This is a genomic window from Vibrio sp. MMH1-50 (genome assembly GCF_022347645.1).
Taxonomy (GTDB): Bacteria; Pseudomonadota; Gammaproteobacteria; order Enterobacterales; family Vibrionaceae; genus Vibrio; species Vibrio harveyi.
The window spans coordinates 173,014-230,684 of sequence record NZ_JAKRGG010000003.1; the positions used below are offsets into that span (position 1 = coordinate 173,014).

Annotated in this window: 42 protein-coding genes (2 of these 42 only partly in view); 24 read left to right on the plus strand and 18 right to left on the minus strand. The window is 45.4% G+C overall.

Features of this window, described 5'->3' with window-relative positions; genetic code table 11:
- Positions 1-16, plus strand: partial view of a peptidoglycan DD-metalloendopeptidase family protein gene (locus MHO32_RS04130; protein ID WP_005449171.1) — the end only. It extends 1,274 nt beyond the left edge of the window; 16 of the gene's 1,290 nt are visible here — the last part of the coding sequence; the start codon falls outside the window, past its left edge; its stop codon occupies positions 14-16.
- A 36-nt stretch (positions 17-52) separates the two neighbouring features.
- On the opposite strand, the gene MHO32_RS04135 is transcribed toward MHO32_RS04130, so the two are convergent.
- From MHO32_RS04135 to erpA, 3 genes are all read right to left on the minus strand, one after another.
- Positions 53-3,181 (minus strand): efflux RND transporter permease subunit, encoded by a 3,129-nt coding sequence (locus tag MHO32_RS04135; protein ID WP_239210710.1) that lies wholly within the window; start codon positions 3,179-3,181, stop codon positions 53-55.
- Between the two features lie 9 nt (positions 3,182-3,190).
- The gene (locus MHO32_RS04140; RefSeq protein WP_005449173.1) at positions 3,191-4,306 is read right to left on the minus strand and encodes an efflux RND transporter periplasmic adaptor subunit; all 1,116 of its coding nucleotides are present in this window, start codon (positions 4,304-4,306) and stop codon (positions 3,191-3,193) included.
- Positions 4,307-4,419: 113 nt separating this feature from the next.
- Positions 4,420-4,761, minus strand: a complete 342-nt coding sequence (gene erpA / locus MHO32_RS04145; RefSeq protein ID WP_005449174.1) for an iron-sulfur cluster insertion protein ErpA — start codon at positions 4,759-4,761, stop codon at positions 4,420-4,422.
- 246 nt (positions 4,762-5,007) lie between these two features.
- Between erpA and hemL the strand changes: the two genes are divergently transcribed.
- From hemL to MHO32_RS04215, 14 genes are all read left to right on the plus strand, one after another.
- Positions 5,008-6,303, plus strand: a complete 1,296-nt coding sequence (gene hemL / locus MHO32_RS04150; RefSeq protein WP_005449175.1) for a glutamate-1-semialdehyde 2,1-aminomutase — start codon at positions 5,008-5,010, stop codon at positions 6,301-6,303.
- Between the two features lie 359 nt (positions 6,304-6,662).
- The gene (locus tag MHO32_RS04155) at positions 6,663-7,748 is read left to right on the plus strand and encodes an AI-2E family transporter (protein WP_005449176.1); all 1,086 of its coding nucleotides are present in this window, start codon (positions 6,663-6,665) and stop codon (positions 7,746-7,748) included.
- A gap of 76 nt (positions 7,749-7,824) precedes the next feature.
- Positions 7,825-8,850 (plus strand): 16S rRNA (guanine(1207)-N(2))-methyltransferase RsmC, encoded by a 1,026-nt coding sequence (rsmC, locus tag MHO32_RS04160; protein WP_172580193.1) that lies wholly within the window; start codon positions 7,825-7,827, stop codon positions 8,848-8,850.
- A 227-nt stretch (positions 8,851-9,077) separates the two neighbouring features.
- Positions 9,078-12,464, plus strand: coding sequence for a response regulator (locus MHO32_RS04165; protein ID WP_009698734.1), 3,387 nt, complete (start codon positions 9,078-9,080; stop codon positions 12,462-12,464).
- Between the two features lie 820 nt (positions 12,465-13,284).
- Positions 13,285-14,967 carry an ABC transporter substrate-binding protein gene (locus MHO32_RS04170; RefSeq protein ID WP_005446317.1) on the plus strand — a complete coding sequence of 561 codons (1,683 nt, stop codon included), beginning with the start codon at positions 13,285-13,287 and terminating at the stop codon, positions 14,965-14,967.
- A 170-nt stretch (positions 14,968-15,137) separates the two neighbouring features.
- Positions 15,138-16,124 carry an ABC transporter permease gene (locus MHO32_RS04175; protein WP_005446316.1) on the plus strand — a complete coding sequence of 329 codons (987 nt, stop codon included), beginning with the start codon at positions 15,138-15,140 and terminating at the stop codon, positions 16,122-16,124.
- Between the two features lie 2 nt (positions 16,125-16,126).
- Positions 16,127-17,152: an ABC transporter permease gene (locus MHO32_RS04180; RefSeq protein ID WP_009698735.1), complete on the plus strand. Its 1,026-nt coding sequence runs from the start codon at positions 16,127-16,129 to the stop codon at positions 17,150-17,152.
- Positions 17,153-17,154: 2 nt separating this feature from the next.
- The gene (locus MHO32_RS04185) at positions 17,155-18,138 is read left to right on the plus strand and encodes an ABC transporter ATP-binding protein (RefSeq protein ID WP_005446313.1); all 984 of its coding nucleotides are present in this window, start codon (positions 17,155-17,157) and stop codon (positions 18,136-18,138) included.
- A gap of 48 nt (positions 18,139-18,186) precedes the next feature.
- The gene (locus MHO32_RS04190; protein WP_005446311.1) at positions 18,187-19,182 is read left to right on the plus strand and encodes an ABC transporter ATP-binding protein; all 996 of its coding nucleotides are present in this window, start codon (positions 18,187-18,189) and stop codon (positions 19,180-19,182) included.
- 71 nt (positions 19,183-19,253) lie between these two features.
- Positions 19,254-20,993, plus strand: coding sequence for a glycoside hydrolase family 9 protein (locus MHO32_RS04195; protein WP_061065371.1), 1,740 nt, complete (start codon positions 19,254-19,256; stop codon positions 20,991-20,993).
- 2 nt (positions 20,994-20,995) lie between these two features.
- A complete protein-coding gene (locus tag MHO32_RS04200; protein ID WP_009698737.1) occupies positions 20,996-21,886 on the plus strand; it encodes an N-acetylglucosamine kinase in 891 nt (296 codons plus the stop codon).
- A gap of 8 nt (positions 21,887-21,894) precedes the next feature.
- The gene (locus MHO32_RS04205) at positions 21,895-23,814 is read left to right on the plus strand and encodes a beta-N-acetylhexosaminidase (RefSeq protein WP_239210711.1); all 1,920 of its coding nucleotides are present in this window, start codon (positions 21,895-21,897) and stop codon (positions 23,812-23,814) included.
- Positions 23,815-23,900: 86 nt separating this feature from the next.
- The gene (locus tag MHO32_RS04210; RefSeq protein WP_009703764.1) at positions 23,901-26,309 is read left to right on the plus strand and encodes a GH36-type glycosyl hydrolase domain-containing protein; all 2,409 of its coding nucleotides are present in this window, start codon (positions 23,901-23,903) and stop codon (positions 26,307-26,309) included.
- A gap of 125 nt (positions 26,310-26,434) precedes the next feature.
- Positions 26,435-27,847, plus strand: a complete 1,413-nt coding sequence (locus MHO32_RS04215; RefSeq protein WP_009698740.1) for a phosphoglucomutase/phosphomannomutase family protein — start codon at positions 26,435-26,437, stop codon at positions 27,845-27,847.
- Positions 27,848-27,950: 103 nt separating this feature from the next.
- On the opposite strand, the gene MHO32_RS04220 is transcribed toward MHO32_RS04215, so the two are convergent.
- The 10 genes from MHO32_RS04220 to hrpB form a co-directional block, all read right to left on the minus strand.
- Positions 27,951-28,982 (minus strand): ABC transporter ATP-binding protein, encoded by a 1,032-nt coding sequence (locus MHO32_RS04220; protein WP_101904500.1) that lies wholly within the window; start codon positions 28,980-28,982, stop codon positions 27,951-27,953.
- Positions 28,982-30,607 (minus strand): ABC transporter permease, encoded by a 1,626-nt coding sequence (locus tag MHO32_RS04225; protein ID WP_017189149.1) that lies wholly within the window; start codon positions 30,605-30,607, stop codon positions 28,982-28,984. The genes MHO32_RS04220 and MHO32_RS04225 overlap by 1 nt, the downstream gene beginning before the upstream one ends.
- 99 nt (positions 30,608-30,706) lie before the next feature.
- Positions 30,707-31,720, minus strand: a complete 1,014-nt coding sequence (locus MHO32_RS04230; protein ID WP_005446300.1) for a Fe(3+) ABC transporter substrate-binding protein — start codon at positions 31,718-31,720, stop codon at positions 30,707-30,709.
- Positions 31,721-31,872: 152 nt separating this feature from the next.
- Complete coding sequence (locus tag MHO32_RS04235) at positions 31,873-33,102, minus strand: ammonium transporter (protein ID WP_005446299.1); 1,230 nt, start codon at positions 33,100-33,102, stop codon at positions 31,873-31,875.
- Positions 33,103-33,127: 25 nt separating this feature from the next.
- On the minus strand, positions 33,128-33,466 hold the full coding sequence (locus tag MHO32_RS04240) for a P-II family nitrogen regulator (protein WP_005439398.1): 339 nt from the start codon (positions 33,464-33,466) through the stop codon (positions 33,128-33,130).
- Positions 33,467-33,654: 188 nt separating this feature from the next.
- Positions 33,655-34,023: a YacL family protein gene (locus MHO32_RS04245; protein WP_009698742.1), complete on the minus strand. Its 369-nt coding sequence runs from the start codon at positions 34,021-34,023 to the stop codon at positions 33,655-33,657.
- 281 nt (positions 34,024-34,304) lie between these two features.
- Positions 34,305-36,893, minus strand: a complete 2,589-nt coding sequence (gene acnB, locus MHO32_RS04250) for a bifunctional aconitate hydratase 2/2-methylisocitrate dehydratase (protein ID WP_009698743.1) — start codon at positions 36,891-36,893, stop codon at positions 34,305-34,307.
- A gap of 270 nt (positions 36,894-37,163) precedes the next feature.
- The gene (locus MHO32_RS04255; protein WP_038897991.1) at positions 37,164-39,482 is read right to left on the minus strand and encodes a patatin-like phospholipase family protein; all 2,319 of its coding nucleotides are present in this window, start codon (positions 39,480-39,482) and stop codon (positions 37,164-37,166) included.
- A gap of 87 nt (positions 39,483-39,569) precedes the next feature.
- On the minus strand, positions 39,570-41,957 hold the full coding sequence (gene mrcB, locus MHO32_RS04260; RefSeq protein WP_239210712.1) for a penicillin-binding protein 1B: 2,388 nt from the start codon (positions 41,955-41,957) through the stop codon (positions 39,570-39,572).
- Complete coding sequence (hrpB, locus tag MHO32_RS04265) at positions 41,950-44,418, minus strand: ATP-dependent helicase HrpB (RefSeq protein WP_239210713.1); 2,469 nt, start codon at positions 44,416-44,418, stop codon at positions 41,950-41,952. The genes mrcB and hrpB overlap by 8 nt, the downstream gene beginning before the upstream one ends.
- A gap of 66 nt (positions 44,419-44,484) precedes the next feature.
- On the opposite strand from hrpB, the gene sfsA reads away from it, so the two are divergent.
- From sfsA to panC, 7 genes are all read left to right on the plus strand, one after another.
- Positions 44,485-45,201, plus strand: coding sequence for a DNA/RNA nuclease SfsA (gene sfsA / locus MHO32_RS04270; protein ID WP_005446293.1), 717 nt, complete (start codon positions 44,485-44,487; stop codon positions 45,199-45,201).
- Positions 45,202-45,337: 136 nt separating this feature from the next.
- The gene (dksA, locus tag MHO32_RS04275; protein ID WP_005439389.1) at positions 45,338-45,784 is read left to right on the plus strand and encodes an RNA polymerase-binding protein DksA; all 447 of its coding nucleotides are present in this window, start codon (positions 45,338-45,340) and stop codon (positions 45,782-45,784) included.
- A gap of 113 nt (positions 45,785-45,897) precedes the next feature.
- A complete protein-coding gene (gluQRS, locus tag MHO32_RS04280; RefSeq protein WP_239210714.1) occupies positions 45,898-46,782 on the plus strand; it encodes a tRNA glutamyl-Q(34) synthetase GluQRS in 885 nt (294 codons plus the stop codon).
- An 81-nt stretch (positions 46,783-46,863) separates the two neighbouring features.
- Entirely contained in the window at positions 46,864-48,231 is a 1,368-nt protein-coding gene (gene pcnB / locus MHO32_RS04285) for a polynucleotide adenylyltransferase PcnB (protein ID WP_005446289.1), read from the plus strand.
- Complete coding sequence (gene folK, locus MHO32_RS04290; RefSeq protein ID WP_029790349.1) at positions 48,228-48,713, plus strand: 2-amino-4-hydroxy-6-hydroxymethyldihydropteridine diphosphokinase; 486 nt, start codon at positions 48,228-48,230, stop codon at positions 48,711-48,713. The genes pcnB and folK overlap by 4 nt, the downstream gene beginning before the upstream one ends.
- Positions 48,714-48,737: 24 nt before the next feature.
- Positions 48,738-49,532 (plus strand): 3-methyl-2-oxobutanoate hydroxymethyltransferase, encoded by a 795-nt coding sequence (gene panB / locus MHO32_RS04295; protein WP_017189142.1) that lies wholly within the window; start codon positions 48,738-48,740, stop codon positions 49,530-49,532.
- An 11-nt stretch (positions 49,533-49,543) separates the two neighbouring features.
- Positions 49,544-50,446, plus strand: a complete 903-nt coding sequence (gene panC / locus MHO32_RS04300) for a pantoate--beta-alanine ligase (RefSeq protein WP_009698749.1) — start codon at positions 49,544-49,546, stop codon at positions 50,444-50,446.
- 62 nt (positions 50,447-50,508) lie between these two features.
- Here the strand turns inward: panC and MHO32_RS04305 are convergent, their stop codons facing one another.
- From MHO32_RS04305 to MHO32_RS04320, 4 genes are all read right to left on the minus strand, one after another.
- On the minus strand, positions 50,509-51,438 hold the full coding sequence (locus MHO32_RS04305) for a Kdo(2)-lipid IV(A) acyltransferase (protein WP_005446281.1): 930 nt from the start codon (positions 51,436-51,438) through the stop codon (positions 50,509-50,511).
- A 141-nt stretch (positions 51,439-51,579) separates the two neighbouring features.
- Positions 51,580-52,350 (minus strand): ABC transporter permease, encoded by a 771-nt coding sequence (locus MHO32_RS04310; RefSeq protein WP_005446280.1) that lies wholly within the window; start codon positions 52,348-52,350, stop codon positions 51,580-51,582.
- Entirely contained in the window at positions 52,350-53,267 is a 918-nt protein-coding gene (locus tag MHO32_RS04315) for an ABC transporter ATP-binding protein (protein ID WP_005446278.1), read from the minus strand. The genes MHO32_RS04310 and MHO32_RS04315 overlap by 1 nt, the downstream gene beginning before the upstream one ends.
- Positions 53,268-53,500: 233 nt before the next feature.
- Positions 53,501-55,171 (minus strand): SulP family inorganic anion transporter, encoded by a 1,671-nt coding sequence (locus tag MHO32_RS04320; RefSeq protein WP_005446275.1) that lies wholly within the window; start codon positions 55,169-55,171, stop codon positions 53,501-53,503.
- Positions 55,172-55,454: 283 nt separating this feature from the next.
- Here MHO32_RS04320 and can point away from each other — a divergent pair, with 283 nt between their 5' ends.
- On the plus strand, positions 55,455-56,123 hold the full coding sequence (gene can / locus MHO32_RS04325; protein ID WP_005446273.1) for a carbonate dehydratase: 669 nt from the start codon (positions 55,455-55,457) through the stop codon (positions 56,121-56,123).
- An 88-nt stretch (positions 56,124-56,211) separates the two neighbouring features.
- Here the strand turns inward: can and hpt are convergent, their stop codons facing one another.
- The gene (gene hpt, locus MHO32_RS04330) at positions 56,212-56,742 is read right to left on the minus strand and encodes a hypoxanthine phosphoribosyltransferase (RefSeq protein ID WP_005446271.1); all 531 of its coding nucleotides are present in this window, start codon (positions 56,740-56,742) and stop codon (positions 56,212-56,214) included.
- A 321-nt stretch (positions 56,743-57,063) separates the two neighbouring features.
- Between hpt and opaR the strand changes: the two genes are divergently transcribed.
- Positions 57,064-57,671, plus strand: partial view of a transcriptional regulator OpaR gene (opaR, locus tag MHO32_RS04335; protein ID WP_005446268.1) — the 5' portion only. The gene runs 7 nt beyond the window's last position; only the first 608 of its 615 coding nucleotides appear in the window; its start codon is at positions 57,064-57,066; its stop codon lies off the right edge, out of view.

Here is a 57,671-nt window from a genome sequence, read left to right on the forward strand (position 1 = left end):
GCTCGCAATGAAATAAATAAGTCGTGATTCACGACAATACCTAAGAGGCAGCTTACGCTGCCTCTTTTGTTTCAGGTTCGTCAATATTGTGCTCTCTACCTAGCATCAATAAACATGGAGTAAGCACTAGAGTTAACACGGTTGCAAATGCGAGCCCACCTGCAACTGCAGTTGCTAATTGAGACCACCACTGCGTACTCGGTGCACCAAATTCAATCTTCTGGTTAACTAAGTCGATGTTCATCTCTAGCACCATTGGCAGCAAGCCAAGTATCGTCGTTACTGTGGTCAACAATACAGGTCGCAGACGCTGTACTCCGGTACGCAAAATTGCCTCTGACTTTTCTAGCCCTCGTTTACGCATCTGATTGTAAGTATCTATCAATACAATATTGTTGTTCACAACAATCCCGGCCAGTGCGATCACCCCAATGCCCGACATAATAATGCCGAATGGCTTTTGGAAAATCAGCAATCCAGCAAACACACCGACCGTAGAGAAAAGCACTGCACTTAGGATCAAAAAGGCTTGATAGAAGCTATTAAACTGAGTAATCAAAATGAGCGCCATCACACCAAGAGCAACCATAAAAGCATTTTGCAAGAAAGCGGAAGAGTTCTCTTGCTCTTCGTTTTGCCCACGAATTTTAAACTCAATCCCAGCAGGTAAACCCAATTGCGCCACTTCCGCCGTTATCTTTGGTAGCTCCAGTGCGAGGTTATACCCCTCAACCATATCCGCTTTGATATTTACCACTCGGCGCCCATCAACTCGGCGAATCGTATCCTGCTTATGATCCGGTTTAATTTGAGCAAAGTTAGTAATCGGTACTAAGCCCGCAGCCGTTTTCACTCTTAGCTGATCAAAACGCCCAATATCACGCTTATCTTGCGGATAACGTACTAAGATATCGACTTCTTCATCGGCATCATCCGGAAGATAATCACCAATCTTCAAACCGTTGGTAACAAACTGAACGGTGTTTCCAACCAACGTTGCATCGGCCGCAAAGCGAGAAGCATCGTCTCTGCGGATATCAATCTGCCAATCAATTCCTTCTTTATTCGTTGTATCACTTAAGTTAGTTAACGCAGGGTTACGATCAGCCCAGTAACGAACCATTTTGGCGGCACTGTCCAATTGATCGATACTTGAGTTTTGCGCCGACATTTCAATCACGAGATCATGCTCAACTGGTGGTCCTGCATCGGGGAATTTGTATTCCAACTCAACACCGGAGAATTGATTGGTGGTTTGCTTAAGTTCCTCAATAATATCTTTGACTTTACGGCGATATTGCCAATCCACCGGCGTGATCTGAATTTGACCAATCTCATCACCATCATTTGAATCGGAACCAGTACGTGTGTAGACGCTTTCAAACTCATCATGCCCTAGCATTACTTTCTCAATTTCTTTCATTACGATGTCTTTCTCATTGATCGACAAATCACCATAAGAACGAACTTTGACCGTAAAGAAGGCGGGATCCACTTCAGGAAAGAACTCCGCACCTAAGCCGGCTTTGTTGTAAGTAAAGCCAACACCACCCGCGAGCAAAATTGCGCTGAGTAACACTTTCAATGGATGTCGGATCGCGATATACAGGGTTTGGTAATAAAGCTTGGTAATGCCTGTCGCTTTATCAAATTCACCATTATGCAGGTCAACCATCTCTTGCTGACGCTGTGCATCGACGACTTGAGGCTTACCAATGATTCCACCAATCACAGGGACGAAAAGTAATGCCATCATTAGCGAAGCACTGAGGGTTGCAATGAGAGTTAATGGTAAGTATTTCATGAACTCACCAGTAATATCCGGCCAAAATAGCAGTGGTGCAAACGCTGCCAAAGTGGTTGCTGTAGAAGCAGTAATCGGCCATGCCATACGTTTTGCTGCATCCCTATATGCTTCTTTACGTGGTGTGCCCTCTTGCATCCGCCTATCAGCAAATTCCGTAACAACAATGGCACCATCGACTAACATGCCTACAGCCATAATCAGTGCGAATAGCACCACGATGTTGACGGTCAAACCAAAAACCGACAACACCAATAAGCCAGTTAAGAAAGAGCCCGGAATAGAAATACCAACTAACAGTGCCGTTCGAACACCCAGAATGGCAATGATGACAATAACGACCAGAATAATTGCAGACAGAATGTTGTTTTGCAGATCGCTAAGCATCAGCTTAACGTCATCAGACTGATCCCAAGTGTATTTAACTTGCAGGTTATTCGGCCAACCAGTCTGCTTTTGCGCTTCAATCAGAACTTGTTTAACGAGCTCAACCGTTTCTATGATGTTTTCACCGGCACGCTTTTTCACATTGAGCACCACCGCTGGTTCACCATCTAGCCGAGCAAAACTTTCAGGGTCACGGAAGGCTCGGCGCACTGTCGCGACATCACCAAAAGTGATCACCTCTTTGCCATTTACCTTGATCGGCAGCTCTAATACATCTTTTAACGAATCGAATACGGAAGGGACTTTAACCGAGAAGCGACCATAACCAGTATCGACAAAGCCAGCAGCAACCACTCGGTTGTTTAAAGCAATCAAATTGTAGATATCGGCTTGATCCAAACCGTAACTTTCCATCAATAACGGATCGACCACGATCTCAACGATATCTTCGCGATCCCCCGCAATATCGACTTCCAATACCTGACGATAGCTTTCCAACGTATCACGTAAAGCTCGTGCGATTTGTACTGTTGTACGCTCAGGGACTGTGCCATACAGAACCAGAGTGAGGACAGGCTCTTCAGATGCGAATGTTACTTCGTTAACTGTTGGCTCATCACTGTCTTCAGGCAATTTAGGTTTAGCAAGATCCACCGCATCACGAACATCAGCCATAGCTTCAGCTAAGTCAACGCCGACACTGAACTCTAGAGTAACCGACGCATGTCCCTCTGAAGCAATCGCGGTCATCTCCTTAACGCCTTCTATTGAACGAAGCTCTTGCTCTATCGGACGAACCAATAAGCGCTCCGCATCGGTCGGGGAAATACCTTGGTGACTAACCGAAACATAGATAATAGGGATGGTAATGTCGGGGCTCGATTCTTTCGGAATCGTAATGTAGGTGATCACTCCGGCAATCAAAATCATCACCAACAATGTAAGCATGGTACGTGCACGCGATAACGCAGCATCAATCAAAGCAAACATATTGCCTCCTTATTGCTGGTTCGCAGCTTCAATGGCATCGTCGACTTTTGTCGCCATCACTAAATCGCCATCACGTGCAAAGCCTTGTCCAAGCACAATGATGTCAACTTGGTCTCCTAAGCCGGATAACCAGACACCGTCTTTCTCAGCTTTGACCAGTTGGATAGGCACAAAGTGAACATGCTGATCACGAAGCGTTTTGATACCAAGATTGCCTTCTTCATCTAACGCCAACATGGCTGCGGTTACTTTCACTGCCAGAACTTCACTTAGCGACAGTACCACTTCAGCACTGACACCCGCAGGCATTGCACTCTCTCGATTATCAATCTCGATTTCTATAGGGAATGTGTTGGTCGAAGTTGAAGATACGCGCCCAATATAACGAATGGTGCCTTGATGATGGATGTTATCAATGGTTCTAACATCGGCTTGCTGACCTTGTTTTAAATACTGAATATGACGTTCACTCACATCCGCTTCAATGACTAACTTCTCTAAGTCAATTACAGTGGCTATTGGGTCGCCGACGCCAACGAAATCTCCCACTTCAACGAATCGATGGTCCAGAATGCCGTCAAAAGGGGCTCTTACTTTGGTATTTTTAAGTGCAGTTTCAACATTACTTAAGTTTGCTCGGGCATCGACAAGTGCCGCTTGAGCAGTGGCAAAAGCAACTTCACCTTGCAACCCTCTATTCTTCAAAGATTCTGCGGCTTTAAATTCTTTTTCTTTTACACGCAGCATTGCTTTGGCGCGTTTAAGTTGAATATCTAGATCGCGCTCATCAATGTTGGCAATCACCTGCCCTTGTTTAACACTTTGTCCTTTTTGCACGTTCAAGCTCACAATCTTACCTGCGACTTCTGCCCCTAAACGAGCTTGCCGATTCGGCGCAGTTCGACCGTAAAGTTCAATCGTTTTACTGGTTGGTTGTGCTTCAAAAGAGTTGAACATCACCTTTGCGACAGGCGTATCATCTGATTGAGAGGATGGAGAAGAGACCGATTCGTCTTGTGCATTGAGTTGACCCATTGCGAGCCAAGCAGCCAAAGCGATAACAAGCGTTAGAGAGACTAGCCATGGACGTTCGACAAAACGACGTCCGAAAGAAGTTCCAGACATATAAAGTCCTTTTTATTTTTACCCCCACTTCATCATGAAAGCGAGGGGGCGTTTACGTGACTTCCTGCTACGTAAAACTCAGGCAGCCGATTGGCTGCCTGTTGTCGTATTAATTACACACTGAATGATGCACCACAACCACAGGTTGTCGTCGCATTTGGGTTATTAACGAAGAAGCGAGCTCCTTCTAAACCTTCTGTGTAATCAACCACGCCACCGATTAAGTATTGCAGGCTCATTGGGTCTACAACCAGTGTTACGCCACTGTTTTCGATCGTAGTATCACCTTCATTTACGCTCTCATCAAATGTGAAGCCATATTGGAAACCGCTACAGCCGCCGCCAGTAATGTATACGCGTAACTTCAGTGCTGGGTTTTCTTCTTCCGCAATCAGCGCTTTAACGCGTGATGCTGCTGCATCAGAAAAAGACAATGGTACGTTTACTTCGCTCACGAAGACCTCTCTCACTCGTGTAATGCGTCAAGCCTGTAGCGAGACGTCAAATTTGTGCTAATTAGAGCGATTATCCAATACCTGACCAACTCGTTCAAGTATTCACCGACGATTCTTTAGATCAGATGCTGATATGTAAGATTACACCGCCAGACAACACATAAATTACCCAAAACGTTTCTAACTTGAGATTAGCTAGGTACAATGCGCTCCACTTGGTCCGAGCAATCAAAAGAGGATAACCCCATGACCAAATCATCAGAGCTATATCAAAAGGCTCAGCAAACCATTCCTGGCGGTGTGAACTCACCAGTTCGTGCATTCAACGGCGTTGGCGGTTCTCCGCTATTTATCGAACGAGCAGACGGTGCCCTGATTTTTGATGCCGATGGTAAAGCGTACATTGATTACGTTGGCTCTTGGGGTCCTATGATTCTAGGTCACAACCACGCAGTTATCCGTGAAGCAGTTATCGATGCTGCACAACGCGGCCTAAGTTTCGGTGCGCCAACTGAAATGGAAATTGCCATGGCCGAGCTTGTATCTGAGCTAGTGCCATCTATGGAACAAATCCGCATGGTAAGTTCTGGTACGGAAGCAACAATGAGTGCTATCCGTCTTGCTCGTGGCTTTACTGGTCGTGACAAGATCATGAAGTTCGAGGGCTGTTACCATGGTCATGCAGACAGCTTGCTAGTAAAAGCAGGTTCAGGTGCACTAACTCTAGGTCAACCAAGTTCTCCTGGCGTTCCTGCCGATTTTGCAAAGCACACACTAACGGCAACATTCAACGACTTAGATTCAGTACGTGAACTATTCGCCGCAAACAAAGGCGAAATCGCATGTATCATCGTTGAGCCAGTAGCGGGCAACATGAACTGTATCCCTCCAGTAGAAGGCTTCCACGAAGGTCTACGCGAAATCTGTGACCAAGAAGGTGCTCTACTGATTTTTGATGAAGTAATGACAGGCTTCCGTGTAGCTCTAGGTGGCGCGCAAGCACACTACAACATCAAACCAGATCTAACGACACTAGGTAAAGTGATCGGTGGCGGTATGCCAGTGGGTGCTTTTGGTGGTCGTAAAGAAGTCATGCAATATGTTGCGCCAACAGGTCCTGTATACCAAGCGGGCACACTTTCCGGTAACCCAGTAGCAATGGCGGCAGGCTTTGCATGTTTGAACCTGCTAAAAGAAGAAGGTAACGAGAAACGTCTTGCTGCAAAAACCAAACAACTTGCTGAAGGCTTCAAAGCTCTTGCTGAAAAACACGGCATCCCAATGGTAGTAAACCAAGTGGGTGGCATGTTTGGTTTCTTCTTCACTGACCAAGAAACCGTAACGTGCTACGAAGACGTGACTAAGTGCGATGTCGAGCGCTTTAAGCGTTTCTTCCACCTAATGCTAAAACACGGTGTATACCTTGCACCATCAGCATTCGAAGCAAGCTTTACTTCTCTTGCTCACGGTTCAAAAGAAATCGACGCAACACTAGAAGCTGCGGATCGTTGTTTCGCAATTCTGGCAGAAGAATCAAAATAAGCGTTCCTTCCCAGAACATAAATTCCCAAAAAAGGACCTTCGAGGTCCTTTTTTATTATTTGAATTATGCTTGCCAATTAAAGATGACTAAGATGGCAAGAATCCCAAGAACAATCCCAAACCAAGGAATGCGTCTGGTCTTCTTTTCGCTCTGGCATTTCTTATCGCTGTTACAACAACCCATTTTTCCATCTCTTGATTGATAACCACCTGATTTGTGGTCATTATAACAAGGTCAACTGCACCTTCCCAATTCAGCTATGTCATAAGCTTGAAAGAATCGTCGGTGCAAAGTAATAAAGATTTTGCGCTGTGGTATAAGGCGTAAACGTAAATATTCCGTAATTTGGATTAATCACATGCCGAATAATGTAAAAATCACGTCGAGTCATCGAGTGCTAGTTGTTGCGCTGCTCGCCGCTGCTTTTGCCTGCTATTTGTTGGTCGAACCTTACATCAACTCGATCGTCATGGCGTTTATCATTTCACTGCTCATGTTCCCAATACATGAATGGTTTGAACGAAAACTACCTAATCACAAAAACTTGGTCTCACTGCTCTCTTGTGTGGTTTTAACCTTTATTATCGTGATTCCATTACTATTTGTTTTTGCCGCTATCGTGCAGCAAGGTTCGGTATTTTCGCAAAATACCTACAAGTGGGTAACCAATGGTGGCATCCAAGATATTTTCCAACATCCTTGGGTAGTCAAAGGTTTAGCGTTGGTTAATGAGTACTTACCTTTCGACAAAATCGAACCACAAGCCATCGCAGAAAAGATCGGGCAATTCGCAACATCATTTGGTTCAAACCTTGTAGCTATAAGCGCAAAAATCCTAGGTGATGCAACGAATTTCCTAATGGATTTCTTCCTAATGTTGTTCGTTTTGTTCTTCCTGTTACGTGACCACGACAAGATCATTTCAGCAATGCGTCATATTCTGCCCCTCTCACGCAGCCAAGAAGACAAAATTCTGACCGAGATTGAACAAGTCTCAAAATCCGCTGTAATGGGGTCATTCTTAACCGCGATTGCTCAAGGCTTTGCTGGTGGTATCGGTATGTGGCTTGCAGGCTTCCCTGGTTTATTCTGGGGAACCATGATGGGCTTTGCATCATTTATCCCTGTAGTTGGCACGGCACTAATTTGGATTCCAGCCGCAGCTTATTTGTTCTTAACCGGTGACACCACTTGGGCAATCTTCTTGACGGTATGGAGTGTCGTGGTAGTCGGGTCTATCGACAACCTATTACGCCCTCTGCTAATGCAAGGCAGCGCGGGTATGAACACGCTAATGATATTTTTCTCTCTATTGGGTGGTTTGCATCTATTTGGTTTGATCGGTCTTATCTACGGTCCACTGATTTTTGCCGTCACCATGGTGTTGTTTAACATCTACGAAGAAGAGTTTAAGGATTTCCTCAACCAACAAGACAACAGTTAGTCGCTGCTTAATCACTTCAAGCTTGGGGCAGATTGTGCGAAAATCTGCCCCTAATTATTTCTGATGAACCAAATTTATGTCTGCTTATATTGCTCCTAGCCAAATAGCTCAGCGCCAACTTGAGTACTTTAACGGAAAACACGTTTTAGTCGCTGGTGAAGTTGAAGATCTATTTCCTCTCGAGTTAGTGGCTCATTGTGAGTCAGTGGAGGTTTTTACTTCTAACTACAGCTACTACCGTCAAATTCGCACATCGAACAAGGTGAAGAGCCACTTTGGCTCAGAGTTTGATATTGAGACACAAGCAGACATGGTGCTTCTGTACTGGCCAAAAGCTAAATCTGAGGCAGAATACTTGCTGGCAATGTTGATGGCGAAACTTGGCATCAATACAGAAATCGTCGTCGTTGGTGAGAACCGTTCAGGAATCAAGAGCATTGAGAAAATGTTCAAAGAGTACGGTCCAGTGAACAAGTACGACTCAGCTCGCCGTTGCTCATTCTATTGGGGTACTTGCCTTAACCAGCCAAAGCCTTTCAATCAAGCAGATTGGTTTAAATCCTACACCGTCACTTTGGGTGAGCAATCACTTACGGTTAAGAGCCTTCCTGGTGTATTTAGCCATGGTGAGTTTGATTTAGGCAGTCGATTACTGCTTGAGACTTTACCTAAACTATCTGGCAAGGTGCTCGATTTTGGCTGTGGTGCAGGAGTGCTGGGTGCATTCATGGCAAAAGCCAACCCAGATATCGCGATTGAGATGTGTGATATTAACGCTTATGCCATCACATCAAGCCAAGCAACATTAGAAGCGAATGGCATAACTGGACGTGTGTTTGCTTCAGACATCTATTCCAATACGGCAAAAGATTATCGCTTTATCGTCAGTAATCCGCCGTTTCACAGTGGTCTAGATACAAACTACAACGCTGCGGAAACACTCTTGGGTCAAGCACCACAATACATGACTAAACAGGGTGAAATGGTGATTGTGGCAAACAGCTTCTTAAAATACCCACCAATTATTGAGCAAGCATTCAATAATTGCGAGACGCTAAATAAGACCAATAAATTCTCGATATACTACGCGAAAAAATCCTAATCTCTCTTTGCGCAGGTGAAATCCTGCGCAAACCTTTGCCAAAATTCATTCAACTCAACGAAAAACTGCGTCTCTCCCCACGCTTTCCAATCAACTTTCTTGTCAAAGAAAAAAAACTCGTTAATTTTGTTAATTCTATCGAATTTAACTTCTTGTCCGTTTTTAACGAGAACCTTGGCAAGCCCAGTAAATTGGTCGCTGCCCTTTTATGAGTTGTAATCTTATCCATGTTTAAATTCTACAAAAAGCAGAAATTTAAGCGCCTGCAAAGCACGCTAATGACCGCGTTTTTGGTTCTTAGTATCACGCCACTGACGATAACTGCGATTTTCTTCCTGCAATCACACAGTAAAGATCTTCAAGAACAAAGCACATCGCACCTTCTTTCAGTTCGTGATACCAAACAACAACAAATCATCGACTACTTTGCAGCTCAAGAGACTGAAGTCATGGGCTTCGTACGCTCCGAACTTGCTTACGCCAGCGGCGGACGATTCTACGGTTTGGTCAATGCGTTTAGTCGCTTGGGTCACGATATTGATGAAGCCAGAGAAAACGCACAGCAGCGCTATATCAAAGGCAGTGGCGATCAAATCAAAACCTCGATTTTACCGGAATCATCTAACTACGTTGGCAGCGAACGTTACCGCCTATTGCACAAACGTTACCACTGGGCATACCTAGAGCTGTTAAAGCGATCTGATTTTAATGACATTTTATTGGTTGATATCGATGGTAATGTCACTTACTCAATCAATAAAGACGACAACTATGGCACTAACCTACTGACAGGACGCTACAAAGATACGGCGCTAGGGCGCACCTTTAAACGTTTGTCTGAAGATGTGAGTGCACGTCGTAAGGTTAATGAAGATTACACGCCAGTTGTCGTGTCTGACTTTGATATCGAAAACGGTAAACAAGTCGCTTGGCTCGGCGCACCGATTGTCCAACAAGGCTACCTGCACAGCTATGCGATGTTCCGCTTACCAAACAACGGCATTACTAAGCTTATTGCTGAAATCAACCGCGATTCCTCGATTGAAACCTTACTAGTGGGCAGCGATCATAAACCTCGAACCATTAACACCAAACAGGAAGAAATCCAAAACAGCTTAGAGATTGTCGATAAAGCACTCGCAGGCGACACAGAAGTAGGTACTTACAGCAACCGCTTGGGTGAAGAGATGATTGCGGCATTTGCGCCAATTGAAACTCGCGGTCTAACTTGGGCGATTGTCGTACAACTTCCAGAAAAAGAAGCCTTTGCTCGAGTCCACCAGCTCGAGAAGCTGTTTGTTATTGCGATGCTGATTGCGATCATCTTGGTTGTGATCGCCTCACACTACTTATCTAATTTCATCACCTCCCCGCTTCTTAAGCTGACTTGGGCAGCAGAGAAAGTATCTGCTGGTGATCTGGACGAAACGACCTTTAATACAGAGCGTAAAGATGAAATCGGTCGACTCGCGATCAGCTTTGAGCGCATGCAACGCTCAATTCGAGAAAAGATCCAAACCATTAAGCAGCAAAATGAAGAGCTAGAAAGCAACATCAAATTGATCCAAAAGCAAAACGAAGAATTGCAGTTGGCAGATAAGCTGAAAGATGAGTTCCTAGCGACAACCTCTCACGAGTTACGTACACCATTACACGGTATGGTCGGCATTGCAGAGACTTTAGTATCTGGTGCTAATGGTGCAATTCCTGCGAGTCAAAAATACCAATTGGATATCATCATCAAAAGTGGTCAACGTTTGGCAAATCTTGTTGACGATTTATTGGATTACCACAAGATGCGCTATGGCAGCATGGATATCCAAAAATCGGCAGTGAGCCTAGCAAGTGCGACTCGCTTGGTGCTTGAGCTTTCAAGTCATCTACTAGGTAACAAGACGATTCGTATCATTAACCAGGTCCCTGCCGATCTAAAAGCGGTGTCTGCCGATCCACAACGCTTGGAACAAGTACTGTACAACCTAATTGGTAATGCAATTAAATATACTTCTGAAGGTAAGATCGTAATTTCTGCCACCGTCGTGGACGATCAAGTCCGCGTACAAGTGGTTGATACTGGCCAGGGTATCCCGGCTGAACATCTTGAGCATATCTTTGAACCTTTAATTCAAGCCGGCCAAGACGCTAGTCGCTACCGTCAAGGCGCTGGTTTGGGTTTATCAATCAGCCGTCAACTTATCGAATTGATGGGTGGATCGTTATATGTAAGTAGTCAACCAATGGTCGGCACTACATTTAGCTTTACTCTGCCACTTGCTAATGAAGAAGAGATTCAAGCAACACAGAGCCTTGCGGCGCGTGGACACTTCCAAATTCCAGAAGCGAACTTTGAAAACAACGACGACTTATCATTACCAGAGAACCCTGATGGTCCGCTGTTGTATGTTGCTGATGACGAACCGGTTAACTTACGCGTTCTCGAAAGCTTCCTAAGGCTTGAAGGCTACCGCGTACGCACTATTTCTGATGGTCCTGAAACACTTGCTTTAATCGAGCAAGAAAAACCAGAGTTGCTTCTACTCGATATCATGATGCCAGGCATGAGCGGCTACCAAGTATGTAGTGAGCTTAGAGAGACCTATGATCACGCAGAGCTTCCAATCATTATGTTGACGGCATTAAGTCAGACAGAAGATCGAGTAAGAGGCTTCGAAGCTGGTGCGAATGACTACTTAACCAAGCCATTCAATAAGCAGGAACTCGCCGCACGTATTCAAGCGCACTTAACCGCAAGTAAAGCAGAAATGCGCCACATCGAGAACAAGTTACTGGAATCGGAGCTGCGCCAGCGTGCTGAAGTAGAAGCTAGCTTGCTTGAGACTCAAGGTCGATTATTAGAACAACTAGAATCAGCACCTGAAGCCATTATTTGCCTTCGCGAGGATCAACGTATTCGCTTTGCGAACGAAGCGGCATGTAAGCTATTTAAACGCAGCTTAGAGCAGTTAAAACGCTCTTCGGCAGATGAACTTATTGCACCTAAATTCCTGACAGTTAAACAACCACATTACTGTGGCAAGATTGATATTTACATCGAAGATATTCGTCAAAACATTGAAGCAGACATTCTCAAATTACCTGAAGGCTCTGGTCTAGATGTTATGTACATCTTTAACGTAGGCGGTGGTGCAAACGCAGCTCGTATCCATAATCTAGAAACCGCGGTTGAAGTTCTATCAAGTTATGCGTTTGATGGTGATAAAGACCAATTGCAGAAGCTGAAAGAACTTGGCGGTGAGTTTACTCGCCTTGCAGATAAAGCATTGGGGAACAAGAAAGATAAACAAGAGCTGATGCGCGAAGTGTTGGTCGATACGATGACTCATGCATTGGAATACTGGGAATCAGTGACTGGAGAAACTAAGTTTGCTTTTGCGGAGCAAAGTGGTTTATGGCGTGTCTACCTCGACCGCAGTACGTTGCAAACTCGGACACTCGATAAATACATGCGCATTGAGACATTACCAAAAACACCGCGCTGGAGAACGGTTCTAAGCTCAATCGAGTTCATTCTTGAGCACTGTAAAGAACAAAGCCCTGAACGAGCTTACATTGAAGCGCAACGCGATAAAATGCAAAGGCTCCTTACAAGTTAATACCAAACAGCAAATACTAGCCCCGCCACTTAGGCGGGGCTTTTTTATCCCTGCCATTATCCATTGCGCAGTAATGCTTCTCCATACTCACCGTAAGAAGCAAGCAATGGAGCTTACAGAGCAGCGATGGGACTGAGCAATTAACGTATAAGAAGCTGGAAGCAAGCTATCAAAACCAAAAGCAACGGCATTTGTAGAAACAATTCAAGTCGTGTTATTCCTTGCTCATTCCTTACCGTAAATTTTCTTAAAAAGTACCTTTAAAACACTTCCTTTCCTGAATAAAAAAAGCATAATCAGCAGCCCATTTTTGCTGTTAAAACGCACTTATTTTTCCTCAACAAGGGAAAATTGAGCAACATTTGATACAGATTGCGAAGTCAATCACAACAGAACGGCAGATTAAATTTCACCTAGTTAATTAACAAAAATTTCAGGTGTGAGCCAGATCCCCAATGCAATACAACCACAGAAAAGCCTCTACATGACTACATAATTAAGTAAGTGAACACTAACACACAATATTAAAGCGGATATAAACTGCGACGCATATCAACGTTTATTTTTTAGCCTTGGGTGACTTAAAAATGAGCAAAATGACGTTTATGACGGAGTTGGTATGGTTTTTAACGTTTTTAACGGGAATCGAGTTTGATTATTTTGTGGATAAGGTGTTTTCTTACTCCTGCCTAAGGCCTACAGGCCACTCTTAGAGCGACGCAAATTACAGTGAAGCGAAGAGGTGGGCCTTGGAGAGTGTTTATCAATTGATGACATTCAATTCCATTAGTGAAATGAAAGCAAATAGTAAGGAACAGCTATGCTTGCCAATATTAAAAAAACAGCACTAGCAACAGCAATTATTGCAACGGCTACTACAGGTTTCGCATCAGTAGCTACAGCCGCTGAGCGCAGTGAACTGACTATCCACCCTAAAGAGTTTACAACTTTTGTTCGTAACTTTAACCCTTTCTTGGGTGCAACAAACCTGCACACAACTACTGACTTTATCTACGAGCCACTAGTTGTTTTCAACGAAATGCACGGCAACACGCCAGTATTCCGTCTAGCAGAAAACTTCCAAATGTCTGACGACCTAATGAGCGTAACTTTCGACATTCGTAAAGGCGTGAAATGGTCTGACGGTCAAGCGTTTACCGCTGATGACGTTGTTTACTCTTTCAACCTAGTAAAAGAGAAGCCAGAACTAGACCAATCTGGTATCAACTCTTGGGTTACTGGCGTAGAGAAAGTTAACGATTACAAAGTTAAGTTCCGTCTAAGCGAAGCAAACTCAAACGTTCCTTACGAAATTGCTAAAGTACCAGTCGTACCTAAGCACGTATGGAGCAAAGTAAAAGATCCTTCAACGTTCACGAACGAGAACCCAGTAGGTACTGGTCCGTTTACAGAGATCGACACTTTCACTCCGCAACTATACATCCAGTGTGAAAACCCGAACTACTGGGATGCAGCTAACCTAGACGTTGACTGTTTGCGTGTTCCTCAAATCGCGAACAACGACCAGTTCCTAGGTAAGATTGTTAACGGCGAAATGGACTGGACTTCTTCATTCGTTCCAGACATCGACCGCACTTACGCAGCAGCAAGCCCTAAACACCACTACTGGTACCCGCCAGCAGGTACTCAAGCGTTCGTAGTTAACTTCAAGAACCCAGATGCAGCGAAGCACGAAGCACTAACTAACGTTGACTTCCGTCGCGCATTCTCTATGGCTCTTGATCGTCAAACTATCATTGATATCGCATTCTACGGCGGCGGTACAGTGAACGACTTCGCATCTGGTCTTGGCTACGCATTCGAAGCTTGGTCTGACGAGAAGACTCACGACAAGTACAAAGGTTACAACTCGTACAACGCTGAAGGTGCTAAGAAGCTTCTAGCGAAAGCTGGCTTTAAAGATGTAAACAAAGACGGTTTCGTTGACACGCCATCTGGTAAGTCTTTCGAGCTACTGATCCAATCTCCAAACGGTTGGACTGACTTCAACAACACTGTACAGCTTGCTGTTGAGCAACTTGCAGAAGTAGGCATCAAAGCACGTGCTCGTACGCCAGACTTCTCTGTGTACAACCAAGCAATGCTTGAAGGTACTTACGACGTTGCGTACACCAACTACTTCCACGGTGCAGACCCATATACTTACTGGAACAGTGCTTACAACTCAGCACTACAATCTGGTGACGGTATGCCTCGCTTCGCGATGCACTTCTACAAGAACGACAAGCTAGATGGTCTTCTAAACAGCTTCTACAAGACAGCTGACAAGCAAGAGCAGCTAGAAATCGCTCACGGTATTCAGCAAATCATCGCTCAAGACCAAGTTACTATCCCTGTGATGTCTGGTGCTTACATGTACCAATACAACACAACTCGCTTCACTGGTTGGTGGAACGAAGAAAATCCTAAGGGCCGTCCAAACATTTGGGCTGGTATCCCAGAGCGTCTACTTCACGTACTGGACCTAAAACCAGTTAAATAAGTAGAAGTTCATTTCTAGCGGCACACATCCCGTGTGCCGCCTATAAAAATCCCCTTGTGACCAAACCAACATATGGCGCTCGTCGTCAGGGGATTTTTCGCTCTAAATTTCGCTAGGAGCGACCTGAAACCAGAAACAGGGAAAAAATCTGGGTGAGTAAGGTGTGAGTTATGGGTTATTTTTTAAGACGTTTGTCGTTCTATCTTGTCGCGCTCTTGGTTGCAGCGACGTTAAACTTCATTATTCCGCGAGCAATGCCTGGTGACCCAGTTACCATGATGTTTGCTAACGCATCAGTACAGGTAACGCCAGAGCGAATCGCAGCAATGAAAGAGCTGCTAGGTTTCGTAGATGGTCCAATTTACATTCAGTACCTGTCATACATCAAAAACATTCTAAGCTGGGAGCTAGGTACTTCTATCCAGTTCTACCCGCTTTCAGTTAACTCTCTACTAGGTGGTGCATTCGGTTGGTCATTGTTCCTAGCAGGTACTGCAGTAGTGCTATCGTTCTCGATTGCTTCTGTACTAGGTATCTTCGCAGCTTGGAAACGTGGTAGCCGATACGACGCATTCGTAACACCGGGCACACTTATTGTTCAGGCGATTCCACAAATGGTAATCGCGATGCTAGCACTGTTCATCTTTGCCATCGGTCTTAAGTGGTTCCCATCAGGCTATGCATACACCCCGGGTACTGTGCCAGATTGGACAAGCTGGGAGTTCCTAAAAGACGTTGGTTACCACGCTATTCTTCCATTGTTCTGTGCGACGATTGTTCAGATCGGTGGCTTCCTAGTAAACATGCGTAACAACATGATCAACCTTCTTGCTGAAGACTACATCACGATGGCAAAAGGTAAGGGTCTGAGTGAAAACCGTGTGGTATTCAACTACGCAGCTCGTAACGCACTACTACCAAGTGTAACCGCACTTTCAATGTCTCTAGGTATGGCAATCGGTGGTCAGCTAATCATCGAAATGATCTTCAACTACCCAGGTCTAGGTACGGTTCTTCTTAACGCAATTCACGCACGTGACTACCAAGTACTTCAAGGTCAGCTAATCATCATGACGATGTTCATGCTTTGCTTCAACCTAATGGCTGACATGCTGTACATGATTCTAGACCCTCGCCTACGTAAGGGAGGCAAATAATCATGAAAGAACTATTTAAACTGATTTTAGGTAACACGTTCGCACGTGTTGGTTTGGCAATTATCTCGGTATTCATCTTTGTAGCAGTAGCTGCACCTTTGATTACTCAACATGCGCCAGATAAGCGCACTGGTAACCCACATGAATACCCTGGTTTTGTTGTAAAACAAGCACAAAATAACCCTGATGGCTGGGTTGCAAAAAACCTAGCAGATGATCGTCGCACGCTGCTGATGTCGAAAAAAGCAGACCACGTTCTAGGTACATCTCGTATGGGGCGTGATATCTGGTCTCAAGTTGCTTACGGCGCTCGAGTATCGCTGGGTGTTGGTTTCGGCGCGGGTATTATCGTGTGTTTCTTAGCAACAGTTATTGGTATCTCAGCGGGTTACTTTGGCGGTCGTGTCGATGACGTATTGAGTGCTGCAATGAACATTATGCTGGTAATTCCACAATTACCATTGCTCTTTGTACTCGCAGCCTTCATCGGAGAGGCTGGACCGCTCACCATTGCATTGATTATCGCCGGTACCTCCTGGGCTTGGGGTGCACGTGTTGTGCGAGCTCAAACCATGGCACTACGCGAGAAAGAATTCGTTAAAGCAGCAGAGGTTCTTGGTGAATCATCCATTCGCATCATCTTCGTTGAGATTTTGCCAAACCTTATCCCAATCGTAGGCGCAAGCTTCATCGGTTCGGTAATGCTAGCAATCAACACAGAAGCCGTCATCTCGTTCCTAGGTCTAGGCGATGCCAATACCATCAGTTGGGGCATCATGCTGTACAACGTACAAACTTCATCAGCAATGCTTATCGGAGCATGGTGGGAAGTGCTAGCTCCTTGTATTGCACTGACTCTATTGGTTACTGGTCTTGCTCTACTGAACTTTGCAGTAGATGAAATTGCTAACCCACAACTTCGTTCTCACAAAGGCATGAAGCGCTGGAAGAAAATGGCAGCACAAGACAAGAAAGAGCGTGAGCCAGAATTGGCACCACAAAATGCACTATGGAGCGGAGATAAATAATCATGACTGCACCACTAATTTCTATCCGTAACCTATGCGTAGACTACATTACAGACGCGGGCGATGTCCGCGCATGTAACAACGTTAGCTTCGACATTGCACCAGGCGAAGTATTCGGTCTGGCTGGTGAATCTGGCTGTGGTAAATCCACTGTTGCTTTCTCGCTAATGCGCCTTCATAAGCCGCCAGCGTTTATCACAGGTGGTGAGGTTATTTTCAATGGTGAAGATATCCTCAAATACAGCGATGAACGCATGCAAGCGTTCCGCTGGAGCGAAATGTCGATGGTATTCCAAAGTGCGATGAACGCTTTGAACCCAGTACTAACGATGGAAGAGCAGTTCTGTGACGTCATTATGCGCCACACCAACATGACTCGCGCTCAAGCAAAAGTACGTGCAGAAGGTCTATTGGAAATCGTTGATATCCACCCTAGCCGACTAAGCGATTACCCACACCAATTCTCTGGTGGTATGCGTCAGCGTCTGGTTATCGCTATCGCTTTGGCTCTGAATCCAAAAATGATCATCATGGATGAACCAACAACAGCGCTAGACGTTGTGGTTCAACGCGAAATCCTGCAAAAGATTTACGCACTTAAAGAAGAATTTGGCTTCTCGATTCTGTTCATCACCCATGACTTGTCATTGATGGTCGAGTTCTCTGACCGCATCGGCATCATGTACTCGGGCGAGTTGATTGAAGTCGCGCCTTCTAAGCAAATTTTGGAAAGTCCTTACCACCCTTACACCAAAGGTTTGGGTAGCTCTTTCCCTCCACTAACTGGTCCTAAGACCAAATTAACTGGTATTCCGGGCAACCCTCTGAACTTATTAGAAGTTCCACAAGGCTGCCGTTTCCAAGCTCGCTGTGACCGCGTCCATGAAGCTTGTACAAGAGTACCAACTCAGCTACGTCAAATAGAACCTGGTCGTCTCTCAAACTGCCACTTGTACGGCGACACCATTGCTCAAGCTAAGGTTTAACAACAAAAAATAACGCTAGCTAAGAAGAAAATTACACTGGAGAGAATTATGAGCAAACAATTCGGCGAACTGCTGATTGAAGGTAAAAATGTCGTTAAAGACTTCCCTTTAAACAGTAACTCAATCAAACAATCTAAGATGCGTGCAATCAACGACGTATCTTTCAAAATGTACAAAAGCCGCGGTTTGTCAGTAGTAGGTGAATCTGGTTCAGGTAAATCTACTACCGCAAAAATGATTGCGAAAATGTATGCACCAACGGATGGCATCATCGAATACAAAGGGCGTGACATCCAAGACATCACCTCTCGACACGATTTGATGACCTACCGTGAAGGCGTACAAATGGTATGGCAAGACCCGTTTGGCTCGCTAAACCCAACACACAACATCTTCCACCATATTGCTCGCCCACTGCTGATCCACAAAAAGATCGCTCCGGGCAACAAGAAAGAGTTGGAAGAGCGCGTGTATGATTTGTTGGAACAAGTTGGTCTGATTCCACCAAAAGAGACGGCACAAAAGTTCCCGCACCAGCTTTCTGGTGGTCAGCGTCAACGCGTGAACTTGGCTCGCAACATTGCGGTTGGTGCAGAAGTGGTATTGGCTGACGAACCAACATCAATGCTTGATGTATCGATCCGTGCTGGTGTTCTCAACCTAATGGAAGAAATGAAGTTTGAGAAGCAAATGTCTCTGCTTTATATCACTCACGATATCGCGACAGCACGTTACATTGCTGAAGATCTTGCAGTTATGTACGTGGGTCACATGGTTGAATGGGGAGACACTGAAGAAATCATCCACGATCCGCAACACCCATACACACAACTACTGGTTTCAGCGGTACCCGATCCATCGAAGTCAATTCACGAGAAGTTGAAAGGTAACAAAGGTGAAATCCCACTGTGGACACCAGAATCAGTCGGTTGCCCATTTGCAGGACGCTGCGTTCATGCCACAGAAAAATGTCGTGAGCGACTGCCAGGTGTGACTCAATTGTCCGATAACCATTTTGTTCGTTGTTACTTATTCGAAGATTAATCATAACGAGGGTCAGGTATCAATCTGACCCCTTTTTCCCTTTGTATTTTATTGTTTCCCGGAGAAATTGAATGCTGCTACTGACTAACCATATTGGTTACGAGCGTCTGGGTCCTAAGAAAGCGATCATCCAGACGAGTCAACCACGTCTGTCTTCTTATACTGCTTTATTGGTTTGTGCCGACAGCCACCAAACTGTTGCGACACTGACAGTAGAAAAGCAAGGCAAAGTGGCAAATTGGCATCAAGGTCATTTTTACCTTGTCGACTTTTCTTCATTTAACACTCCCGGTAACTACTACCTTCGCTTCGATCATTTGCGCTCATCTCACTTTGAGATTGGAGAGCATGTTCTTCTAGATCGTACGCTGTCTGATGTGATCCATTATTTTAAATCTCAACGCTGCGGCGGCATTTTCGATCAACAAGATCGCCAAGCACCGCTACTTAACTCTAGCGAAACCGCAGATGTTCACGGCGGTTGGTATGACGCATCAGGCGACGTCAGTAAATATCTAAGCCATTTGTCATACGCAAACTACCTAAATCCACAACAGACACCGATGGTAGTTTGGAACATGTTGAAAGGATTATCTCTGCTCGAAGGTAACGACAAACTGGCTAAGTTCACGGCCACTCGTCTTGTTGAAGAAGCGTTATTTGGCACAGACTTCCTTGTTCGTATGCAAAATGAAAAAGGCTTCTTCTACATGACCGTGTTCGACAAGTGGAGTAAAGATACAGCGCAACGCGAGATTTGCGCGTACGAAACTCAACTTGGTCATAAGTTCGATGACTATCAAGCAGGCTATCGACAAGGTGCAGGCATCAGCATTGCAGCATTAGCTTCAGCAGCACGCCTAGATGTTCATGGCGAATTCGACCAACAAAAATACCGTAATGCGGCAGAAAACGGTTACTGGCACCTAAAAGAACACAACACCCAATACTTGAACGATGGTGAAGAGAACATCATCGATGAATACTGTGCGCTTCTTGCAGCTGTAGAGCTATTTAAGACCACCAAAGAGATACGCTACCTAGAAGAAAGCCGCGTATGGGCAAAACGTCTTTCAACTCGCCAAACAAGTGATGAGAACATTCAACACTTTTGGAGTGCTAATCAAGATGGCAGTCGACCTTACTTCCATGCAGCAGAAGCAGGACTTCCTGTGATCGCACTATGTGAATACTTAACCATCGAAGACGACTCTGAGCGCGCATCGGTAGCAAAGCAAATCATCACTCAAGCGTGTGAATTTGAAGTCTCTATCACCAACAAAGTGAAGAACCCATTTGGTTATCCACGCCAATACGTAAAAGGCGTAGATGAAGCGAAACGGGATGCGTTCTTTGTCGCACACAACAACGAATCAGGTTACTGGTGGCAAGGTGAGAATGCTCGCCTAGGTTCACTGGCAACCATGGCTTATGGGGCACTCCCTTTCATTGAGTCAAAAGCGCTAAAACAGCAGCTTTCTAAACTCGCACAAGATTCTATTAACTGGATTGTGGGGCTGAACCCATACGACATGTGTATGTTGGATGGTCATGGTCGTAACAATCCGGACTATCTTCCTCAATACGGTTTCTTCAATGCAAAAGGTGGCGTGTGTAATGGCATTACCGGCGGTTTCGAAGATGAGGAAGGCATTGCATTTAATCCACCAGCGCAGAAAGACGACATGCTTCAGAACTGGCGCTGGGGTGAACAATGGATCCCACATGGTGCTTGGTTCCTACTCGCGGTGATGAGTCAGGCTCAGCACATCTCGACTTTAGCCAACTCTCAAGCCTTCAAGGAGCAATAAACATGGGGATGTATTTTGTAGGTATTGATGGAGGCGGCACGTCATGCCGCGCTCGAATCAAAGATGCACAAGGCAACTTCATTGGTGAAGCCAAAAGCGGCAGTGCAAACATCATGCTGGGCGCAGACATCGCGATGGCGTCGATTCTTGAATCTATTGCTTCAGCGGCAGCACAAGGCGGGCTAACTCAACAAGATTTCGCTTCTATGCACGTAGGTCTGGCTCTAGCAGGTGCGGAACATAAAACCTCTTGGCAAGCATTCATGGCTTTGGAACACCCATTTGCCAGTATGACACTCAATACCGATGCTTACGGAGCATGTATTGGTGCGCATAACGGTGAAGATGGCGCAATCATGATCGCAGGAACAGGTTCATGCGGCATTTTCCTCAAAGGTCTCGAGCAACATGTCGTTGGCGGTCGTGAGTTCCCAATCTCCGACCAAGGTGGCGGCGCAGTCATGGGGTTGCGTCTGATCCAACAAGTCTTGCTGGCAGAAGACGGCATTCGCGAAAAAACACCTCTAGCAGCACACGTAATGGCACATTTTGAAAATGATATCGACAACGTAGTGGCATGGTCTAAGCAGGCTCTACCTCGCGATTACGGTCAATTCTCTCCAGCAATTTTCCAACATGCTGAACAAGGTGATGCACTGGCGATTGAAATGCTAAAGCAAACCGCAGCCGATATAGAAATGTTCTTAGTCGCGCTGAATAAGCGTGGGGCTACTCGTATCTGCCTAATGGGCAGTATCGCAGAGCGAATCCTGAACTGGTTATCTCCACCAGTTCAACAGTGGGTGGTTGAACCTCAGTTTGATGCGATTGAAGGAGCCATTATGTTTGCTGGTAAGCCAGAACATAACCTTTACTCGGTGAGTGTTGAGTAGGAGTGAACATGGAATATCGTGTTGATTTAGTGGTCCTTTCTGAACAAAAACAAAACTGTCGCTTTGGACTCACCTTTCATAATTTGAGCGACCAAGACCTAAACAGCTGGGGCTTAACTTTTGCTTTCGATCGTTACATTCTTCCAGATAGCGTTTCAAATGGTCAACTTACTCAGATTGGTAGTTTTTGCACACTCAAACCAGAAGGTATAGTGCTGGCTGCCAACCACCACTATTACTGTGAATTCAGCATTGGCTCTAACCCATTCCGTTATTATTCGGATGGCTTTAATGAAGCGATGATCGACTTTGTTGTTGATGGTCAACCTCAACGTGCTCAGGTCGATGTTACCCCTATTGTTTTGGCTTCACCATATCGGGAACGCAGCGATATTCCAGCAAGCTTAACGCACGCTCAACCGTTATTGCCAAAACCAAACCATATTGAAGTCAGCGACCACTCGTTCACTTTTGACGAACAAGCTGGCGTTGCAATTTATACCGACTTAGCTAACTCAGCAAAAGCGTGGTTACTAGAAGAGCTCCAGCGTATTCACCAATTTACACTTTCTTCTTCTAACAGCGGCAAAATCATTTTCAAAAGCAACCCAACACTGGATGAGGGGGCATATAAGCTCAAAGTATCAGAAGAGTCGATCAAGATTGAAGCAGGCTCTTCATCTGGCTTTACCCATGCTTGTGCAACTTTATTGCAGCTACTAAAACGAGATGAAGCAACCAAAACCATGGAAGCAGTGTGCTGTTCGATTATAGATAGCCCACGCTTTCGTTATCGCGGCATGATGTTGGACTGTGCTCGCCATTTCCATTCCGTAGAGCAAGTAAAACGCCTGATCAACTTGTTGGCACATTACAAGTTCAACACGTTCCATTGGCATCTCACTGACGATGAAGGCTGGCGTGTCGAGATCAAATCACTGCCTCAGCTTACGGAAATTGGCGCATGGCGTGGTATCGATGAAACCATCGAGCCACAATACACCCATTTATCTCAACGCTACGGCGGCTTCTACACGCAAGAAGAAATCCGAGACGTTATCGCATTTGCAGAGCAACGTGGTATCACCATCATTCCTGAAATTGATGTACCTGGTCATTGCCGCGCCGCAATTAAGTCTCTGCCTCACCTCTTAATTGAAGCAGAAGACACCACTGAGTACCGCAGCATTCAGCATTACAACGATAATGTCATTAACCCAGCTCTTCTGGGCAGTTATGAGTTTATCGACAAAGTACTTGAAGAGATCGCTGCTCTATTCCCTGCTCCTTATGTTCACATTGGCGCGGACGAAGTGCCTAACGGCGTGTGGTCGAAAAGTCCTGCTTGCCAAGCCCTAATGGAGCAATTGGGTTACACCGATTACAAAGAGCTGCAAGGTCACTTCCTGCGTCATGCAGAAGACAAACTGCGCAAACTGGGTAAACGCATGCTGGGTTGGGAAGAAGCTCAACACGGCAACAAGGTCAGCAAAGATACCGTGATTTACTCATGGTTGAGCGAAGAAGCAGCATTGAACTGTGCTCGCCAAGGCTTTGATGTGGTGCTGCAACCTGCACAAACTACTTATTTGGATATGACCCAAGACTACGCACCAGAAGAGCCTGGAGTGGACTGGGCTAACCCGCTGCCATTAGAGAAAGCTTACAACTACGAGCCGTTAGCAGAAGTGCCTGCTGACGATCCAATCAGAAAACGCATTTGGGGCATTCAAACCGCTCTATGGTGCGAAATCATCAACAACCCATCGCGCATGGACTACATGATTTTCCCTCGCCTGACTGCCATGGCAGAAGCATGTTGGACTGAAAAACAACACCGCGATTGGACCGACTATTTATCACGGTTGAAAGGACACCTACCTCTGCTTGACTTGCAGGGGGTGAATTACCGTAAACCGTGGAAGTAATACCAAGCCAGATGCCAACGCATCACGCTTAAAGAGTTTTTAAATTTTTGGCTGCAGGCGCAGCTTAGTAAAAAGGAAATACACAAATGAAATACGGCTATTTCGATAACGAGAATCGCGAATACGTCATCACTCGCCCTGACGTACCAGCACCATGGACAAACTACCTAGGTACTGAGAAGTTCTGTACAGTTATCTCGCACAACGCGGGTGGCTACTCGTTCTACAACTCTCCAGAATACAACCGTGTTACTAAATTCCGTCCAAACGCGACATTCGATCGCCCGGGACACTACGTTTACCTGCGTGATGATGAGACAGGTGATTACTGGTCAATCTCTTGGCAACCTGTTGCGAAAAGCCTAGATGAAGCAAACTACGAAGTTCGTCACGGCTTGTCTTACTCTAAGTTCAAATGTGAATACAGCGGTATTACCGCGACGAAAACATTGTTCGTTCCAAAAGGTGAAGACGCTGAAATCTGGGATGTAGTGATTAAAAACACCTCCGACAAACCACGCACGATCAGCGCATTCTCATTTGTTGAGTTCTCATTCAGCCACATTCAATCTGATAACCAAAACCATCAGATGTCTCTTTACTCAGCAGGTACGGCTTACAACGAAGGCGTGATTGAGTACGACCTGTACTACAACACGAACGATTTCGAAGGTTTCTACTACCTAGCTTCAACATTTGACCCAGATTCATACGACGGTCAACGTGACAGCTTCCTTGGTCTATACCGTGACGAAGCAAATCCGTTAGCAGTGGAACAAGGTAAGTGTTTCAACACCGCACAAACTTGTTACAACCACTGTGGCTCTCTGCACAAGCAATTTACCATCCAACCAGGTGAGGAAGTTCGCTTTGCTTACATTCTAGGTATCGGTAAAGGCAACGGTGAGCGTCTGCGTGCTAAGTACCAAGATCTTGCAGAAGTTGACAACGCATTTGCTGGTATCAAAGCACACTGGGATGAGCGTTGTGGCAAGTTCCAAGTGAAATCACCAAACGAAGGTCTAGACACCATGATCAACGCTTGGACGCTATACCAAGCGGAAACTTGTGTCGTTTGGTCTCGCTTTGCTTCATTCATCGAAGTGGGTGGTCGTACTGGTCTGGGTTACCGCGATACAGCGCAAGATGCGATCTCAGTTCCTCATGCTAACCCTGCAATGACGCGTAAACGTATCGTTGACCTGCTACGCGGTCAGGTGAAAGCGGGTTATGGTCTACACCTATTTGATCCAGATTGGTTCGATCCAGAAAAAGCTGACGTTAAACCATCGAAATCACCGACAGTTGTTCCTACTCCGTCTGATGAAGACAAGATTCACGGTATCGAAGACACATGTTCGGATGACCATCTATGGTTAGTCCCAACCATCTGTAAGTACGTGATGGAAACGGGTGAACATAGCTTCTTCGACGAAGTGATCCCTTATGCTGACGGGGGTGATGCCACGGTTTATGACCACATGAAGGCAGCACTAGACTTCTCGGCTGAATACGTAGGTCAAACCGGTATCTGTAAAGGTCTGCGTGCAGACTGGAACGACTGTCTAAACCTCGGTGGTGGTGAATCTTCAATGGTGTCGTTCCTACACTTCTGGGCACTGCAAGAGTTCATCGACCTAGCGAAATACTTAGGTAAACAAGCTGACGTTGAAAAATACACGGAAATGGCAGCAAACGTTCGTGAAGCATGTGAAACACACCTTTGGGATGACGAAGGTGGTTGGTACATCCGTGGTCTAACGAAAAATGGTGACAAGATCGGTACAGCGCAACAAGCGGAAGGTCGAGTACACCTTGAGTCAAACACGCTTGCGGTACTTTCAGGTGCGGTATCTCAAGAGCGCGGTGAAAAAGCGATGGACGCAGTCGATGAGAACCTGTTCTCTGAATATGGCTTACACCTAAATTCACCATCATTCGCAACACCAAACGATGACATCGGCTTTGTGACTCGCGTTTATCAAGGCGTAAAAGAAAACGGGGCAATCTTCTCACATCCAAACCCATGGGCTTGGGTAGCTGAGGCTAAATTAGGTCGTGGTGACCGTGCAATGAAGTTCTACGATGCACTAAACCCATACAACCAGAACGACATCATCGAAAAACGTATTGCAGAACCTTACTCGTACGTACAGTTCATCATGGGTCGTGACCACCAAGACCACGGTCGTGCAAACCACCCATGGTTAACAGGTACATCTGGTTGGGCTTACTTCGCCGTAACCAACTTTATCCTCGGTGTGCGTACAGGCTTCGATGGCCTGACCATCGATCCTTGTATCCCAACGAACTGGCCAGGTTTCGAAGTGACTCGTCAATGGTTAGGTGCAACGTACAACATCAAAGTCGTTAACCCTGATTCAGTGAGCAAAGGTGTTAAGTCGATTACCGTAAACGGTGAAGCGGTAAGTGGTGCATCGGTGCCAGTTCAAGCGCAAGGTTCAGTAAACGAAGTTATCGTTACTCTAGGTTAATCATCTTTTAGGGGAGTCCTTCTCCCCTTTTGGTTTATCCGGTGCACTTGAGTTTGATAAGCGCATCGGTTCGCTAGCAAAGATTTAAGAAGCGGTGGGATGCCGCTCTTATCGAGGATCGAATTATGATCAAATTTGGTACAGGTGGTTGGCGTGCATTTATCGGTGAGGAGTTCACCAAAGATAATGTACGTTTGGTTGCTCAAGCAGTCGCAAACATTACGAATAACGAATCCGTGGCTGATCGTGGTTTTGTCATTGGTTATGACCGCCGCTTTCTTTCTGATAAAGCTGGTCGTTGGTTCGCTGAAGTACTAGCGGCAAACGGCATTGTGGTTAGCTTTATCGACAAGTTTGTTCCAACGCCTATTGTGATGTTCAAAGCGAAGGAAATGGGTTGTGCTTACTCTGCATGTATTACCGCATCACACAACCCTGCCGATTACAACGGCATCAAAGTCTTCATTGAAGGCGGTCGCGACGCTGATGAAATCATCACACAAAAAATCGAATCACAAATATCAACGCTAACGACACAAGATGTAAAAAGCGTCGACTTTGAACAAGCGGTTGAAGATAAGCTGATTCAAATCATCAACCCGATGAACGAGTTTGTTGACTCAATCATTGACTTTATCGACATCGAGGCGATCAAAAAGGCAAATCTACGCGTATTGATCGACCCTATGTTTGGTGTTGCAAAAAACGCACTTCAAACGGTACTGATTAATGGTCGCTGTGAAGTCGACGTGATCAACGATGGCAAGAACCCAGACTTTGGCGGATTGATGCCATCGCCAAGTGCAGCAACGCTTTATCGCTTGATGCACCTTGTTGAGCAGGAAGGCTATGACATTGGTATCGGTACCGATGGCGATGCAGACCGTCTTGGCATTATCGACGAGAAAGGTAACTTCATTCATCCAAATGAAGTGTTACTGCTGCTTTACTACTACTTGCTTGAATACAAAGGCTGGACAGGCTCAGTAGTGCGTAATATCGCAACTACACACTTACTCGACAAAGTCGCGGAAGACCACGGAGAAAAGTGCTTTGAGGTTCCTGTAGGCTTTAAACATATCAGTTCTCAAATGGAAGCTGACGATTCACTGATTGGCGGTGAAAGTTCTGGCGGTCTAACCATTCGCGGTCACATCAAAGGTAAGGATGGCGTATTCGCATCAAGCCTATTGGTGGAAATGATTTCAGTAACCGGTAAAAAACTGTCTGAGTTACTCGATGAAATCTACGGTAAGTACGGCTATGCGTATATGGCTGAAGGCGATTGCAAATTCAAACCTGCGCAAAAAGACGCGTTGTTCAACAAGATTTATATTGAGAAGCAGTTACCTGAGTTTGAGTTTGAGATCGAAAAAGTCAGCTACGAAGATGGTGCGAAAGTTTACTTCAAAAACGGTGGTTGGATTATCGCTCGTTTCTCTGGTACCGAACCGTTGCTACGTATTTTTGCAGAGATGCAAGATAAGGACACTGCGGAACGTGTTCTTCAACAGTTTAAAGACTTCTTGTCTTTATAACTGACACCTTGTGCCCGCTTCGAGCACATAACCTATAGGTGAAGAACACTTGCCCGGCTTTAGCGCCGGGCTTTTTTATGGTGCTGAATTTGGGCTTAACTGATTACGCAAAAGCCAACACGCCTTGTGTTTCCACTTTCACTGCTACGCTATCACCAACATTCAACGCTTGCGTTGACGTCGCTAATAAACGGTCGCCGTTAACATCAATCACATAACGGCAGTGATCACCCATAAAGTGTTGCTCAAGCACTTTGACCGCACTTTCTTCATCAGCGGCAATCTGTACATGCTGAGGACGAAGTAACAGCGCACAGTCTCCATTCATCTTAATGTCTTGCTGAGCGTTCGCTTCCACCACGCCAAGGTGTGTATCAAATTCGTTCTCAGAGATTCGCTTTGCAGCAAGGTAGCTACCACCACCTAGGAAGTCAGCAACAAACTTACTCGACGGTTGATAGTAAAGTTCAGAGGCAGTGCCGTACTGTTCAATCACACCATGGTTCATCACTGCCATCTTATCGGCAAAAGCAAAAGCTTCTTCACGACTGTGAGTTACAAAGATCGCAGTAACTCCCTGCTCCTTAAAAATCTTGCGAATTTCACGGATCAGCTCGTGACGCACCTGAGTATCGATGTTAGAAAATGGTTCATCAAGCAACAGAAGATCCGGCTTATAAGCCAGTGAACGAGCAATCGCAACACGCTGTTGCTGACCACCCGACAGCTGATGCGGGTAACGGTCACCAAAGCCTTTAAGATGAACTAAGCCCAACATTTCCTCTACTTTCAGCAGCTTTTGTTGCGCTGTTTCATTCTTTAAACCAAATGCAATGTTCTCGGCAACCGTCAGGTGCGGAAACAAGGCGTAATCTTGAAAGATCATGCCAATATTACGCTGCTCTGGTGGTAACCAATTTTTACCGTCATCAATAGTGAGGCAGTTCAGGCTCATTTGACCTGAACTTAGCGGAAGGAGACCTGCAATGGCTTTCAGAAGCGTTGTCTTACCACAACCACTTGCGCCTAATAGACAAACAATTTGCCCCTGTTCCACTTCTAAGGACAAAGACTCAAGAACAGTTTGTGACTCATACTGGCAAGTAAGATTTTGAATGGATAATGCACAGCTCATTAATGACTTTGCTCCAGTGAACGGTTAACAACAACAAGCGGGATTAACCCAACAAGAACCAGTAATACTGCGGGTAATGCAGCAAGTTCTAAATGCTCATCCGAGGCAAAGTTATACACGTACGTCGCCAAGGTTTCGAAGTTAAATGGGCGCAGCAATAACGCAGCATTGAGTTCTTTCATCGACTCAATGAACACCAACAGACCAGCAATTAAGGCACCACGCTTAACCAATGGAAAATGCACACGCCACAACATAGTGTTTGGTGTACAACCCATCGTACGCGAAGCCATATCCAACGATGGCGAAATCTTATTTAGGTTACTCTCAACGCTACCGATCGCGACAGCAGAGAAACGAACAACCATCGCGAAAATCAGAGCAAACATAGATCCTGAGAAGATCAGTCCCGGTCTACCCCACTCCATCGCTTTAGCAATATCGTTCACGCGATGATCCATAAACAGCACCGCTACCATCACACCTATGGCGAGCACAGTACCAGGTACCGCATATCCCATTGAAGATAGGCGCATAAAGGCTAAACTTGAACGTCCACCATTGACTCGCTGACTAAAGTTTACCGTTAAAGCAATCGCAACACCGATGATTGCAGCCACGACTGACACCACCAAACTATTCCATGCATATTCACGAAACTCAGGTGTCCAGCTTTGCGCAAAGTAAGTAATAGCGTAATCAATCAACTGTAGCAGAGGGAAAATAAATGCGATCGCAACCAAGCCCCAACACCAAACTAATGCGCCCCACTTTTGCCAACCTTGAAGTTCATAGCGAAAATCTTCATGACTATTAAACTGGCTTTGGAACAGCTTCTGCTTGCGGCGACTGTAGCGCTCAGCACTTAACAACAACACAACTATCACCAACATCATGGCTGAAATTTTCGCTGCGGCATTCAGGTTCGAATACCCAAGCCAAGTATCATAAACCGCAGTGGTAAGTGTGTTCACTGCAAAATAGCTGACGGTGCCGAAGTCACCAATGGTTTCCATCGCGACCAGAGACAAACCAACGGCGATAGAAGGTCTAACAAGCGGTAAAGAGATACGCCAAAAGCTCTCCCAAGGAGAACACTTCAGTAAGCGTGCACTTTGTAACAAAGAGACGTTCTGTTCCATAAATGCCGCTCGGCAGAGTAAGTAAACATATGGATAAAGAACCAGAGAAAGAACAAAGGTCGCACCACTCAAGGTACGAATATCAGGAAACCAGTACTCACCTGGTCCCCATCCGGTTATATCACGTAAGAAGATCTGGATCGGTCCGGCAAAATCAAACCAATCCGTAAAAATGTAACCAATGATATAACCCGGCATAGCAAGAGGCAGAACCAATGCCCATTGTAACCATTTCTCGGTTGGCAGTTTGCACATAGCCATAAACCAAGCGCTTGGGATACCGAGAATCAAAGAAAGAATCATCACACCAGAGGTCAGAGCAACGGTGTTATAGATGTAGGTTGGCATGACCGTCGACATCAAATGCGTAAACAAGTCATCCGTCTCGCCAATGGCGGTATAGAAGATCGCTAAGATCGGCAAAACCAGTAACAGGGTGATCACCCCACTACTGGTTTTCCATAGAGAATGTTTATTCTTCATTGCCTAAATACTGCAAGGCTTTATGAAATACAAATGCAGTTGCAAATACATCTCATATCCTTTAATCAAATGGGGGTATAGTTATACCCCCACATGGAATTAAAGGTCAAATTTCACTTCATCTAGTAGCTTAATTGCAGCTTCGTGGTGAGAAGCAATGTCATCTAGAGAGATAGTATCTGCTTTGAAGTCACCCCAAGATTCCACAAGTTCAGAACGCTTAACGCCTTCTTTTACTGGGTACTCGTAGTTTACTTCTGCATACATTTGCTGCGCTTTGTCACCCGTTAGGAATTCCATTAGCTTCACAGCGTTGTCTTTGTTTGGAGAGAACTTCGCCATTGCCATACCAGAGATATTTACGTGAGTACCTGTTGTCTCTTGGTTAGGGAAGTTGATGTATACCGCGTCAGCCCAAGCTTTTTGCTCTTTGTCGTTAACCATCTTACCTAGGTAGTAGCTGTTACCTAGAGAAACGTCACATAGACCTTCTTTGATTGCTTTAACTTGAGCGCGGTCGTTACCTTGAGGCTTACGAGCTAAGTTCGCTTTAACGCCTTCTAGCCACTCTTTTGTTTCAGCTTCACCGTGGTGCGCGATCATAGAAGACACTAGAGATACGTTGTAAGGGTGCTTACCGCTACGTGTACAGATTTTACCTTTGAATTCAGGCTTTGCTAGGTCTGCATAGTTGAAATCGTTACCTAGCTTACCAACACGGTCACGTGAAGAGTAAACGTTACGAGTACGTAGAGTGAGAGCAAACCACTCGTTTTCTTTATCTTGGTACTGTGCAGGTACGTTTTCTTCGATGATTTTGCTGTCTACCTTTTGAACCAGACCTTTGTTTGTCAGTTCAGCTAGACGGCTGATATCTGTAGTAAGGATTACATCAGCAGGGCTGTATTCGCCTTCCTGAGCCAACTTCTCTGCTAGACCTTTTTTCGCAAACTTAACGTTTACTTTGATACCAGTTTCTTTAGTGAACTCGTTGAACATAGGTTCAACTAGGAAAGGTTGACGGTAAGAGTAGACGTTCACTTCTTCAGCAGCCATTGCTGTTGGAGCTAGAGTTGCGCAAGTAATCGCTGAAAGAGTTAGCAGTTTTTTCATTGTTTAATCCTTTACCATGCTAATGATAACGTTTATCAGTTGCGTTATTATATGCATGTTCAATAAGAAAACAATTAATCCATAAAAAAAACCTACTCGTCAGAGCAGGTTTTTGATGATTTACTTTGTAACGAATTGTGTCGTTATGACTGTTATTTCACAGTCACGAATTCTGGGTAAGCGCCAACACCACAGTCGTGCATATCCATACCTTCCAACTCTTCGTCTTCCGACACTCGGATACCAATTGTTGCCTTCAGAATAGCCCATACCACAAGGCTTGCACCGAATACCCAAGCGAAGATAACAGCAGCACCTAGAAGCTGTGCACCAAATGTGGCATCACCATTACTTAGCGGCACAACCATAAGACCAAAGAAGCCACACACACCATGAACTGAGATAGCACCTACAGGATCATCAATCTTCACTTTATCCAGACCAATGATACTGAACACAACTAGCGCACCAGATACCGCACCGATAGCCACAGCATAAAGTGGTGATGGTGATAGAGGATCGGCAGTGATTGCTACAAGACCTGCCAAGGCACCGTTCAGAATCATCGTTAGGTCAGCTTTACCCCAAGTGGTTTTACACACTAGTAGAGCTGCAATTGCGCCTGCCGCTGCCGCTGCGTTAGTGTTCAAGAAAATTTGACCTACCGCTGTCGCGTTCTCAAAGTCAGAAACCATTAGTTGAGAACCGCCGTTGAAACCGAACCAACCAAACCAAAGGATGAATGTACCTAATGTCGCTAGAGGCATGTTTGAACCTGGAATTGGGTAGATTTCACCATTTTTGCCATATTTACCTTTACGAGCACCCAGTAGTAATACGCCAGCTAACGCTGCTGCTGCACCCGCCATGTGTACAATGCCTGAACCAGCAAAGTCACTAAAGCCAGCTTCTGATAAGAAACCACCGCCCCAAGTCCAGTAACCTTCCATAGGGTAGATAAATGCCGTCAATACCGCAGAGAAGATAAGGAAAGACCAAAGCTTCATGCGCTCAGCAACTGCACCAGATACGACTGACATCGCTGTAGCTACGAATACAACTTGGAAGAAGAAGTCCGACTCTAGAGAATGATCTGCCCCTTCACCTTGTGTGCCAATTAGCGCACCAAATGATGGTAGCCAGCCGCCTTCGCCATTATCAACATACATAATGTTGTAGCCGACCAATAAGAACATGGTACAGGCAATCGCATATAGACAGATATTTTTGGTTAGAATTTCGGTGGTGTTTTTAGAGCGAACTAAGCCCGCTTCCAGCATGGCAAAGCCTGCTGCCATCCACATTACCAACGCACCGGAAATGAGGAAGAAAAAGGTGTCGAGTGCGTAACGTAATTCCGTTACCGTTGTTGTTAATTCCATGATAGTTCTCCAATCCCTTGAATTCTTAAAGTGCTTCTGCGTCCATTTCACCAGTACGAATACGCACGGCTTGGTTTAGGTCGTAGACAAAAATCTTGCCGTCACCAATTTTTCCGGTTTGAGCCGCTTTAGTGATGGCTTCTACCACGCGTTCCACATTGTCTGCATGGGTCGCGATTTCTAGTTTTACTTTTGGTAGAAAGTCGACTTGGTATTCAGCACCACGATATAGTTCCGTGTGCCCTTTTTGGCGACCAAAACCTTTAACCTCTGATACTGTCATCCCTTCAATACCGACATCAGCCAATGCTTCGCGCACATCGTCTAATTTAAAAGGCTTTATAATGGCATTAATGATTTTCATTGAATCTTCTCCGCAGCTTTCATCCTGAAACACTTGTATTAATCCAAGCTGCGTGCCAACTTTTTATCTATTTGATTTATATGAACTTATTAAAAATAATAATCTTGTAAACAAAAAGGGCGCACCACATCGGTGCGCCCTTTTCACAAATATAAGGCAACCCTAATTAGACTACCCAAAATTGTGCATTAAATGTTCAAAAAGTCTTTCCACTGCTCTATCAAGGCACAAAAGTCCTCAATACCACAACTCGCAGTACTCTCAGCATCATAGAAATCGAACTCACTTTCCATCTCGACTTCATAGTCGTGACCCAGTACGTTTTCTTGAACCAGAACTTCATCGCCGACGATCATTAAACTTATCTCAGATCCAGTTAATCTATGCTCTTGAGATGGCGAAGAAAATGCCTGTTCAACCAAGCTTTCAACTTGCGCAATCTTAGCCGGATCTTTGCCAATTTCTTCTTGTAGCCAGCGACCTACAATCTCATGCCCCATACTGCATTTGACATAATATTCGCCCATCAATGTATTGCGGATGAATTCAAACTCCATCGAGATCGCCTTTTCGTATCAATTTGGTGCGGAGTATACAGGGATATATGGGATGGGAGAAGCGCGAGACGCGGAGCTCTCTCAATCGCTTGTTTAAAAGAGATTCCCGACAGCACTCCTTTGTCGTTTTCGGGAATGACATCGTTTTTACTCTTGGCTATTTAATCGTCATCCTCAAGAGCGAGGTACGAGCGAGCTGGGGATCTCTCGCAATGCGTTATCTAAAAAAACGCCCACCAAATGGTGGGCGCTTATCAAGTATTAGCAAAGCTCACTAAGAATTATGCAGGCTCTTGGAAAATCACTTCTGCCGCTTTCTTGGTGTACTGATCCATCTTGTGGAAGTTCAAGTAGCGGTATGTGTCTGCTGCTGTCGCATCAATTTGCTTCGCGTATTCTAAGTACTCTTCTTTGGTTGGAATCTTACCTAGAATTGCACCTACCGCTGCTAGCTCCGCAGACGCAAGGTAAACATTAGCACCCGTACCAAGACGGTTCGGGAAGTTACGCGTTGAAGTCGACATTACCGTCGCTTTATCTGCTACGCGTGCTTGGTTACCCATACATAGAGAACACCCTGGCGTTTCAATACGTACACCAGCACGACCATAGATACCGTAGTAACCTTCCTCTGTCAGTTGGTCACGGTCCATCTTGGTTGGCGGTGCCACCCATAGACGAGTATCTAATTGACCACCGTATTGCTCTAGCAATTTACCTGCTGCACGGAAGTGACCAATGTTAGTCATACAAGAACCGATAAACACTTCATCAATCTGTGTACCTTGAACTTCAGATAGAAGACGAGCGTCATCTGGATCGTTCGGTGCACATAGGATTGGCTCGTGAATATCTGCTAGGTCGATTTCAATGATGTGCGCATATTCTGCATCCGCATCTGCTTCCATCAACTCTGGGTTTGCTAACCACTCTTCCATCGCTGTGATACGACGCTCGATAGTACGACGATCGCCGTAACCTTCCGAGATCATCCACTTAAGCATAGTGATGTTTGAGTTTAGGTATTCCTCGATAGACTCTTGAGATAGCTTAACTGTACAACCTGCCGCAGAACGCTCTGCTGATGCATCAGACAGCTCGAATGCCTGCTCTACAGTTAGGTGCTCAACGCCTTCAATTTCTAGTACACGACCAGAGAATTCGTTGATCTTACCTGCTTTCTCAACCGTCAGTAGACCTTGTTGGATTGCGTAGTAAGGGATGGCATGTACCAAGTCACGCAGCGTGATACCTGGCTGCATTTCACCTTTAAAGCGTACCAAGATTGACTCTGGCATATCCAGTGGCATAACACCTGTCGCAGCTGCGAATGCAACGAGACCTGAACCTGCTGGGAATGAAATACCAAGAGGGAAACGAGTATGTGAGTCACCACCCGTACCAACGGTATCAGGTAGAAGCATACGGTTTAACCATGAGTGAATTACACCATCACCAGGACGAAGCGATACACCACCACGGTTCATAATGAAATCAGGTAGTGTATGGTGCGTATTTACATCGACTGGTTTTGGATAAGCAGACGTGTGACAAAATGACTGCATCACGAGATCAGCAGAGAAGCCTAGACACGCAAGGTCTTTTAGTTCGTCACGTGTCATTGGACCGGTAGTATCCTGAGAACCTACCGTTGTCATCTTCGGTTCACAGTATTGACCTGCACGTACACCTTCTACGCCACATGCTTTACCCACCATCTTCTGAGCCAAGGTGTAACCTTTATCAGAAGCTGACGGGTCAACAGGCTTAGCAAAAAGATCGGTTTCTTCTAGACCAAGTGATGCACGAGCACGGCTTGTTAAGCCACGACCAATAATCAGTGGAATACGACCACCAGCACGAACTTCATCAAGCAACACTTTGCTCAGTTCAAAGCTAGAGATCTCTTCACCGTTTTTACGCACAACACCTTCGTATGGGAAGATATCAATCACATCACCCATGTTCATGTTTTGCACGTCTAGTTCAATTGGTAGTGCACCAGAATCTTCCATCGTGTTGTAGAAAATTGGGGCGATCTTACCACCTAGACAGATACCACCCGTGCGCTTATTTGGTACAAATGGGATATCTTCACCCATAAACCAAAGCACTGAGTTAGTTGCTGATTTACGCGAAGAACCGGTACCAACAACATCACCTACGTATGCTAGTGGAATGCCGTCTTTTTGCAGTTCTTCAATTTGATTGATAGGACCAACGCTGCCTGGTTGATCCGGTACAATGCCATCACGTTCCATTTTCAGCATCGCTTTTGCGTGTACTGGAATATCTGGACGAGACCAAGCATCTGGAGCTGGAGACAAGTCATCGGTGTTGGTTTCACCGGTTACTTTAAATACTTTAACCGTAATCTGATCCGCGACTTTCTTCTTCGATGTGAACCATTCAGCATCAGCCCACGATTGTAGAACTTGTTTCGCGAATGCATTACCTGCTTTAGCCTTCTCTTCAACATCATAGAAAGCGTCAAACATCAGTAGAGTATGAGACAGCGCTTTTACAGCAATAGGCGCTAGTAGGTCATCTTCTAGGAATTCAACTAGAGGAGCGATGTTGTAACCGCCTTGCATTGTACCTAGTAGCTCAGCTGCCTTTTCACGGCTCACAAGTGGTGATTCCACTTCACCTTTTGCTACCGCCGTCAGGAAACCCGCTTTTACATAAGCAGCTTCATCTACACCTGGTGGGATACGGTTCTCTAGTAGGTCAAGAATAAAAGCTTCTTCACCTTGCGGGGGATTTTTCAGAAGTTCAACAAGTCCAGCAACTTGTTCAGCGTCTAGCGGTTTAGGAACAACTCCTTCGGCAGCACGCTCTTCGACGTGTTTACGGTAGGCTTCAAGCACGACTTTTTTCCTCTCATTGCGGTTCCTCCTTTTTAATTACTATTTTTCAAAGTAAAGGAGTGAACATCCTTGGAAACTTGGCTCTCCATTGCCCTTGTTTTCATTCAATTCTGATTGAGAAACAGCGCCGTAGAGGCCAAACTGTGGGCGAAAGGATAGCAAATTTAACGTTAAATTAAAATCTCATCATTTTGACCAACATAGCAACTTACGACTAAAGTCCTGTGAATTTCGGCTAAATATGCGGAGATTTTGCTGTCCTATTCCCGGTTATTTAAATGATGTTCCAACGATCAAGTACACAGCATCTAAATTCTGCTCTGTACGACCGTATGCCAACATAACGGGTCCTATTGGCGAATCAACACCAAAGAAAATTGATGCGGCATTGTACAGCGGTGCCTCATTCAGCTTGAGATCGTTATCCGACCAAACACCACCATGTTCAAGGGATGCACCAAGGTAAACTGGCGCTTCAAACAGCCCAAAATCGTTATCCATCCATTTATAACGATACACCAAACTGGTATAGAATAAGTTTTGTCCAATCAGACTGTTACGAGGGATACCAGACAGATTTAAGAAACCACCTAGCTCTCTAGGGTCCAAAGGTACAAAAGAGTTTTTACTCTCAACAAAGCTGTATTCCGCTTGACCGACTAAAGTATGACGACTGTGAGTCACCGCCCCCTTAAAACGAGCGGTAATTTCATAAACCGTATCTTCAATACTGTTTTTTGCGTTTTCACCTCGGAGACCTTCTGGAGTTTTGTCGTGAGAAACAAGGTAGTCCAAGTCAATCAGCATGCCACGAGTCGGAAATGCAAAATCATCCAGTGTATCTAAGCGATAGTTGGCAAATAACCCCAGTCGCTCGTAATCTAAATTGCCCGCAGACTGAATGGTGGAGGCTTCTATCGTCCCTTTGGTATAACGACCACCAACTCGGAACTCTTGCCACAAGGTTGGTTGCACACCCGCTGCTAGCTCAGTAATAAACTCGGTGTAAGAAAATGGTAGGTAATCGTAAACTGAGCCGATATCCGGATTTTCAAACTCGTCATCGAGAGGTAAGTTCCGGTTTTCAGTGTTGTAATTGAGTTTTCCAGAAACAAACAATTCCTGACTCGAAAGCACTGGAGAGTACAACTCCGCTTCAATCAGTTTATCAGTGCCCATATCAACATTTAGAGTCAGTTCCGCACCGTGAGAGTTCAGATTGGTGAAGTTTGCTGACACGCCGATTCCGTACTGGCTGTCAGTGTTAAAGTCATCTTCTAGGAAGAAGCGAAAATTGAGGTAGTTCGGTCCCCATGACTTTTCGTTTACCTCAAAGACCAATAAATTAACGTCATCGATCTCTTCGAAGTGGTAAGTGATCAATTCAAAGCGATCCAGCGCATAAAGGTTTTCGACCGCTTTTTCGATTTCGTCTGTTTTTAATGGTCGCCCAGTATCAAGCTCTAGACGGTTAGTCAGCAACACATCGCTATAGTGCGTATTGTTCACCAATACAATCTGATCAACCACGCGCTGATCACCATATTCCAGATTTTTACGCGCATCTTGCTTGTGCTCAATGTACTTTTGGTACTCGGCATTCGACACACTCAAGCCTTTCAATTTGGACTCAAGACTCTTGGTGATCTCATAACCAGCCTGAAACGCATCGGGCATTTTATTGAACTCAACCGTCTCCATTTGCCCTACATTAGGACGAATATAAACATCATCTCCGCTTAGTGTTTCGGCTTGCTCTTGGGTACTACGACGAACAAGATAGTTAGAAAGCTGATCAGCAACGGTAAACAAACCGGTAAAGTCTTCTTTGCTTTTGTAGTCAGTACTGATATCCACCGCAATAACGATGTCGGCCCCCATAGCACGAGCGACATCTACGGGCATGTTATTGACCACACCGCCATCCACCAGCATATGACCATTTAGTTCATAAGGAGGGAGTGCGCCTGGAACAGACATACTTGCCATCATTGCATCAACAAGATAGCCGTTATCAAGCACCACTTCTTCCAATTCAACAATGTCAGTGGCGACTGAGCGGTATGGGATAGCAAGGTCATCGAAAGAGTCAAAACGACCAAGGTTACCTGTCGTTTCACGCAAAATACGAAGCATATTCTGCCCTTGAACGACACCAGTCGGTGAACGAACTTCACCAAACCTTAAGCCTAGATCTGTCGTGATTTGATAACGGTCTTCATATTCTTTGTCGCGGACGCGACGTTGGCTGCGGTCAACACGGTCTCGATAGCCGCTGTTCCAATCCACACTGTAGATAAAGCTTTCAATTTCATCCGCGCTCATGCCAGTTGCATATAAACCACCGACATAAGCGCCCATGCTAGTGCCGGTAATGATATCAACCGGAATATGCATCTCTTCAAGCGCCTTCAAAACCCCGATATGGGCGGCACCTTTTGCACCACCACCAGCAAGCACGACGGCAATTTTAGGGCGAGGATGATCATCACTGATGTGTTTGGCAAAGGAAGGAGTGGCAATCAAAAAGGAGCAGACCCACAGTGCAATAAAACGCAACCATGAGCTTGAGATCGACTTTTTGAACATTCACTTCTTCCTTTATTGAATATTTAACACCTACTTGTACTAAGAATTGAACAACTGCACAAGTCAGTGATGGTGTTTTTGATGGTCTTACCAATCAAATAAATTATTCAACCAGTTCGACTTTTTCTCGCATTGTTGTTTGATTTGCCCAGTTTTGTCCCACACTGGCAATTTGTACTCACTACGACAATTGATTTCTAACGCGCCGTTCGCTGCTTTTTGGAAGCCAAGTGTCGTCACCTCTTTTGGCCAAGGTAGCTCCAACCTTTCAGGAATACGCTGTTTCAAGTATTCCGCGTAAACACGCAATGCACCGCTTGAACCTGTCAACTTGGTAGACTTATTGTCATCGCGCCCAAGCCAAATCGTGGTAACTTCACGCCCATCAATACCCACAAACCAACTGTCACGACTGTCGTTACTCGTACCCGTTTTTCCTGCTAGTGCTGCCCAAGCAAACTGACTTTGTAGGAATCGTCCTGTCCCTTGTGCGACACCTTGCTTCATAGCATAGGTCGTTAACCAAGCCGCTTGTTCATCTACTGCTGGGGCTGACCGAGGGAGAGATTGATAAAGCACATTGCCGTCCATATCGACAACCGAACGCAGCGCCGACAGCTTGGCACGCTTACCAGAGTTAGTCAGCGTTTGATACATTTGCGCTACTTCAAACGGTGTTAATGAAAATGAGCCCAAGAACATGGATGGCACAGGGCGAATTTCATTCTTATCAACACCAAGGCGTTCTAAGGTATTAGACACCTCTGGGATACCAAGCTGCATCCCCAAACGAACAGTTGGTACATTCAATGATTTTGCCAAGGCTAAATACAACGGAACATCACCACGAAACTTACGGTCAAAGTTGCGTGGCGACCAAACGGAGCCTTTGCTCCCCTTCAAACTCAGAGGCGTATCATGAAGCGTTGTCCCAAGGTTGTATTTTTCAGGTTGCTCCAATGCCGTCAGATAGATAGCAGGTTTAACCAATGACCCAATTGGACGACTGGCATTCAGTGCACGGTTAAAGCCTTCATACCCGACACGTTTACCGCCAACCATTGCGCGAATTTCACCACTATGACGATCCACGGCAACAGCAGCCGCTTCAAGCTCCTTACCCGCACGTTTTGCCAGTTCAGGGACTTTCTTCGCAATGGCTTTTTCGAGTTTACTTTGCGATACAGGATCAAGAGAGGTAAATAAGCGTAATCCGGTTTCTGCTTTGAAGTTGTCACCCACCTTCTCTTTCAGTTCGATATTCAGTTGTTGGAAATACGCAGGCTGTCGACTAGCGATACGTGGCTTGCTTTGTGTATCAAGTGGACGACTCACCGCTTGTTCGTATTGCTGCGCAGTCAGCATGTCTTGTTGCATCAGTAGACGCAGTACTAAGTCACGACGCGTCTTAGTACGTTCTGGGTAGCGAATAGGGTTGTAGTAAGATGGTCCTTTTACCATTCCCACTAGCATTGCAAGCTGATCGATACGTAGCTCTTGGATAGGCTGACCGAAGTAATAGCGTGATGCCAAAGCGAAACCATGAATCGCATCACCACCGCTCTGACCCAAATATACCTCGTTGAGGTAAGCTTCCAGAATACGGTCTTTGCTGTAACGATAATCGAGAATTAATGCGATATACGCTTCACGTACCTTACGCCACAAGGTTTTATCACGAGTCAGGAACAAGTTTTTCGCCAACTGTTGAGTTAGCGTACTGCCGCCTTGTACGGTACGACCCGCTTTGATGTTCGCCACTAAAGCACGTGCAATGGCAAGTGGTGATACACCATCGTGTTGATAAAAGTCGCGATCTTCCGTCGCTAATAATGCATCAACTAAGATCTCCGGGAATTGATCGCGGCGTAAGAACAAACGTTGCTCATTTTGGTCTTTTTCCAGCATTCCCAACATCTTAGGTTCAATGCGTAAGTAGCCAAGATCACCTTTCGCCTCTAAAGATTGAATACGTTGTAAGCCGCTGCTTGAGAAATGCAACATCACATGACGATCAGGCTCTGGCCCGTCAGCAAATTCAAACGGACGACGAATCAGTTCAATACGCGTTGAAGAAGATGAATACTCACCTGGGTAACGAGGCTGGCTGACTTTACGGTAGTTCAGCACATCGAGTTCATTACGCATCTCTTTAATCGTAATGTTCTGTCCCGGACTTAAATTGAGAATGCGGGCATAAACCACCGTAGGCAGATCAAACAACTGACCATCAAAGCGATCTTTAACCACACTATCTAGGTAAATACCGACAAACAATAACACCGCAGCCAAGGCAACGCCGGCTTTCCAACTGAACGACCAAATGACTTTAAGCCAAGAACGTTTACCATTGTTTGTTTTTTTCGCTGGTGATTTTCTTGGGCGTTTTGCGCCACTTTTCTTAGTCGTCGTTTTACTTGACGCGGTCTTCTTGGCTGGCGCTCGCTTTGCACCGGGCTTTTTAGTATCACTCATTGTTCAATTGTCTTTTTGTTTTGGTTGTCGCTACATGCGTCGCTGGATCGTCAGGCCAAACGTGCTTAGGGTAACGACCTTTCATTTCTTTCTGTACTTCTTTGTAGCTTCCCATCCAGAATGCGGCGAGATCTGTCGTCACCTGAAGAGGGCGTTGTGCTGGAGAGAGTAATTCAAGCACCAGCCGCTTACGTCCCTGTGCCACAGTTGGTGAAGTACTTTCACCAAACACCTCTTGCATACGGACAGAAAGCACAGGCTCATGACCACACTGATAACGAATTCGCTTTTTCGAACCAGTTGGCAGGCGGTACTCTTCAGGCAACCACTCATCAATATGCTGATTCAACGGCCATCCCAATCGAGCATTTAATGCTTCCACTAAATTTACCTTCGCCAAGTCTTTCACTGAGGCAACCGTACTCATGTATGGCTCTAACCACTCTTCTAAGCTCGCCAGCAAATCAACGTCATCAAAACTTGGCCAAGCCTGCTCTGGTAACCATTCCACTGCGCAGCGAATACGTTCTAGTAAATTCTCCGCTGCTGGTGTCCAGTTTAGACTTTGTAAGCCCTGACGGCGGACATAGGTGAGTAAAGCTTGTGTCATTTTTTCTTTGCCTGGGCTTGGCAAGGCATCCCGCTTGATAATCAAACGCCCAAGCTTAACTTGACGCTCAGCCATCAATCGACCTTTTTTCTCATCCCAATCAACCACGTCATCTGTTGTAAAGAGATGATCAAACACTTCTTCTAACTCATTGATATCTAGTTCACAAGCCAGATTAATTTGACTAGAGTTGGAATGCGATCGCATTAAATCAATCGCGATTAAGTAATCACAATCGCCTAAAGTTTCTTCTGGTCGGCACTCAGCACCATGTCCGTTGGACAATGTAAAACGCCCATGTTGATTCGAACGTTGCTGCGCGACACGATCAGGAAATGCAAGGCTTAATACTAACGGCAGTGCTCGCTCATCAACCTCTGATAGACTGAACATCGTATCCAGTTTAAGGGCGACGGTTTGAGATCGCTTATGCAATATCGATTTTTTCGGATGTGTACCACTCACCCAACGATGTAAGCTGTGTGCGATATTCGTGATATTACGCTCTGGCTCTTCAATAAGAGCGACCGCAGCCAGTGCAGTGTTTAGCATTTTTACGTCATGTTGCTGTGCTTGAATTAGCATAGCTGCCGAGCGAGGTTCTACGCCAAGCTCATGAGCAATTTTGCCCTCAGGAGTCAGTTGACCTTGCTCAGAAAGCAGCCCTAACGCAATTAACAACTGCTTAGCTTGAGCAAGAGATGCCGCCGAAGGAGTGTTGAGCCATTTGAGCTCGGAAATATCTCCCGCTCCCCAAAAGGCTAACTCCATCACTAGGCTCGCTAAGTCTGAGTGCAGTATTTCTGGCTGTGGCACTTGTGGTTGCTGCTTAAATTGGCTTTCAGAGTAAAGGCGAACGCAAATCCCCTCTTCAATACGCCCTGCACGACCAGAACGTTGAATCGCAGACGATTGTGCCACTCGTACTTGCTCTAATCGCGTAAGCCCATTCTTCAAATCAAAACGCGCCACACGCTCTAATCCAGAATCAACAACTAGTCGAATACCTTCAATGGTCAAAGAAGTTTCGGCAATGTTAGTCGCGAGCACGACTTTGCGTTTATCTCCAGAAGCAGGAGCGATGGCTTTTTGCTGCTCGGCAAAGCTAAGTTGACCGTATAACGGACACACTTCTACGTTATCAGGTAGGTGTACTAAACGCTCTTGCACTTGCTTGATGGCACCAACACCCGGAAGAAAAGCAAGCAAAGAACCAGACTCTTTCTGAATTAAACTTTCTATTGTTTTTGCCATTGATGTCGGTAGGTGATCGTTGACTCCTAGCGGCAAGTAACGAGTCTCTACCTCAAAACTGCGACCTTGAGACTCTATATATGCCGCCTCTGGCAGCAAGGTTTGCAACGCACCTTGATCGAGCGTTGCCGACATCACAACAAGCTTTAAATCATCTCGTAATGCCTCTTGAACCTCTAAACTGAAAGCCAACGCGGTGTCTGCGTGAATGCTGCGCTCATGAAATTCATCAAAGATCAGTAAATCGATGCCGTTTAATTCAGGGTCACTTTGGATCATACGGGTCATGATCCCTTCAGTCACAATTTCAAGTTGCGTGTTTTTACTCACCTTCGTTTCACCGCGAACTCGGTACCCAACACGTTCTCCGACTTGTTCACCTAACTGCTGTGCGAGATAACGAGCGATATTACGCGCCGCCAGACGTCGAGGCTCCAGCATCACGATTTTGCCTGTCACAGATTGTTTTTGTAGAAGTTGCAGTGGGAAGTGCGTGGATTTACCAGCACCTGGTGCGGCTTTGAGGATCACTTGATGTTGATTTTTGACCGCCGTAAGTAATTGTGGCATCACGGCTTCAATCGGCAATTGTGACAAAGGAAATACCCTGTGGTGTAATGTTGGCAACATTGTACATAAAAACACTCTTGGCTAAATAAGCAAATGCAATTCGAACCCGCTCTAGAGTCAGCGACTCTGCTCAAACGCTACAAACGCTTTCTTGCCGATATCGAACTGGATAACGGTGAGATTCGAACAATTCACTGTGCGAACACTGGCGCAATGACAGGCTGTGCCACTCCGGGCAACAAAGTTTGGTACTCCACTTCCGATAACCCAAAGCGCAAATATCCGAACAGCTGGGAACTCAGTGAAACCGCACAAGGGCATCGGATCTGCATTAATACCGCTCGCGCAAACCAATTAGCCGTAGAAGCAATTGAAAATAATGTCATTTCAGAATTGTTGGGATATGACCAACTTCAAACTGAGGTGAAATATGGCAATGAAAATAGCCGAATTGATATCTTGCTCAGCGCAAGCGACAAATCAAAGTGTTATATAGAAGTGAAGAGCGTCACCCTACTTGATGAAGAAAGCTCATCAGGACAAGGTTATTTCCCTGATGCCGTGACTACCAGAGGGCAAAAGCACCTGAGAGAGCTCACAGAAATGGCACAAAATGGAAGTAGAGCCATACTTTTATTCACTGTTTTACATTCAGGTATTGAAAAAGTATCCGCGGCGCACCATATAGACGCGAAATATTCAACGTTACTAAAACAAGCACAAGACGCTGGAGTGGAAGTTCTCTGCTATAAAGCTGAGTTAAGCAACACTGAAATCAAACTAATCTCGGCGATTGAATTTATCAATTAAGAGAAAAAATGATGTCATCTTCACAATGATGATAAGTTTGCAATTCAGTAATTGCCTGCACCGCCTCTTTTTGCTATAGATACCCGCCTTAAATTGACTGCAAAGCAGTTGACTAGGTGTAAGTAGGAGATGCTGTATGCCAGAATCAAAGAAGAAAACGATAGGCATCCTAGCCATTGCCGGTGTGGAGCCATATCAGGAAAAGCCTGGTGAAGAATACATGTCACCAGAGCAGGTTGAACACTTTACAAAGATCTTAACAGCTTGGCGTAATCAGCTCAGGGAAGAAGTCGATCGCACTGTACACCACATGCAGGACGAAGCAGCAAACTTCCCAGATCCAGTTGACCGTGCTTCTCAAGAGGAAGAGTTCAGCTTAGAACTGCGTAACCGTGACCGTGAGCGTCGTCTGATCAAGAAGATCGAAAAGACTCTAGATAAAATCACTGAAGACGACTTTGGCTTCTGTGAATCTTGTGGCGTAGAGATCGGCGTTCGTCGCCTAGAAGCGCGTCCAACTGCAGACCTTTGTATTGACTGTAAAACACTTGCAGAGATCAAAGAGAAACAGATGCAAGGTTAATCAATCTGGCATTATGATTATTGAAAGGGAGCTCAGGCTCCCTTTTTGTTTTAGCTAACTTCGCAACGTCGAGTTTGTCGCTTTTTATACCCGTATAATTTCGAGATATACGCATGACACGCTATGTAGGTCGATTCGCCCCATCCCCTTCTGGTCCATTACATTTTGGTTCCCTCGTTGCTGCATTGGGCAGCTATTTCCAAGCGAAAGCTAACCAGGGTACTTGGCTCGTTCGTATTGAAGACCTTGATCCACCAAGAGAGATGCCAGGAGCGGCTGAGGCTATATTAAATGCGCTAAAAGCATATCAACTGCATTGGGATGGCGAAGTGGTCTATCAAAGTGACCGTCACGACCTTTATCAGACGCAAATTGATACTTGGTTAGAGAATGGTGACGCTTACTATTGCCAATGCACGCGCAAGCAAATCAAAGAGCATGGTGGTTATTATCCCGGCACTTGTCGCGACAAAGGCTTGAAAGAAGGCGCGATTCGCCTAAAAATGACCAAGCCCATCGCTAATTTTCTCGATCAGAAGCATGGCTTGATGACCATGCCTCCTGCGTTAGTAAATGAAGATTTCATTATTAAACGTCGAGATGGATTATTTGCCTATAATCTTGCGGTAGTATTAGATGACATTGACCAAGGGGTGACTGAAGTCGTCCGTGGAGCCGATTTAATTGAACCTACAGGTCGTCAAATCAGCTTGTACCAAATCCTTGGAAAACCAGAAGTTAGCTACTTACATTTGCCATTAGCGATGGATACTAATGGCAACAAGCTGTCGAAACAAAATCATGCGACAGCGATTGATGTCGATAATCCGAAGCCTGCTCTGCTGCACGCCATGACGTTTTTAGGCTTCCATATTCCAGAAGCCATTCAAGCCGCTAATGTAGATGAAATACTGCGTTGGGGATGTAAAAATTGGCGTTTAGAGCAGCTTCCAGCAGAGATCGAGATCACACCGAGATTCTCAAACGGCACTGCGTAGGCTATTATTAGCCGCAAAATTGGCCCTAGAGGCGTAAAAAACTAACCAAAGCAAGATTGGATTAAACCCAGTTATTGCCAGATGCACATGAATACAAACGACTATACAACAAGCGAATCTGCCATGATCCCAGAACTCGCTCTCAATGTAATTACTCGTGAAGAGCACAACATTTCGCGTAAGCAGATCAGTGACAATGCACTGAAGGTGCTATACCGACTAAACGGTGCCGGTTTCGATGCTTTTCTTGTGGGTGGCGGGGTTCGAGACTTACTGCTTGGACAGAAACCAAAAGACTTTGATATCGCAACCAACGCGACTCCAGAACAAATCAAGCAACTGTTTAGAAACTGCCGTTTGATTGGTCGTCGCTTCCGTCTCGCCCACATTATGTTTGGACGTGACATCATCGAAGTTGCGACTTTCCGCGGTCACCACCAAGAGCAAAAAAACAAGAACGTTTCACAGCAGTCTAAAGAAGGCATGCTGCTTCGTGACAATGTTTACGGCACGATTGATGAAGATGCAGAGCGCCGTGACTTCACGATTAACTCGATGTACTACAACATCGCAGACTACTCAATTCACGACTACGCGCGTGGTATTGAAGACCTAGAAGACCGCCTTGTTCGCCTGATCGGTGATCCAGAAACCCGCTATCGCGAAGACCCTGTGCGTATGCTGCGTGCGATTCGCTTTGCCGTGAAACTCGACTTCGACATCGAAGAAGACACCGCCGCACCAATTGAAGAGATGTCAACGCTACTACGCGACATCCCATCTGCGCGCCTGTTCGAAGAATCGTTAAAGCTGCTTCAATCAGGTCATGGTCTAGAGACCTATCACCTCCTGCGTGAGTACAACCTATTCCAACAGTTGTTCCCAGCAATTGCTGAGCACTTCACGGAAGAATACGAATCTCACACCGAGCAAATGCTCGATTTAGTGCTTGATTCAACCGACATGCGTATTGAAGAAGGCAAGCGTATTAACCCAGCATTCATGTTTGCTGCAATGCTGTGGTACCCGCTATGTGCGATGGCAGATAAGTTAATGGAACAGCGTAATCTGTGCCATTACGATGCCATCATGGAAGCGAGCAACATCATTCTTGATGACCAAGTTCGTACGATTGCTATTCCACGCCGTCATACCGCCACTATCCGTGAAATTTGGCAACTGCAATTACGTCTTCCTCGACGTAATGGTAAGCGTGCATTCCGCCTAATGGAGCTCAACAAATTTAGAGCTGGCTTTGATTTTCTTGAAATGCGCGGTGAAATTGAGGGTGGCGAGACTCAGAAGCTTGCCAAGTGGTGGGAAACTTTCCAAAATGCAGGCCGAGAAATGCGCCAAGCAATGGCAGGTGACCTTGATAGCCAAGCACCTAAAACCGGTCAACGCCGCCGCAAAACCTATCGCAAGAAAAAGAGTAAGCCAAAATCATGATCACAGCATACATTGCGGTAGGCAGTAACTTGGCTGATCCCGTCAGCCAAGCGAAACAAGCGATTGAGGCTCTAAAATCAATCCCAAACTCTGAGTTTGTGCAAGCCTCTTCGCTCTACAGCAGTACGCCGATGGGACCACAAAACCAACCGGATTACATCAATGCGGTTGTGGCGATAAAAACCAATTTGACGCCTCTTGAGCTACTCGATTGCACCCAAGCGATTGAGCAAGAACAAGGGCGTGTCCGTAAAGATGAACGTTGGGGACCAAGAACCTTGGATCTCGATATAATTCTTTACGGCAATGAGGTGATTGATTCCGAAAGACTGACAGTTCCACACTATGGAATGAGAGAGCGCGAGTTCGTACTCTACCCTCTTGCGGAAATTGCACCAAGTTTACAACTCCCAGACGGGACCGAGGTATCGTCACTACTTGAGCAAGTAGATCGTAACGGCCTCAGCATTTGGCAGTCATAGCCAACTCCTAGTGAGGAAAAAACAATGAAAAAAATGACCATTAACGACCTGATTAAGTGGAAGCAAGAAGGTCGTAAATTTGCTACTTCAACTGCATACGATGCGAGCTTTGCCCAACTTTTTGAAAGCCAAGACATGCCTGTTTTATTGGTAGGTGACTCTCTAGGTATGGTTCTGCAAGGTAAATCAGACACGTTACCAGTTACTGTTGAAGATATCGCTTATCACACCCGCTGTGTACGCGCAGGCAGCCCAAACTGTCTATTGATGGCTGATATGCCATTCATGAGCTACGCAACGCCAGAGCAAGCGTGTGAGAACGCAGCAACGCTAATGCGTGCTGGTGCAAATATGGTAAAAATCGAGGGCGGCGACTGGTTAGTTGATACCGTTAAGATGCTAACTGAACGTGCTGTACCAGTATGTGCTCACCTTGGTCTAACCCCTCAATCAGTCAATATCTTTGGTGGTTACAAGGTGCAAGGCCGCGATCAAGAAAAAGCCGATCGTATGGTAAAAGACGCACTGGCACTGCAAGAAGCTGGTGCTCAAATTGTTTTACTAGAGTGTGTTCCTGCTGAATTAGCGGCTCGTATTACGCAAGTTCTTGATGTTCCAGTAATTGGTATTGGTGCAGGTAATGTGACAGATGGTCAAATTCTTGTAATGCACGATATGTTTGGAATTTCGGCGAACTACATGCCAAAATTCTCGAAAAACTTCCTTGCTGAAACAGGCGATATGCGCAAAGCCGTGGCTCAATATATGGCTGATGTTGAAAGCGGTGCATTCCCAGACGAAGCTCATACCATTGCCTAGAGGATAAATGCATGCAAACTTTTGCGGAAATCTCAGCGATTCGTGAACAAGTAAAAACCTTTAAGCGTGAAGGTCGTAAAGTGGCGTTTGTTCCAACTATGGGCAACCTCCATGAAGGTCACTTAACACTTGTTCGTAAAGCTCGCGAATACGCGGATGTCGTTGTTGTAAGCATCTTTGTAAACCCGATGCAGTTTGACCGTGCAGACGATTTAAACAACTACCCTCGAACTCTAGAAGAAGATTTGAGCAAGCTAGGTGGTGAAGGCGTAGAAATCGTGTTCACACCAACACCTGAAATCATCTACCCAGAAGGCTTGGATAAACAAACGTTTGTTGATGTTCCTGGTCTATCTACCATTCTTGAAGGTGCTTCTCGCCCAGGTCATTTCCGTGGCGTTACTACCATCGTAAACAAGCTTTTCAACATCGTTCAACCTGATGTTGCGTGCTTTGGTGAAAAAGACTTCCAACAACTTGCCGTGATTCGCAAGATGGTTGAAGACTTGGCAATGGACATCGAGATTATTGGCGTACCAACAGTACGTGAGATGGACGGTCTTGCAATGAGCTCACGCAATGGTCTTTTGACGATTGATGAGCGTCAACGTGCACCAGTGCTAGCTCGTACAATGCGTTGGATCAGCAGCGCAATGCGTGGCGGTCGTGATGATTACGCATCAGTGATTGAAGACGCAAGCGATCAGCTTCGTGCAGCAGGTCTTCAACCAGATGAAATCTTCATCCGTGATGCTCGTACACTTCAAGCAATCACTGCAGAGACAACCCAAGCGGTAATCTTGATGTCTGCATTCTTAGGTAAAGCCCGCCTAATCGACAACCAAACGGTTGATATGGCAGTAGAAACCAAAGAAGATGAATCAAGCGAAGAAAGCTCAGCGAGCGCAGAGTAAATCTAAGTCTTAAATAAAAAGGTCGGCACTAAGCCGACCTTTTTTGTATCTAGTAATGAGATTTATGAATAGACGCATTGAAGTCCTTCAGGGCGAGTCTTAAATCGCTTGTGCAACCACATCCACGCGGGAATATCTCGTTTTATCATCCCTTCAATCTCTTGATTCAAAATACTCGCGGCTTTAACTGGATTTCGTCGTTCAAACTGCCCACTCAGATCCTCACCAATGTAAAGCGTATATCGGTTATCGTTCATGACCGTCACTCCGGACATCACCGCACACTTGGTTGCATCAATTAATACACTCGATCCCGCCGTACTTGCCGCTTGTTCAACAGCAAAGAAAGGAGCAAACACCGAATTGTTCACCCCATAATCGTGATCTGGTAGGTACCACAGTCGCTGACCATTTTTCAGAACTTTAAGCATCGACTTTACGTCTTTTCGGTCTATCATTTGATGCCCACAGCGCGTTCGACCGCGATGCTGAATAAACTCATAAGCAGGGTTTGAGTTCGGGCGATACACACCGTACCCTTTCGCAAATTGGCTAAAAATACGCGCCGTCATCTCTAAGTTAAGATGGTGGCTGCATATCACCAGCACACCACGTCCATTTCTTTCTTGTTCAAGAATGCGCTCTTTACCAACCACCGTCACCAAACGTTTTACCCGCCAATCGGGCCAAAACCAAGCCATGCCCGTTTCAATCAGTGCCATGCCGGTGTATTTAAAGTTTGCCTTCACCAACTCCTCACACTGTTGTTCATTATATTCAGGGAAGCAGAGCTTGAGATTACGCTTAGCAATTTTCCGGCGGCGCTTCATTGGCAGCATTGCAAGGGAGCCAATACCTCTTCCCAGTGCTCGCAGCAGCGGATACGGTAGCGCATTAACAACAAACGCGAGCAAGCCAAATGCAAACCAGACAGACCAGTATTTAGGGAGAAGCAATTTCAAGGTGAAAGGTGGGGACGGAACGGTATTCATGGCTTGACTCATTTACAACAAATGCATTTACAGAAATGAGTAAAACCTAGCATGTAAAAAGTCGAAAAATTGTATGGAAATGTATAGAAATGCATAAAGAAAGAGCAGCTCTCATCGCTGCTCTTTCAACATCTGTTTATGTTAGCTTCTCAAGCCAATTCCTTTGGTCACGAGGTAATGTGCCACGGCATAAAGCGCAACAACGAATACCGTCAGCACGCTAAATGACGTCACAATGCCAACATCAGAAACCCCAAGAAAACCGTAACGGAATGCGTTCACCATGTAGACGATAGGGTTCAGCTTCGACACACCTTGCCAGAACTCAGGCAACAGGCTGATAGAGTAGAACACGCCACCTAAGTAGGTCAGAGGCGTCAATACAAACGTCGGGATTATAGAGATATCGTCAAACGTTCTTGCATAAACTGCGTTGATTAAGCCACCTAGTGAGAACACAACTGATGTCATAAATACCGTCGCGATAATGATGCCCCAGTGGTCGACTTGCAGATCCACAAAAAACAGAGACACGAACGTCACAATGGTTCCCACCAATAAACCACGCACAACGCCTCCCATGACAAAACCGAGGATGATCACGTAGTTTGGTACCGGTGCAACCAGAAGCTCTTCAATATTACGCTGAAATTTCGAGCTAAAGAACGATGAGGCCACATTGGAATACGAATTGGTGATCACCGACATCATAATCAGACCAGGCACAATGTACTCCATGTAACTAAAACCGTTCATGTCGCCAATGCGAGAGCCAATCAAACTACCAAAAATGATGAAGTACAGCGTCATTGTAATCGCTGGCGGAACTAGCGTTTGTACCCAAATACGAGTAAAGCGATTGATTTCTTTGGTGAGCAGGCTGCAAAAAGCCGTCCAATATAACTTGTACATTATTGGTTACCTCCGCGAACGATGCTGACAAACAACTCTTCCAAGCGGTTCGCTTTGTTACGCATAGACAGCACTTTTACGCCATGTTCGGAAAGCTGACTGAATACTGAGTTCAACCCCTGGCTCTTATCCAGTTCAATTTCTAGCGAGCCATTTATCATAACCTGACTATTCACCCCTTTAAGCTCTGGCATCTCACCGTCAAACTCAACATCGAGAATGAAGGTTTCAACACGAAGCTTACCAAGCAGCGCTTTCATCGTCGTATTCTCAATAAGCTCACCTTTGTTGATGATGCCGATATTGCGACACAACATTTCTGCTTCTTCAAGATAGTGAGTCGTTAGAATGATAGTAATACCCTGCTCTTGGTTAATCTCTTTTAAGAAATCCCACATCGAGCGACGCAATTCAATATCGACACCAGCGGTTGGTTCATCAAGGATCAACAACTGTGGTTCATGCATTAAAGCGCGAGCAATCATAAGACGGCGCTTCATACCACCAGATAGATTACGCGCACGTTCTTTGCGTTTTTCCCACAAATCGAGCTTTGTCAGATACTTCTCGGCACGTTCTTTCGCCTGAATCTTTGACACGCCATAATAGCCTGCTTGCTGCATCACAATCTGTTCAACCGTCTCAAATTGGTTGAAGTTGAATTCTTGTGGCACCAAACCTAGGTTTTGCTTTGCTAATTCAAGATGCGTATCAATGTCGTAACCAAAGACCTTGGTCGTACCTGAGGTTTTGTTTACCAAAGAAGAGATAATGCCAATCGTAGTGGATTTACCTGCACCATTTGGTCCTAGAAGCGCGTAGAAGTCACCTTTTTCTACTGTTAGGCTAATACCCTTCAACGCTTCAAATCCGCCCGCATAGGTCTTGCGAAGCTGTTCAATTTCTAATGCGTACATTGCGTAATAATTGCCATCTGTTGATGAATCGTGAATGCCAATACCGATAGAGAGTTGATATGACTCAGCGGTCAAAGCGGTATTGCACTGAAGTTGAATTAGTTTATCGTTGAATAACGATGAATACAAATAAACCTTTCTATAAAATTAGAAATAACTATAAATCCCCGATTCTGTATACTAAAAAGCGCCGCCAAACAACTTTGGCAGCGCTTTTAAAAAACAAAACAAGATTACATTGTTAGCATTTGATGCTCATCTGTTTCTACATGCTTTATCGCAGCATTCAATGCCTCATAACGGAACTTGTAAGTGTTCTGATCAGGGACTAAATCAATCACGTGGAACTTCTCTAATTGCTCACGTGTGCGTTGGTTTGGACACAGCAAGTAAACTTCACACTCCGCATCCAACGCATCTTTGATCGCATTCTCAAGCGCTAAGCCTACCGTAACATCAATCATCGGCACATCAGTCAGATCGAGGATCATCACTTCGTAATCCGAAATACTGGAGTGTTGGCGAGAAATGGCTTTCGAAACACTGAAGATCATTGGTCCAGACAAGTAGAAGAACAAGACTTTACCATTGGCTCGATCAAGCAGTCCTCGTTCACTGTCCGTAAGCGGAACATCATCTTCATCGGCATCACTGATGGCCTTAACTTGGCGTGCTTGCTCACGACTCAAACGCTCAATGATGATGATATTAGAAATAAATACCCCTAACCCCACAGCAACAATCAAATCAACAAAGACCGTCAGCAGCATGACGCCATACATAACCGCCATACCTGGGAAGCTCACCTTATGAGCACGTTGGATAAAACTCCAATCAAGAATATTGAAGCCAACATACACTGCAATACCCGCCAGCACAGCCATCGGGATAGGTTCGGTCAAGCCACTTGCAACCAAAACCACCAGCGCGAGAATCAGCGCACGAATAACACCAGACAAAGGGGAACGAGCCCCTACTTGGATATTGGTTACTGTACCCATTGTGGCACCAGCACCTGGTAAAGCGCCAAACAAACCAGAAATCATGTTTGCCAAGCCTTGACCACGTAGCTCCTTGTCTGAGTCATGCTCTTTACGTGTTAATGAATCACCGATTACCGCGGTTAATAACGTATCAATACAACCCAACGTACCCAGAACTAATGCATCAATGACCATCTCGGTGAACATCGCAGGATCGATATGTGGCACGACCAAAGAAGGTAAGCCTGCGGGGATTTCACCAATTCGACGAATGTCTTCTGCATCAAACAAAATCACCGATAACAACGTAACCGCTACTAGCGCGACAAGTTGGGCGGGTACGTACTTACGATACTGCTTCGGAAAGAAGAATAAGATGCCTAATGTCAGCAAGCCCAAAAACAACTCGCTAAACTTCAGGTTAGAAATGGTATCAGGCAATGCCGATAATGTGCCTATAACCCCACCAGAAGGTGCAGCATGACCGAGTAAAGGCGACAACTGCAAGATAATCAGAATCACGCCAATCCCTGACATGAATCCCGAGATGACACTATAAGGCATGAGTGTCACGTATTTACCGAGTTTCAATGTACCAAGCACAATTTGAAACGCCCCCGCCATCATCACAACGGTGAATGTCATTGCCATTCCCGTCTCTGGGTACTTCGCCATCATGCTAGTCAACACGGCGGTCATGATCACTGTCATTGGACCGGTAGGCTCAGAAATCAGAGTATTGGAACCACCAAACAGTGACGCGAAAAGCCCCACCATGATCGCCCCCCATAAACCTGCTTCTGCGCCAGCGCCAGATGCGACACCAAAGGCTAACGCAAGAGGAAGTGAAATAATGGCCGTGGTGACGCCACCAAACAGATCCCCTTTCAAGTTGATATCCTTAAAGCGACTACCGAACATTGAATTTGCTCCCTGCATTAAAAAGACAAAATGCCATCAATCTAACAAATATTTCGTCAAAGAAAAAAACACAATAAAACCACGAATTCGCTAGGCTTATTCGCATACTGAATGATGTCTGCATATTTTATGATTTTCACAGCGAGAACTAGTCAGATGAGTCATCTTGAATGAATATTTAACGGGATCGAAATTGTAACATTGTGTATAGTTACAGCGCTGATCGCTTTATAAGCACTGGTGAGTGGTTGGTTTTTTTAATTTTTAGGGAAGTAGATGTCAGATGCCGGAAATTAAACAATTATTCGAAAATAACTCTAAGTGGTCAGAAGAAATTAAATCTGATCGTCCAGAATACTTTGCAAAGCTTGCAGAAGGTCAGAAACCAGACTTTCTTTGGATTGGATGCTCAGACAGTCGCGTTCCTGCAGAGCGATTGACCGGTCTTTTCTCTGGCGAGTTATTTGTTCACCGAAACGTTGCGAACCAGGTCATCCACACTGACCTAAACTGCCTCTCTGTGGTGCAATACGCCGTGGACGTATTGAAAGTAAAACACATCATCGTATGTGGTCACTATGGCTGTGGTGGCGTTAACGCCGCTATTGATAATCCTCAACTAGGTCTTATCAATAACTGGTTACTTCATATCCGTGACCTTTACTTTAAACATCGCCCATACCTAGACCAGATGCCTCTTGAAGACCGCGCTGACAAACTGGGTGAAATCAACGTAGCTGAGCAAGTCTATAACTTAGGCAACTCCACCATCATGCAAAATGCGTGGGAGCGTGGTCAGGACGTTGAGATTCATGGCGTAGTTTACGGGATTGAAGATGGTCGCCTTGAATACTTGGGAATTCGTTCAAACTCAAAAGAGACCGTGGAAGCCTCTTACCAAAAAGCGCTCTCAACCATTCTTAACTCAGACAACAAATTGCTTTGTCGCTGAGTTAAAAACATAAGCCGAACCAAATAAAAGAAAACGCCCGTTAATTGCTTAACGGGCGTTTTTTGTATTCTTCTATCAAGACTAATGACTACTCTTGAGGCACCACTTTACCAATGAACGGTAGATGACGGTATTTTTGAGCGTAGTCGATACCCACACCAACTACGAATTCATCAGGAATAGCAAAACCAACATAATCAACTGGCACTTCAACTTCACGACGTGATGGCTTGTCTAGCAGCGTACAAATCGCAATAGACTTCGGCTCACGTAGAGACAGGATTTCACGGATCTTGTTCAGTGTGTTACCTGTATCAATGATGTCTTCCACGATCAGTACGTCTTTGCCTTTGATGTCGTCATCAAGGTCTTTCAGGATACGTACGTCACGAGAGCTTTCCATCGTGTTACCGTAGCTAGAAGCGGTCATAAAGTCGACTTGGTGAGTCAGTTCGATTGCACGAGCCAAATCGGCCATAAATACAAATGAACCGCGTAGCAAACCAACCAGAACCAGATCTTCGCTACCTTGGTAACGTTCTGTAATTTGCTTGCCTAATTCACGAATACGTTCCTGAACTTCTTGCTCAGAAATCATGACTTCTACTGTATGTTTCATACTGTGCTCAATTTTCTTTGTGGGTTGAGGTTGGTCGTACGCAAACGATCACCTTATCTTGCGGCGTGTAGTGTAACACCCCACTCAATAGGTGGAAAGTCGCATCCCATTTCGTTGAATTCTTGGATGAAAGTCTTAATTTTAGAACTTATATCATTGAATGAAACATCAATAATGACATTACTGTCTATAAATTACGCATCAGATGTTGACCTTGCACATATGCACCATTACACTCATCAATGCTTTAAGCAACTATTAAAATAATCAATTAGGGGACTATCCCCAAAATATCAACTCAAATGGCAAGGAAAATGGATTATGGACTCAATTGCAAAGAGACCTCGTACTAGGCTTTCCCCTCTAAAACGTAAACAGCAACTAATGGAAATCGCTCTTGAAGTGTTTGCTCGTCGCGGCATTGGTCGTGGTGGTCACGCTGATATTGCAGAGATTGCTCAAGTTTCTGTTGCGACAGTATTTAACTACTTCCCAACTCGCGAAGACTTGGTGGATGAAGTTCTGAATCACGTGGTTCGTCAATTCTCGAACTTCTTATCAGATAACATCGACTTAGACATTCATGCACGCGAGAACATCGCTAACATCACTAACGCAATGATTGAACTAGTAAGCCAAGATTGCCATTGGTTGAAAGTTTGGTTCGAGTGGAGTGCATCAACACGTGATGAAGTGTGGCCACTATTCGTAACGACAAACCGCACCAACCAACTGCTGGTGCAAAACATGTTCATCAAAGCTATCGAACGTGGGGAAGTTTGTGACCAACATGAACCGGAACACTTGGCGAATCTGTTCCATGGTATTTGTTACTCTATCTTCGTACAAGCAAATCGCTCTAAGAGCGAAGCCGAGCTATCAACACTCGTTAGTGCTTACCTAGATATGTTGTGCATCTACAACCGCGA

Bases quoted from the DNA above. Each gene is read 5' to 3' on its own strand.
- MHO32_RS04135 (WP_239210710.1), bottom strand. From the start codon at position 3,181: ATGTTTGCTTTGATTGATGCTGCGTTATCGCGTGCACGTACCATGCTT.
- MHO32_RS04140 (WP_005449173.1), bottom strand. From the start codon at position 4,306: ATGTCTGGAACTTCTTTCGGACGTCGTTTTGTCGAACGTCCATGGCTA.
- hemL (WP_005449175.1), top strand. From the start codon at position 5,008: ATGACCAAATCATCAGAGCTATATCAAAAGGCTCAGCAAACCATTCCT.
- MHO32_RS04155 (WP_005449176.1), top strand. From the start codon at position 6,663: ATGCCGAATAATGTAAAAATCACGTCGAGTCATCGAGTGCTAGTTGTT.
- rsmC (WP_172580193.1), top strand. From the start codon at position 7,825: ATGTCTGCTTATATTGCTCCTAGCCAAATAGCTCAGCGCCAACTTGAG.
- MHO32_RS04165 (WP_009698734.1), top strand. From the start codon at position 9,078: ATGTTTAAATTCTACAAAAAGCAGAAATTTAAGCGCCTGCAAAGCACG.
- MHO32_RS04170 (WP_005446317.1), top strand. From the start codon at position 13,285: ATGCTTGCCAATATTAAAAAAACAGCACTAGCAACAGCAATTATTGCA.
- MHO32_RS04175 (WP_005446316.1), top strand. From the start codon at position 15,138: ATGGGTTATTTTTTAAGACGTTTGTCGTTCTATCTTGTCGCGCTCTTG.
- MHO32_RS04180 (WP_009698735.1), top strand. From the start codon at position 16,127: ATGAAAGAACTATTTAAACTGATTTTAGGTAACACGTTCGCACGTGTT.
- MHO32_RS04185 (WP_005446313.1), top strand. From the start codon at position 17,155: ATGACTGCACCACTAATTTCTATCCGTAACCTATGCGTAGACTACATT.
- MHO32_RS04190 (WP_005446311.1), top strand. From the start codon at position 18,187: ATGAGCAAACAATTCGGCGAACTGCTGATTGAAGGTAAAAATGTCGTT.
- MHO32_RS04195 (WP_061065371.1), top strand. From the start codon at position 19,254: ATGCTGCTACTGACTAACCATATTGGTTACGAGCGTCTGGGTCCTAAG.
- MHO32_RS04200 (WP_009698737.1), top strand. From the start codon at position 20,996: ATGGGGATGTATTTTGTAGGTATTGATGGAGGCGGCACGTCATGCCGC.
- MHO32_RS04205 (WP_239210711.1), top strand. From the start codon at position 21,895: ATGGAATATCGTGTTGATTTAGTGGTCCTTTCTGAACAAAAACAAAAC.
- MHO32_RS04210 (WP_009703764.1), top strand. From the start codon at position 23,901: ATGAAATACGGCTATTTCGATAACGAGAATCGCGAATACGTCATCACT.
- MHO32_RS04215 (WP_009698740.1), top strand. From the start codon at position 26,435: ATGATCAAATTTGGTACAGGTGGTTGGCGTGCATTTATCGGTGAGGAG.
- MHO32_RS04220 (WP_101904500.1), bottom strand. From the start codon at position 28,982: ATGAGCTGTGCATTATCCATTCAAAATCTTACTTGCCAGTATGAGTCA.
- MHO32_RS04225 (WP_017189149.1), bottom strand. From the start codon at position 30,607: ATGAAGAATAAACATTCTCTATGGAAAACCAGTAGTGGGGTGATCACC.
- MHO32_RS04230 (WP_005446300.1), bottom strand. From the start codon at position 31,720: ATGAAAAAACTGCTAACTCTTTCAGCGATTACTTGCGCAACTCTAGCT.
- MHO32_RS04235 (WP_005446299.1), bottom strand. From the start codon at position 33,102: ATGGAATTAACAACAACGGTAACGGAATTACGTTACGCACTCGACACC.
- MHO32_RS04240 (WP_005439398.1), bottom strand. From the start codon at position 33,466: ATGAAAATCATTAATGCCATTATAAAGCCTTTTAAATTAGACGATGTG.
- MHO32_RS04245 (WP_009698742.1), bottom strand. From the start codon at position 34,023: ATGGAGTTTGAATTCATCCGCAATACATTGATGGGCGAATATTATGTC.
- MHO32_RS04255 (WP_038897991.1), bottom strand. From the start codon at position 39,482: ATGTTCAAAAAGTCGATCTCAAGCTCATGGTTGCGTTTTATTGCACTG.
- mrcB (WP_239210712.1), bottom strand. From the start codon at position 41,957: ATGAGTGATACTAAAAAGCCCGGTGCAAAGCGAGCGCCAGCCAAGAAG.
- sfsA (WP_005446293.1), top strand. From the start codon at position 44,485: ATGCAATTCGAACCCGCTCTAGAGTCAGCGACTCTGCTCAAACGCTAC.
- dksA (WP_005439389.1), top strand. From the start codon at position 45,338: ATGCCAGAATCAAAGAAGAAAACGATAGGCATCCTAGCCATTGCCGGT.
- gluQRS (WP_239210714.1), top strand. From the start codon at position 45,898: ATGACACGCTATGTAGGTCGATTCGCCCCATCCCCTTCTGGTCCATTA.
- pcnB (WP_005446289.1), top strand. From the start codon at position 46,864: ATGCACATGAATACAAACGACTATACAACAAGCGAATCTGCCATGATC.
- folK (WP_029790349.1), top strand. From the start codon at position 48,228: ATGATCACAGCATACATTGCGGTAGGCAGTAACTTGGCTGATCCCGTC.
- panB (WP_017189142.1), top strand. From the start codon at position 48,738: ATGAAAAAAATGACCATTAACGACCTGATTAAGTGGAAGCAAGAAGGT.
- panC (WP_009698749.1), top strand. From the start codon at position 49,544: ATGCAAACTTTTGCGGAAATCTCAGCGATTCGTGAACAAGTAAAAACC.
- MHO32_RS04305 (WP_005446281.1), bottom strand. From the start codon at position 51,438: ATGAATACCGTTCCGTCCCCACCTTTCACCTTGAAATTGCTTCTCCCT.
- MHO32_RS04310 (WP_005446280.1), bottom strand. From the start codon at position 52,350: ATGTACAAGTTATATTGGACGGCTTTTTGCAGCCTGCTCACCAAAGAA.
- MHO32_RS04315 (WP_005446278.1), bottom strand. From the start codon at position 53,267: ATGTACGCATTAGAAATTGAACAGCTTCGCAAGACCTATGCGGGCGGA.
- MHO32_RS04320 (WP_005446275.1), bottom strand. From the start codon at position 55,171: ATGTTCGGTAGTCGCTTTAAGGATATCAACTTGAAAGGGGATCTGTTT.
- can (WP_005446273.1), top strand. From the start codon at position 55,455: ATGCCGGAAATTAAACAATTATTCGAAAATAACTCTAAGTGGTCAGAA.
- hpt (WP_005446271.1), bottom strand. From the start codon at position 56,742: ATGAAACATACAGTAGAAGTCATGATTTCTGAGCAAGAAGTTCAGGAA.